This window comes from Gemmatimonadota bacterium, from assembly GCA_009838645.1.
Taxonomy (GTDB): Bacteria; JAAXHH01; JAAXHH01; order JAAXHH01; family JAAXHH01; genus JAAXHH01.
In genome coordinates, this window is sequence record VXRC01000049.1 from 461,372 (window position 1) to 519,042 (window position 57,671).

Here is a 57,671-nt window from a genome sequence, read left to right on the forward strand (position 1 = left end):
AAGAAGCGCTTCGCAAGGCCGGGCAATCGGAAGCCCACGCGACGGAACTGGCCGATTACCTGACCGCGACGGACCTGCGCGGCGTCCTCAGCCACGGCACCCGCCAGCTATCGGGCTACGTGAGGTCCTTCCAGTCGGGGAAGTACAATCCGAAGCCGAATATCAGGATCTTCCGGGAAGCGGGCGCCGTGGTGCAGTGGGACGGTGATGGAGGCATCGGACATCTGGTGTCCGCCCGGGCGATTCGTTCGGCGGTGTCCAAAGCGCGTACGTTGGGGATCTGCCTGGTCACGGCGACCCACTGCGGCCACACGGGTTCGGTCGGCAACTGGACGCGCATCGCGACCGGGGCAGGCATGATCTGCCTGTACTACAGCACGCCCATGAGTCGCCTTCCCTTCGACCGGCCGGAGCCCGTCGTCCAGGCGTTGAACAACCCGCCCGTGAGCTTCGGATTCCCTTCGGCGGAAGGTGAGCCGCCCGTGCTGATCGATATGGGCGTGCACCTGGAACTGCCCGACGTTCAGCGGGAAATCGCGGAGATCAGCGTGCTCCCCTTGATCAAGGGGCTGGCCTACCAGGTCGTCTCCGTCATGATGACCTGGCCCGTGGACGCGCAGTCACCTGTTGAGGTACGCTTTCCGGGCGCCACCAGCAGCCTGACCGCCATCGTCCTGGACCCCGCCTTCATCGGAGACCCGTCCGATTACACGCGGACGGTCGCGGATCTGCGCCAAAAAGTGCACGCCATGCAACCCCTGCCAGGGCTTGATCGCGCACTTCTACCGGGGGAAATCGAAGCCGAACGGGAGGCCGATTTCGGCGTGGACGGCATTCCCCTGGACGACGCCCATATCCGATCGCTTCGGGAACTTGGCGATGACCTGGGCGTGCCATGCTACTGGGAAACGGACGGATGAGGCCACCGGAAAACGGACCGTTGAGGCCGAAGCCACCTAAGACAGGACCGTCGAGCGTACCTGGCAATGAAGAGGCCGGGCATGCGGATCGGGAAGTCCTCCTGCATACGCTGGACCATTACCAGGCGAGTTATCCCGTGGAAGCGGACACGGTCGCCCGGATTAGGGACCTGGTCGCCGGACGCTCCGACTGCTTCGAAAGGACGTGCATGCCGGGCCACATCACCGGTTCGGCCTGGATCGTCTCGCCCGACCGGTCTAAATACCTGTTGACCCGGCACCGGATCTTCGACCGCTGGCTGCAACTGGGCGGCCACGCGGACGGTTGTCCCCGGCCCCACCTCGTCGCTCTCCGGGAAGCTGAAGAGGAATCGGGGCTCGATGGATTCGGGCTGTTCCGGGGACCTGACGGCTACGTTCCACTGGACGTGGACATTCACGTAATCGCCGCCCGGTCCGGCGTCCCTGCTCACGCGCACTACGACCTGCGCTATCTGCTGGCCGCCGCCGCGGAGCAACCGCTCGAAATCAGCGACGAATCCCACGATCTCAGGTGGTTTACCAGGGAAGAACTGCTCGGGGTCGTCCACGAAGAAAGCGTGCTTCGCATGCTCCGCAAAGGCGACGCCGTCCTGAAGCGGGGCGGTGGGGAATTCGTTTACGGATTCTCATGACGATTCGCTTGCACGCCTCCCGGGGTGGGCGTATATTCTCCCCGCGTTTGCCGACAATCTTTCCCGGACATTCCGCCCCGTTCCGAGGCGCTCGATCCGAGACGCTCGGGACGGCTTCAGAACCGAAAGAGGTGCCGCACCATGCCCCCACCCGTAGCCCTGCAATTGTATACCCTCAGAACATTGGCCGACGAGAACTTCGAACGCGTGGTGAACCTGACGGCCGAAATCGGGTACGCGGGCGTAGAACCCGCCGGGTTTCCCGGCACGACGCCGGAGGCGGCCGGCCGGCTCTTCGAATCGCTGGATCTCGAGGTTCCCAGCGCCCACCTTCCCCTGCCCGTGGGCGAGAACAGGTCCTACGTCGTCGAGACCGCGGACGCGATCGGGACGAAGCGTGTCGTGTCCGGTCTGGGCGCTGACGACCACAGCAGCGTGGACCGCATCAAGTGGTCGGCGGACCGCTTCAACGAGGCCGCGGAGTCCGTTGCGCCCCACGGCATGACCTTCGGGATTCACAATCACTGGTGGGAGTACCAGGAGGTGGAAGGACGGATCGCGACGGATATCCTCCTGGAGCATCTCACGCCCGAGGTATTCTTCCAGGTGGACGTGTACTGGGTGCAGGTCGGCGGACCGGACCCGGCCGGCGTGCTCGAACAGCTCGGGGCCCGCGCGCCGCTGCTCCACCTCAAGGACGGGCCCTGCCTTCGGAATACGGACATGACCGCCCTGGGCGAAGGGAAAGTGGACCTCCCCGGCGTGATCGCGGCCGGTGGAGACCATACCGAGTGGCATATCGTCGAACTGGACAGTTGCGCGACGGACATGGTCGAAGCGGTCCGGAAAAGCTATAACTACCTGGTGGATAACGGCCTTTCCCGGGGTAACAGGTAGCAGATTCGGGCGGGCCGTGGTTCCTTACGTACGGTGCGCCTGACACGGGATGGAGCGTCTGCACACGACGAGCAGGAGAAGGAGAAGGAGCATGACCCGGGAAGAAGGCGAACGGAAACGCGGACAACTGGTCCGGGACGGCTACTGCCATATCGAAGGCGTGCTGCCCGAGGACTTCCTGGCTGTCCTTCGGGAGGAATCGGACCGGCTGCTCGATGCCGCGGATCACCCGCCCGAGTGGCAGTACCAGGGCTCCGACCTGCATGTGACCGGCAAAGACAACGCGGTGATGGGGAACCTGCTCGACTGGCCCGTCACCCGCGAGATCCTGGAAGCCATGGGCCTGACGGATTTCACCCCGTCCGGCATCGTTATCATCCTCAGCAAACCGGCCGGCGGTCCGCCGCTATACTGGCATCAGGACTGGATGGCGTGGAACGATCCCATCAGCATGGCGCCCTGGCCGCAGACCATTTTCCTTTCCTACTATCTCGTGGACACAGACTTCGAGAACGGGTGTTTCCGCGTCATACCCGGCACGCATCGCCGGCGCATCCCCCTGCACGGCCAGGTGGAGGTCCCCCATCAGCAGACCGCGTATTTCGCCGATGTGCAGGATCCGCATATGTTCGGCGACCACCCGGATGCCGTGGATCTACCCGTGAAGGCCGGCGACCTGGTCATCGGGGAAGCGCGTGTCCTGCATTCGGCACGGGGCAACAACACCGATCGCAGGCGGACGCTGCTCCTGGGCTGGCACAACCGGCCCGTGACCGTACCGGATTACTGGACCGGCAAGGTCCCCGGACCCATCGCGAGCCGTCCGCCGGACGCCCAGTACGAAGTCACTCGCATCCCCGGAAAGTACCTGGTGTAGTGCGATGACCGAGCTTGAAAACGCCGTTTACGAGCTGGACGTATACGGATTCACGGTGGTGGAAGGTGTCCTGTCCGGCGACGAGGTCGAATCGATGCGCCGGGTGCTGATACGTCTGGCCGAAGAGGTCGGCGAAGAACGGGAAGGCGCGGGGTCCTGCCGGCACGTCGCCAACCTGCCTACCCTGGACCCGATCTTCTTCCCGGTCATCGATCACCCCCGCATCCTGCCCATTCTCGAGCATTACCTCGAGCCGTCGCTGATCCTGGGAAGCCTGAACAGCCGCATCGTGCGTCCGGGAGACGGCGACCAGGGCTTTCACAGCGACATCCCGGCCGAAATGCTCAACATGGCCTCGCCGGTCATGATGAACACCGTGTGGATGCTGGACGGCTTCTCGCCGGAAAACGGCGGGACCCGGGTCGTGCCCGGCACCCACCGAAGCGGGCTTCCCCATCCCGCCAGCGATGCCGACGTGAAGTACTACGTGCAGCCTGCCGCGCCGGCGGGCAGCGTGCTGGTCTTCAACGGCCAGTGCTGGCACGCGGGCGGCGCCAACCACGGCAGAGCCAATCGGCACGCCCTGTTCGCCCACTACCGGAAACGCATGCTCATGTTCCAGTATGATCCCCACGAAGGGTTTCCTGCGGAGTGGTACGGCCTGCTTTCGAACCGCCAGAAGGAGATCATGCGCATGAAGCACGGCGTGGACACGCCCCGGGCGGCCGACGTCCAGGTCTTCAGGTAGTCCGCATCCGCCCGGTCTCAGCCGGTCAGGACTTCCGGATTGACGATGTGGTCCGGCCGCTCGCCGTTCCATACCTGGAGGGCCATGGTCAGCGCCATGTGCCACATGCGTTCCCGGCTCGCGACCGTTACGCCGGCGATATGCGGGGTGACGACGACATCGGCGCGGTGGAGCAGCGGGTTCTCAGGGGACGGGGGTTCGGGATCGAATACATCCAGGCCGGCCCCGTCGAGATGACCCCGGTCGAGGGCGGCGCAGAGCGCTTCTTCGTCCACCAGACCGCCCCGAGAAACATTGACGAAGAACGCGCCCGGTTTCATCTGTGCGAAGCGTTTTCCGTCCATCAGCCGGTGTGTTTCCTCCGTGAGCGGCGCGTGCAGGGAGACGACATCCGACCGGGCCAGCACGTCCTCGATCCGCTCCGCCCGTTCGATGCCCATGGCCGTCGCCCGCTCCGCCCCGATATAGGGATCGTAGGCTATCACCCGCATGCCCAGGGCGGCGGCCAGTTCCCCGACCCGGCCGCCGATGCGTCCCAAGCCGATCAGACCCAGCGTCCGTCCGAAGACCTCCATGCCCTGGTAGCCCGACAGGTAGTCCTTCCCGGGACGTTCTGCGAATTCGCCGGAAACCCGCTTGATATGCTTGACCGCGGACAGGATCAGGGCAATCGCCGTTTCCGCGGTGGATACGGTGGGGCCTTCCGGTGTATTGCAGACGGCGACGCCCCGTTCCGTGGCATCCTGAACGACGATGTTGTCGATGCCGATACCCGTCCTGCAGATGACCTTCACGTCCGGATATCGGTACAGAAAGCCGCCGTCGTAGTTCCGGCGGGCGCCGGCGACGATCGCGTGGGCGCCGGGCAGGTCCCGGAGCGGATCATCGGGCGACGCTTCCGCCGAGCCGTTGACGTGCAGCCGCTGGTCGAACTCCGCACGAATCTCGGGAGGAATGGTTCGATCCGACCAGAGCCTCAACATGGAACGCTCCTGCACAATACAGGCCGAGCGAACCCCGCCGTTGCGACAAATGGGTTGCCCGGCATCAAAGAAATCCATACATTACGACTATCGTTCAGCACAAAGCCGCACATGGCCGTGGGATATCATAGAACGTTCTTCCATGATCCGCAAGTCAATCGATATCCTTCAATCGGCATGAAACGCGGCGGCCGGGTTCCCGTGAAGATCGGGATTCCGGAACGACACCGAACCGGAGAACCCCGAAGTGATTCGACACTACAGCCGTATAGCCTGTCTGATCTGCCTTCTCTTCGCCTGGACCGTTCACACGCAGGAAAAGGATCCCGCCGTGCCGGAGGCGGATTCCGACGCCGCGGCGGAACCGGATTCCACCGGCGCCGGAGGCGACCCCCTCCTCGTGCCGGCGAACAGCACCGGCGAAATCGACTTTTCCGTGGACGTGAGCGGTTTCAGGGGGGAGGAAGGACAAACCTACGTGGAGTTCTATTTCCTGTGCCGTCCGAGCGGTTTTACCCTTGAAGAAAAAGATGACGGTGTCTACGCCGCCACCTTCCAGATCGATCTGTCCATCATCAACGAGCAGGACAACGCCGTCTTCCAGTCGGTTCAGAAAAGGGAATACCAGACGGACCGGCCCGTCACCATCACCCGAAGGGGCGAGGAAAGAGTGGTACTGGAACAGATCGCCGCAGGCGTCGCTCCGGGCAAGTACCGGGCGAAGGCCATCGTGACCGACCTCAATTCCAGGCGTTCCGGCGAAGCCGAGAAACCCTTTGTCGCACAGCCGCTTGACGCACCCGGACTTTCTGTAAGCGACCTGCAGTTCTCCACGCTCATTCAGCAGGCGCAGGAGCAGAACCGGTTCACGAAAAACGGCCTGCTGGTGCTGCCCAACCCCTTGCGGATATTCGAAAAATGGATTGAAATGCCCGAAGACGGCAGCTATAAGCCGCGAAACCTGTTCCTGTATTTCGAGATGTACAACCTGACTCCGGATTCGGCGACCGACGAGGCGACCTACGACATCTACCCGTCGGTAACCAGCCATGCCAACGAGATGACGTTTCCACTACCTCCCAGGAAGAACCGGAAGGTATCGGGATCCGACGGCCTGGACGTGATCGTCCTGGACTACATGACCTTCCCGGAAGGTATCTACACCCTGGAAATCAAGGTCAGGGACGCACAGGCCGGGACGGAAGCGACCAGTTCGTCCGTCTTCGAGATTGTCCAGCCTCCGCCGCCACCGCCGCCCGCCACTGTCCTCACGGAGGAACAGGCAAAACGGGGACGGAGACAGCTGGCCATCATCGCTTCCAAGCGTGAACGCGAACTCTACGACAATCTCGACCTCGAAGGTAAGACCGAATTCCTGATCGCTTTCTGGCGCATGCGGGACCCGACGCCCGAGACCCCGGAGAACGAATCCATGATGGTGTTCAACGAGCGGTTCTCCTATGCCGATTATCAGCTGGGCGGGGCGGAAAGCGACCGGGGCTCGGTTTTCATCCGGTACGGACAGCCGGAGGAGATCGAGCGGCATGATTCCGACAACATCATGAAATCACACCAGATCTGGTACTATACGGAAGGCGTTCAGGGCGATCCTTCACGGACCACGGAAGGCGGACGTCATTTCTTCGTTTTCGGTGATCGTCGGAACATCGGCAGGTACGAACTGGTGCATTCCTCGGCGCGGGGAGAACTATACAACCCGCAGTGGCGGCAAGACCTGCTACTGATTGACGAGAGCCAGCTCCTGGAACACAGGGGATTCGACGGACCGAACCTGCCCGTACCCCTCAGCGCGCCCGAGACCGATCCGGGCAAGCCCTGAGCCCAGGTAAGCCCAGAGCCCGGTCAAGCCCAGAGCCCGGCACTCATTCCACTTATCCGCAGACAAAAGCATCCAGTGTCTTGCCGAGACGGCCGGCGACGGACGGCATCATGCGGACCGTGAGGCGGACGCCCTCCGGTTCGTCCTCCCGGTGCAGGACCTCCCCCGACTCATAGACCATGGAAATGGCGTGTCCGTTTTCGTAGGGAATCAGCAGTTCCACTTCCACGCGATGGCGGTCGACCCTGATTGAAATCGCCTGGCGCAGCCGCTCCACGTCATCGGGGTCCAGTGCGGAGACCGTGATGGCGTTGGGATAGGAGAGCTGCAGGAATTCCAGGGCGTCGGGACTTTCCAGCCTGTCCGTCTTGTTGAAGACCAGCAGCAGTGGGAGATCGGAAACCCCCAGTTCCGCCAGCACCTGGTTCACCGTCACGATATGTTCCGCGTGGTTGGGATGGCTGCCGTCTACCACGTGGATCAGCAGGTCCGCGTCGTAGACCTCGGTCAGCGTGCTTTTAAAGGATGCGATCAGGTGGTGGGGCAGTTTCCGAATGAAACCCACGGTATCCGAAAGCAGAACGGGTTGGCCCGGGGTCGCGTTGACCACGCGCGTGGTCGCGTCGAGGGTGGCGAACAGCCTGTCCTCGATCAGCGTGCCTGCCTCGGTGAATCCATTGAAAATCGTGGACTTGCCGGCATTGGTGTACCCGATCAGCGCGATACAGAACATGGCGCTTCGGCGTTGTCGCTGCCGGTGATAGGAAGCGGCCACCTGCTCGAGATTCCTGCGAAGGTGGGTAATGCGCCCGCGGATCAACCGCCGGTCGATCTCCAGTTGCGTCTCGCCGGGCCCCCGGACCCCTATGGCGCCGCCCGATCCGGCCGCCACGCCGCCTTCCTGCCGGGAAAGGTGGTCCCACTGCCTCGTCAGCCGCGGCATCATATACTGCAACTGGGCAAGCTCAACTTGCAGCTTGGCCTGCTTCGACTTCGCCCGCGAGGCGAATATATCGAGTATCAGTCCGCTGCGGTCCAGAATGCGCCGTTCGATAACGCGGTCCAGGTTCCTGACCTGCGCGGGGGTGAGGTCGTCGTCGAAAATCACGAGGTCGATTTCCTCCGCCTCGCACCGTTCGGCGATCGAACGGGCTTTTCCGGTTCCGATATAGTACGCCGGATGCATGGCGCTGCGGACCTGGATCACCCGATCGACGATCTCCGCGCCGGCGGTATCGGCCAGCAGGGCGAGTTCGTCGAGCGACTCCTCCATCTCGCCGACCCGTTCTTTTGATGGCACCATGCCGATCAACAAGGCGCGTTCACGAGTGTTTCGGGGTATTTCGTGCATTTCACGCATAGGGTGGCTACGCTTTTTCTGGGTCCATGCTCCTGCCGGCCCGCCCGGCCCGCCCGGCCCGTCCGGTCCGTCCGGTCCGCCCGGTTCGCGATCCCGACAGCCAGTATTCCGCCAATATGAGCGCCATCGCGAGGACAATCAAAGACTTCCAGATCTCATACCCGCCCGGGGCGCCGAGTGTCCCACCGCGAGGAACGCCCGGGGCGCCCGCCGGATCCATGAGTACGACATCCTCACCGGCTCCGAACAATCCGGCCGCCTCTTCCGGCGAAAACCGGGCCAGATCCGATTCCCGCGTATCCGGATTTACCGCGAAGGCCTGCACAACGGCGTCACCGTCCCACAGCGCATACACGCCGGGTTGTTTCGTGTCCGGAACTTCCACCATAATCCCGTGGCGTCCGGCCCGGGCATTGACCGTCTCGGTACGTCCCGAGGGGTACTCGAGGTAGAGGCCGGCGTCTGCCCGCAAATCGGTCATGGGCTGTACTATGGGTCTTCCCGCCAGGTGACCCCCTTCGGCAACCGTCACCGACGGATGCAGGTACCGAACGCTGCGATGCATGAACGGCACGAACGCGCTGCGCAACGCCAGGTCGCTCCACCCGGTGTTCAAGTCTGAAGCGACCAACAGCGCGCGGCCGCTGCCGGACCGACCTTCGAGGACGGCCGGCGTTCCGTCCATGAATCGCGCGATGACCCGTGCGCCGAGACCCGCATCGACGCCATAGGACGCGTAGAACCTGGCCTCGCCGGCCGACAGGGATTCGGCGTATCGGCCGTCGAAACGAAACACGGGATGCTCGGAGTCGACCTGGTCCATCCGGTGAAAGGAGGACTTGCTGCCGGGCGTTCCCCTTCGTGACGTGATCGAGCAGTCGAAGACGCCGGTGAAGAAACCGTTTCCGTAAGCCGCCGGATCCAGTCCCTCACCGAGAAAGACCAGTACGCCGCCCCCGGAGGAAACGTAACGCTCCAGGCTGGATAGCCGCGCCGGCGTCAGTTCCACGGCGCCGTCCACGATCAGCACGCCCGTATCGTACAGATCGCTGTTCAACACGTCGGCGGATGCAGTCTGTACGTCCACGGGCGTGACCAATCCGCCTGACGGCCTCAATACCTGCTCGATGAAGTAACCGGATTCACTCTGTCCGATGGCTGTAACGCCAAAGACGTCCGGAACCTCGAGGGTGAAATACCGCCGGTTATCGGCCGCGACATCATCCTCGTCCAGTTCCACGTAACCGGAATACCTGCCCGGCGTGTCGATGACGACGTTGAACTGCACGGAACCAGCTTCGCCCGTTTCGGCCGTCACCTGGCGGCTGTCCCGGTCCAGGCCGTTAATGACGAGCCGGAGTTCCCTGGTCCGCCTGGTACGGCCGGTCTGCCCGGTCTGCTCTGTTTGCCCGACCTGCTCAGCCTGCCCGGCCTGCTCAGCTTGCTCAGCCTGCTCGGCCTGCTCAGCCTGCTCGGCCTGCGCGGTCTGCTCGGCCTGCGCGGTCCAGTGTGTGCCCGCGGAAACGCCGTTCCGGTAGGTGAAGGTCGCGACAAACCGCTCCGGTTGATTACGGATCAGCAGGCCCTCGCTGACGGAGACCTCGTCGATGCTTGCGTTTTCCACTCTCCCCGCCTCGAAGGGGTAGAGGTAGATCGGCGCACGCGATTCCGAAGGCGCCTCCGATGCGGATACGGCCAGACGCTCCCAGTCGCTTCGCTGCAAATCCGACAGAATGTAGATGCTCTTGTTCGCCGATACGATGCCGGACAGTTTCCGGCGGGCGAGACGCACGGCGCCGGCGATGTCCCCCGAACTCTCGGATACTTCCGCTTCCGACAGGCGCGCCGAGAGCGCTGCGGTCCGGTCCGTGGGAACGGGCGGGACAGCCTCGGGCGGCGCGGCGGTCAGTATGATCAGGCCCTCGTCGCCCGGCTGCATCGCATCCATGATGCGTCCGGCCTCGGTCCTGGCGGCGTTGAACGGCGTGTCCCCGTAGCGTCCGGCGCCCATGCTGTATGAATTGTCCAGTACGATGACGAAGACCGACCGCTGTTCGACGCTGCTGCCCAGCAAGGCGCCCGCCAGGCCTTCGATGACCGGCCGTGCGAAAGCCATCACCAGGAGCAGGACAATGAGCACCCGCAGAAGAAGCAACAGGAGTTCCCGGAGCCTCAGGGCCCGAGACCGTTGCATATGGTGATCCCTGATGAAAATGACGGAACTGAAATCGACGGTGGAGACTCGCTGGCGGTGGAACAGGTGTATGACGATCGGTACGGCGACCGCAACGAGCCCAAACAGCATCAACGCGTTCAGAAAGGTCATTCTGCTTCCTCCACGGCGGTCTGGTAATATACCTTCGGAGCCGGCGCCCGTAAAGCGATAACATCGGGAGATCGGCGGCCTCCTTCCGGGGTAACGCCCGCGCCGTAAGGAGGGTGCCGAAGGTGGTATCGCCCCGGCGTTGCGGCTCCTTGGGCGGGCACGCATACCGGGGTGCCGAACGGGGTGCCGAACGGGGTGCCGCGGGGCGATTTTCCTTGACACGTAGGCCGGTTACGGGTATCGTAATCTCCAATATCCGGTCCAACCCGCTGGTAACCCCCCTGAAGGAGCGTTTATGGAGGCATGGCTGGCCCTGGAAGACGGCACAGTCTACGAAGGCGAATCCTTTGGCGCTACCGGGAAAAAGGTGGGAGAAGTCGTTTTCAACACCAGCATGATCGGATACCAGGAGGTATTGACCGACCCGTCGTACAAAGGTCAGATCGTCACCATGACCTACCCGTTGATCGGGAATTACGGCGTGAATCCCGGCGACCTGGAATCGCTCCACCCCCACGTGGAAGGATTCGTGGTTCGAGAGTACCAGCGGAACCCGAGCAATTGGCGCTCGACCGGCAGTCTCGACCGCTTCCTGGACGACCATGGCGTCGTTGGCATTTCCGGAATCGATACCCGGGCACTTACCCGCAGGCTCCGCGTCGACGGGGTCATGCGCGGCGTGATAAGTTCCGGCGCGGCGGACCCTGACACACTCGTCCGGCAGGCCAGTGACGTGCCCAGAATGGTTGGCCAGGACCTGGTCCGCGAAGTGACCACGGACCGGCCGTACCGGTGGGAGGGAGATCGTCGTATCTACGTGGACCCTCCCGACGACGATCCGGAGGGGATCTGGAACGGCTTCGACGAACCCGGAACCTATCGGGTCGTCGTCATGGATTACGGCGTTAAGCACAATATTCTTAGGAACCTGGCGCGTCGGGGCTGCCAGGTGCTCGTCCTGCCGGCGGACTACACGGCCGAGCAGGTGCTGCGGCTGAACCCCGACGGCATCATGTTGTCCAACGGTCCCGGCGATCCGGGCGCCGTTCAATACGCCATTGACGAGTTGAAAGTCCTGATCGAGCGGAAACCCATATTCGGCATCTGCATCGGTCACCAGTTACTGGGCATGGCGCTGGGTGGAGAACGGTTCAAGCTGAAGTTCGGCCACCGGGGCGCCAATCAGCCCGTGCGGCAGAACGAATCGGGCCGGGTGGAAATCACCGCCCAGAACCACGGCTTCGCCATCGACGCCGACACCCTCGACGAATCCGAGGTGGAACTGACCCATATCAATCTCAATGACCGGACGTTGGAGGGGCTCAGGCACCGGCGGTATCCGGTTTTCTCGGTACAGTATCATCCCGAAGCGTCACCGGGACCGCACGACGCCGATTACTTGTTCGACCGATTCATCGCATCCATGCAGTAGACCCGCCGACGGTGCTTTTCCGGACGGTTTCTACAGGAGCAAGCAATGCGCAAAAGTATCAAGCACATCCTCTTTCTCGAACCTAAATCCTCCCACCTCCACGTTTATTCGGACGCCTATATCCCGCGCATCGGCTGTCTCGTGCTCGCGACGATCATGCGGGACCTGGGCTACGGCGTCCGGGTGATGCTGGAAGAGGTGGAAGACATCGACACGAACGAGTTCGGGGAAGCCGATCTGATCTGCATCTCCTCCCTGACGTCCACGGCGCCCGGGTCGTACCAATACGCCGATTTCATCCGGAACGTCTATCCCGAGAAGACGATCGTGATGGGTGGAACGCATCCGACGTTCGTGCCCGACGAAGCCCTGCAGCACTGCGACTTCGTCGTGCGCGGCGAGGGGGAGGATGCCCTGGTCGAACTGGTCCGTTGCCTGGAGTCCGGCGCCGACTACCGCGGCATCGCCAACCTGTCCTGGATCGAGGACGGACGGCCGGTCCACAACCCGGAGCGGCCCAAGGCGGAGGATCTGGACGTGCTGCCCATACCGGACTTCAGCCTGGTACCGTCCGGCAGAATGGACATCATGTCGATACAGACGCAGCGGGGTTGTCCCTGGGACTGCAGTTTCTGCACGGTGACTAAGCTGAACGGGCACAAGCTGCGCGGCCATTCCGTCGAGCGCGTGCTCGATATGCTGGAAGCCTATACGAAGATGCCGAATTTCAGCTATCTCTTCTTCGCCGATGACATCTTCAACGTGCCGGTGGACCGCACCATGGCCATCATGCAGGGCATGATCGACCGTAAGCTGATCATCCCGTGGGCGGCGCAGATGCGCCACGAGATCTCGAAGCAGCCGGAATTGATGAAGAAGATGCGCGAGGCGGGATGCGACCGCGTTATGGTCGGTTTCGAATCCATCGACGAGACGGCCCTGGAACTGTATGGAAAGAAGGAGACGGCCCACGACGTGGAGGTGGCCATCGACGCGATCCATGATCACGGCATCGACCTCCACGCCATGTTCATCGCCGGCGCCGACTCGGATCATCCGGAGACCATCAAGACCCAGTTCGAGTTCGCCAAGAAGAAGGACCTGGCGACGTCGCAATGCATGATCCTGACCTACCTGCCCGGTTCCGAAGACACCATCCGCTACGATCTGCAGGGCGGGGAATACCTGAGCAACGACTGGAGCCATTACGACGGCCACCACGCCAACCACCCCGTCCCGAACATGACCCGCTACGAGCTGGTCAACACGGTGATGGAAGGGATGAAGGGCATGTACGCGCCGCACCGCATCGCGTACAAGCTCGCCAGTGCCGCGTTCAACGCGCTCAGGCTCAACAAGCGGGAAGCCGCGCGGCAGCTGCGAAACGGGCTGCTCCGCCTGAACGGCTACTCCATCCTTCAACGGTGGTTCAAGGAGCACACCGAGTACCTGGCCGATCTCCGCGCCGAGAACGTGTCCCTGTCGCCGGACCGCTACAAGCGCGTGGTGCTGGCCGTGTCCAACGTGGACGTGAGCCGGGTGCTCCGCACGTTCCTGGCCGAGATGAACATACGCGTGGAAGAGTTCAGCGAGGAGAAGCTATCCGTGCTCAAGGACTCCGACCTGGTCGTCATGGCCGGCGAAATGGTGGACGACGTGAGAGCCCGGGTCCAGAACCTGCACATCTTCCCCGTGCACGACAAGAACACGCGGATGGACCGGACCCTGACCCAGCTCGGCATACTCTTCACCGAGAACGTGGACAAGGTGCGCGAGGCCATCGCCGCGGTGCATTTCCAGCCCGCCCAGGGCAAGGTGGCGACCGGCGACGCCTGATCGGCTACCGTGCGGCGCATGATCAATCAGACGTAAACTCTGACAACGCTGTTTCTGTAAAAAAGGCATCCAGGACGTTTGGTCCCGGATGCCTTTTGCTTTTGGTGGGTTGACACGCCGCAGAAAGAGGCCTAACTGCTGAACCGCCAGCGTATAACGTCGTGGAACCGGTCAAAGTCCCTGTCGAATGACGCTACGTGGTCGCCTCGAAAGAAACGCAGGAGGACATTAGTTTCCAACAGGAATTTCGTCATTTGTATCTTGCCACTCTGGCTGCTCGTACAGCGCTTCGTTCCTCGGTTTTGGACGCGGATGGCTTGCCATCTGCGAGTAAGCCATACAGATCCTTAAGCGACTCCGACTCGCCTCTCAACACAACCCCGCCTGGAATCAACTCATAGATTAGCCGTTGACGTGGCTTGAGGCGAAGTGCTTTTCGGACTTCGACCGGGATGGTAGTCTGCCAATTTTCGTATAAGGTCGATTTGATCATCGGTGCGTGTCTCTATTCCATTGCTAAGGAGTTGATCCACCCTTCGCGCACGAGTCAGGGATTCCGATTCAGTGTCGCAGCAGGTTGGATCCCGTCGATGAGCCGAGGTTTGTCCCTGGCGACCTTTCTAAAGTCGCATTCCACCTGAATCCCATGCCAGAACTGATCTGACTGATTGAAAAAGGCCCCAAAGCGAATCGACATGGATGGCGTAATCGACCGGCGGCCATGTACAATCTCGTTGATTGCGCGAGGAGCAACCCCAATGGCACGCGCCATGGCATTCTGCGAAATGCCCATAGGCTTGAGATACTCCTCAAGCAGAATCTCGCCAGGTGTGATGATTTCGTTCATAGCTATGATGATCGGGAGACACACGAAACGCTTGACCGTTTTTAAGCCACAAAATTGATAAATTTGCTCCAATAAATCATTCGATTTGTTGAGCGCCGTACGCCACATCCCCTACGCGTTCCTGCAGCCTTGCCAGCTCCGCTTTCAACTCCGCGACCACCTCCGCGTACTCGGGATCCGCGTACACGCTGTTCATCTCGCAGGGGTCCTTCTCCAGGTCGAAGAGTTCCCATTCCGGCTGCGTCTTCGGACCGATCGCGCCTTCCTGTCCGAGCGGATCGCCATAATAGTAGATCAGCTTGTACCGCAGGGTCCGGACGCCGTAGTGGGCGCAGACGTTGTGGTGGGCGCCGTGCATCCAGTACCGGTAGTACATGGACGTTTGCCAGTCGGCCGGGGTCTCGCCACTCAGCAGGGGCCGGAACGAGTGCCCCTGGAACGAGGACGGTATGTCCGCGCCGGCACAATCCAGGAAGGTCGCCGGAAAGTCGACATTCAGGATCATGTCGCCGTTCACGGTGCCCGGCGCCACCTCCCTCGGGTAGCGGATCAGGAAGGGCATGCGCAGGGATTCCTCGTACATGAAGCGTTTGTCGTACCAGCCGTGGTCTCCGAGGAAGAATCCCTGGTCCGACGTATAGATCACGATGGTTTCCTCACCGATGTCCTCTTCGTCGATGAAGTCTAGCAGTCTGCCCACGTTGTCGTCGATCGAGGCCACGCACCGCAAGTAGTCCTTGATATAACGCTGGTACTTCCAGCTTTTCTCTTCGGCGGGCGACAGGCCTTCCGGCACGGGCACCTTCAGGTCCTCGGCGTTGAGATCGCGTTCGACGCGCATCCGTGCGGCCGCTGCGGCCAGGGACCGGTTCGAATAGTCGTCGTCGAAGGTCTCAGGCTCCGGGATGTCCTCGTCTTCATACATCGCGGCGTGTTTGTCATCGGGCTCCCAGGGCCGGTGCGGCGCCTTGTGATGCACCATAAGGCAGAAGGGGCGGTCCCGGTCGCGCCCGCGAAGCCAATCCAGCGAATAATCGGTGATCAGGTCGGTGGTGTACCCGCTTCGCGTCGACCGCTCTCCCATCTCGATCATCTCGGGGTCGTGGTACAGGCCCTGGCCGGGCAGGACGTCCCAGTAGTCGAAGCCCGTGGGATCGTGGATGCCGCCGTGCCCCAGGTGCCACTTGCCCACCACCGCCGTCTGGTACCCGTGTTGCTGCAGCACCTTGGGATAGTTCAGCAGCCTGCCGTCCAGGTGGGTGGACAGGGTGGTGACGCCGTTTACGTGGTTATACGTGCCCGTCAGAATGGCCGCCCGGCTGGGCGTGCAGATGGAGTTGGTGCAGAAGCAGTTGTCGAACCGCATGCCTTCCGATCCGATCCGGTCGATATGGGGCGTCCGGTTGATCCGGTTGCTATAGGCGCTTATGGCGTGCGACGCGTGGTCGTCGGACATGATAAACAGGATGTTCGGAAGTGACTGGGACATGGGACCTTTCCGTTTTTTAAGAAGTGTCAAGGAGTCGTTAAGGAGTAAATTGGGATATGAAGCGTTAAACTTTAAAACTCAGGAAGCCAGTACGGTCCTGAGCGTCGAGGCGGCGATGTTTGCGCCGCAGATGACGATGGCCACGGTACGTCCACGGAATTCATCCTTCTGTTGAAGCAAGGAGGCCACGGCAACGCCGGCGGCGCCTTCGACGATCTTGTGATGGGCATGGACCATGAACCGGATGGCGTCGCCGATTTCTTCCTCCGAGACCAGGATGTAATCGTCGACCAGGTCGCGGCAGATCGGAAAGGTGATCGATCCCGGCTCCACGTCGCCCGCCGAGCCGTCGGATAGCGTTTCGCCGTGCTCGGTGCTCACGATGCGGCCCGCACGAACGCAGTGATACATGGCCGCCGACTGTTCGGGCTGGCAGCCGATAACCCGCGTGCCGGGCCTATGCGCCTTCAGATAGACGGCGATCCCGCCGATCAGCCCGCCGCCGCCGACAGTAACGAACACATCGTCAATGGAGGGCAGTTGCTGCGACAGTTCGATGCCGATGGTACCCTGGCCGCCGATGATCTGCGGATCGTTGTAGGGTGAAATCCACATCCTGCCCAGGACGGCGGCCTGCTGCTTGGCGTGCAACTCTGTTTCGAGCGGGTTGCCGTCGTGGAAGACCAGGTCTACCGGATACTGCTTGATCGCTTCTATCTTGGAAGGATCGACGCCGTTGGGCAGATAGATGGTCCCCGGACAGCCGGTGATCATACAGGCCCGGGCGACGCCCTGCGCATGGTTGCCCGTCGAGGACGTCACCACGCCCCGTGACAACTCCTCGCCGGTCAGCGACAGCACCTTGTTCATGGCCCCGCGCGCCTTGAAGGAATTGGTATGCTGCTCGCTTTCCATCTTCAAGTAGACATCCGCCCTGGTTTGAGCCGAGAGCGGCATGGAGTGGATCAGGGGCGTTTGCAGGACGCGGGACCTGATGCGTTCTTCCGCGCTAAGTATTTCGGGGAGTAAGGGATGCATTAATGAGAGACGATCTGCAGAACAGCGCGGTTGGATGATTGCGGCTGGCCGTCGGTACTACCGGCCCGTCATCCCGGCTGCGCCACTTCGACCTCGATGTGGCGGATCAGTCCTTCCTCCGTGAAGGTGATCGTTTCGAGTCCCCGGCGCACCACGGATTGCCCCGTTTCGGCATGGCTGGCCCGCATCGTGAATTCGAAGGAGGCCGTGTCGTCGGATTCCGCGCGATAATCGTCCACCGTCCAGTGCACGTCGGGGAAGGCGGCAAAGAAGCCGGTCATCATGTCCCGGATCTGGTCCAAGCCCTCGAACAGGCCGAACTGCGACGACCGATAGGTGGCTTCGGGATCGAATTGGGGAAACACCTCGTCCAGCACGTGACGATTCGATCGCTCGACATACAGCCTTGCCAGTTCCGCCGCGTTTTGTCGATCCATGCCATACGCTCCGAGGAAATGCGTAAACTGCCCACCGGTGGTTACGCGGCAAAATGTGCCGTTCGTCCGTATGTCGTGTCAAGTTGGAAAACCGCATGAATGGCGGCCGGGAAGGATGGCCTTGGAGGATAGCCGGGCGGACACGCGCCGGGGGGTGGACACGCGCCGCGGGGTTGACACACGCCGCGGGGTTGACGCGCTGCGTATAATCTAGAGGGAATCAGGCTGTCCGTAATCACCCGGCGCCTTGCCGTGGAACACCCCTTTCGGGCCGAACGCATCGAACCTAGAGCCGCGAACGAACTTTCAACTACGGACAAGGACATGAGATCTAATTCGATAATCGATAAGATGGAAACGCCCGCCGTACTGCTCGATGAGACCAGGATGATGGGCAATCTGCGCGCCATGCAGGACCTGGCGGACCGGCACGGCGTCGCGCTGCGTCCCCACATCAAGACCCACAAATCTCTGGAGACTGGCCGGAGACAAGTCGGCCTGGGGGCGTCGGGTGTCACCGTCGCCACGGTGGACGAAGCGCAGATATTCATCGAAGGCGGATTCGAATCCATCACCGTCGCCCGGCCGGTGGTATCGCCGGGGAAGTGGGACCGGTTGCTATCCGCCGCAAAGGCTCAGGACGCCGACGTCCGCGTGGTGACCGACTCGAAGGAGGGCATCCAGGTGGCGGGCGAACGGGCGGCGGCTCACGAGCAGACCGTAGGACTGTTTCTCAAAATCGACGTGGGACTGCATCGGTGCGGACTGCTGCCGGACGACCTGCGCACCGGGAAGCTGGCCGGGATGATCCACGACCATGCCAACCTGGAATTCCGGGGCATCATGTCCCACGCAGGCCACGTGTACGGTTCGAAGTCCAGGGCAGAGGCCGCCGAGGTCGCGGAAGCGGAGCGGCGCACCATGGTCGCCGTACGCGACGCATTGCAGTCGGACGGCCTTCCGGTTCAGGAGGTCTCCGTGGGCGCCACGCCGGCTGTCCTCGCTACCGAGCGTTTCGACGGGATTACGGAAATACGGCCCGGGAATTACGTTTTTCTCGACCTGCTCCCTGTCCGCGTGGGCGTAGCCCGGGTTACCGATGTTGCGTTGACCGTGCTGGCCACGGTGATCAGCAGGAACGAACACTATTTCGTGACGGACGCCGGGTCGAAGACGCTGACTTCTGATACGGGCGTCCACGGCATGACGGGCAACCAGGGTTTCGGCCTGGCCTATCCAGCATCGGGATTCCTCGAACCCGATGGCGAAATGATCGTGGAAAAGGTCTCGGAAGAACATGGCATGGTCGGGCGCAACGGGCTCGACCTGGCCATCGGTTCGAAGATCCGCGTGGTGCCGGTACACAGCTGTCCCGTGGCGAACCTGGCCCGGTCTTATGTCGTTCTGACCTCGGACGGACTCGAGACCTGGCCGGTGGATGCGGCGGGCGGGTCAAGGTAGCATCTGGCGGCAGCGGTCCAGGACGGATCGTGCTATCGAACTCGGACGGACGCGCTGCGGCCGTCCGCGGAAGCGCATCAGCCGGTTGCGGAGCCGGGTCAGTCGGCCGCCTCCACCGGCAGGCTTCATCTCGGCCAGGAACCGGGAAGGATGCTTACGTTGCGTAGTGATGCACAGCCTTTCCTCGGCCCGCGTCAGGGCAACGTAGAATACGCGCCGTTCCTCCTCGACATCTGCTACTGATCCGGTCATCCGGCGGTGGGGCAGGATGTCCTCCACCACGTGGAAGAGGATGACACCCTTGTATTCGTCCCCCTTGCTCCGGTGAACCGTGGTAACGGTAATGCGATCGTCCCGGGACGCACCGGGATGAAGGCGGTCTATCTGGTCCGCAGCGGCTTCGGAGACCATCGCCTCCAGGTACGTATCCACGAATGCTTTCTTGCAGACATGCCGGGCGGCTATCTCGCGTATCGACTCGATGGATTCCGCGGCGGATACGGCCATGCGCTCCCGGCTGTTCTCCTCCTGCTTCTTGTAGTATGCGCCAAGGCCCGTTCGCTCCAGTAATTCATTCAAGAATCCAACAGGAGACCCGTCAGGAGACGCATAGACACCGCGCAGGATTTCGACACTTTTCTGGTATGTCTCTACATTGGCGACCACCTCATTGGCGACCACCTCATTGGCGACCACCTCATCCCGCAGATCGTCGGTTCGCCCACCGGGCAGACTGTCCATTCGTTCCAGGAACCGGTGGCCGAGTGCCGCCGCTTCCCGCAACTGCTCATTGGAGAGTCGCCTGGAAGGAAAGGAAAGGCTGAGGGCATAGGACAGGGAATCGGCACGCTCATCACGAGCGATGACGTCGAAATACGCGCCCAGGGTCCTTCCCGCGTGGGATTGGAACAGTGCGCCGGCGTCCATCGGGTCGAAGGGCAGGTCCGCGTCCTTGAGCGCGGACTGCAGGGGCGCCGCGATCGACTGGACCCGGACCAGTACGGCCATGTCCCCGTATCCGTAACCCCCTTTTCTCCACCGGCGAATCGTGCGTACCACGGCGTCGGTTTCCGCTTCCAGCGATGGGCACGCGATGACCCGGATCGTGTCCTTGCCCGGCCCGGTCTGTGTCTGGACGGGACGGATGGGCTTGTCGAAGCGGTTGACGTTGTGGGAAATGACGCTGGCGGAACGGGTTACGATGTCGGGTCGACACCGGTAATTCGCGCCCAGGGTGTGGATCGCCGCGCCCGGATACCACCGCTGAAAGGAGCGGATGTTCTCGGGGTCCGCCCCGGTGAAAGTGTTGATCATCTGGTCGTCGTCGCCCACCGCGAACAGGTTGTTCAGGGGCAGGGAGAGCAGCCGTAGCATCAGGAACTGCACGGGAGTAAGGTCCTGGACCTCGTCCACGAGGACCGAATCGAAGCGGTGCCGGTAGACCGTACGCGCAGCGGGATGCTCCAGGAGGATTTCCACGGCCCGGAACAACTGCTCGTCAAAGGTCATCAGGGCTTTCGCATTCATCCGGCGATCCACTTCCTCGCGGATTCTGTGCGCCTGGCACCCGTCGAATCCTTCGATCTCGACACTGGAGTCGTCCCCGCCGACGGGAAGCAACGTTCTCCTGAACCGTGAAACCGCTTCCTCGTACGCGACGACGAGATGCTCGGGGAAGGGATAGAGCGCGGCGGAGGCGTGCTGCTCGAAATCCGCCTTCAGCACCTTCCTGAACAGATCGGTCAGTCCGCCCGGCAGTGTCTGTTCGGTAACGACGCCGTAGCCCGCGTAGGGGCTGCCCGGCGCCTGCCTGCAGATCTCGTATCCCAGGCTGTGCAATGTGCGGATATGTACGTCTGGCAGTCCGGCGTCGCCGTGTATACGCTCGGACATCACCTCGCTCGCTGCCTTGTTGAAGACCACACACAGTATCCGGCCGGGTTTTATTCCGCCCCGAACGGCTTCCACCACCCGGCGCGTCAACACCCTCGTCTTGCCGGAACCCGCCGGGGCGAGGGTGAGTACCACGCCGGCCCGGGGGTTCAGACACATGGCCTGTTCCCCGGCCAGGCTCGGACTCGGGTCAGGCATGCGGATCGGCGGCTCGTTTCCCCGTCCCGTCAACGTCGATCGAACCTTTTCAACACACGCATCGAGATCGTGCACGACATCACTCCCGCTGAACCGTACGACCTTTCGAATTCCATACTTTTCGGTCATCATCCTGTCCAGCTGGAGCCGGTCGTCGCGGACAAACTCCCTGCCGTCGATCTCCACCGCAACGGCGCCATCGTGCGGATCGCCATCATGCGGGCTGCCATCGTGCGGGTCGCCATCATGCGGGCTGCCATCGTGCGGGTCGCCATCATGCGGGCTGCCATCATGCGGGCCGTCGACCAGCGCGTCGACACAGGCCTGTCCCAGTCGAACGTGGAGCCGGTGATGCAGGCCTGCCCGCGTAAGTCCTTCGTGCATCATGACTTCCACGGGGGTCAGCCAGGGTTTCCTCGACGCAGACAGCGCCTCTGAATCGGGAAACACGACACAAGTAAACGCCAGGAGAAACCGCAGCTGTTCTTTCAATAGGGGCAACATCGCCGCTTCGATCTCTTCTTTGTCCGGTATACGAACCACCCCGGTGGCCAGGTATTCCTCGTTCCATGAGGCGAACAGGTACAGGGGAATGCACCGCCTGTACGCTGGAAGCACGATGCGATTCACCAGGCTGTTCAGGTGGGGTGTGTGCCGTGACGTCAACTTCAGCACAAGGCGGTCGGGATCGCCCGGTATCTCCTGTTCTTCATCCGGATCGACCAGGATCGCCGTACCCGGCCTGGACTCGACTTCAGGCAGGGGAAACGGGTCGGTACACCGGAAAATCGCCAGTCCACGGCCCTTTCGTTCCCACCGGGACATCTCGTCCGGTGAGAACGGGGCCGGACAAGCCTCGGAAAGTCGTTCCGCCGACTGCACGGCATCCGCCGAATGTGTTTCGACCACGAGATAGATTCCTCTCACCAATGGTTCATCGTCTTCATTATCAGATTCCATTTCGCGGGTGACCCGCGATCCTCACTCATATCAGTCGAAGCGAAGAATCGGCTCTCGAATCCATGGACCCGTACCGTCGGGACATTTCGTTGATCGCGCATGTACTGTCGTGTATTTTCGGATTGAGGAGGCCAGTGCGATGGGTGTCGTAGAAGAGACTATCTGGGGGACTTTCCGGTCCCGGCCCGTTTTTCTCTACACGTTGAACGGAGCGAGCGGTGCGGCCGCGCACGTTACCAATTACGGCGCGATTCTGCAGTCCCTGGAGATTCCGGACGCGGCAGGGCGTCTCGTGGACGTGGTGCTTGGCTTCGACACGCTCGAGGAATACCTGGGCGGTCATCCGTTCTTCGGCACCACGGTCGGCCGCTGCGCCAACCGGATCGCCGGCGGGAGGTTCACGCTGGAAGGAAGGGATTACCACCTGGCGATCAACGACGGGGCCGGCCCCAATCACATCCACGGAGGACCGGGCGGATTCGACAGACAGGTCTGGGAGCCGGTGGACTTCGGCCAGCGAGAAGAAGGACCTTTCGTCTCGATGACCTATACGAGCGTGGACGGGGAGGAAGGATATCCCGGCACCGTGGAAACGACGGTTACCTACACCCTGACCGGTGACGACGAACTACGGATTTCGATGGAGGCGCGGTCGGACCGGTCCACGGTGGTGAACCTGACCAATCATTCCTACTGGAACCTGAACGGGCACCAGGCCGGACCGGTACTGGACCACGAGGTTACGCTGTTCGCCGACGCCTACACGCCCGTCGACCGCCATCTCATTCCCACGGGGGAAATCAGGCCGGTCGCCGGCACGCCCTTCGACTTCACGGGACCGAAGACGATCGCCGAGGAGTTGGACGCGGTTTCTTCACCGGGTCTGCGGGAGCCCGACGGAACGGGAGGTCCAGGGGGTTACGACCACAACTTCGTCCTGCGCGACGCGGACGGGCGGGTGAGGCCGGCCGCTCAGGTAGCTTCCCGCCGATCTGGTCTGGCCATGGCGGTCCGGACCGATCAACCGGGCGTACAGTTCTACACGGGAAACAACCTGACCGATGCACTCACCGGGAAGCAAGGCGCCGTGTATGGCAGGCACCACGGCTTCTGCCTGGAGACACAGGCTTTTCCGGATGCGGTCAACCGACAGGGATCGCCGGGATGGCCGTCGGTCATCCTGCAACCGGATGGCGTATACCGCCACGAGGTGTGCTACGCCTTTGCGTCCGCGGCACCGGACCGGTGACCGGGCCACCACTGCTCGCGCTCATCGTGTAAAGACAGTCTGGCGCAGGTGGTCAGCCTGGTCGGATACGAGGAAGGCCAGGATCCTGCCCACGCCCTCGGGGTCGCCCAGGTAGGCTTCCGCCTGCTTGAGCGCTTCTTCCACCGACCCGCCCTGGGATTCGGCCGCCTCGGCGATGTTCCTGAGCTTCATGGGCGTCGCGATCCCTCCCGGACAGACCGCGTGCACGCGTATGCCGAAGGGCGAAAGCTGGCTCTCGAGGACGACCGCCTGCCCGTGCACGGCCCCCTTGCTGGTCCCGTAGGCCACCGATGAACTGCCCCCGCGTACCCCGGCGCCGGAGGACAACAGGACGATGACGCCTTTTTGCTGTTCCTTCATCACGGCCGCGGCGTACTTGCAGGTAAGAAAAGACCCCTTCAGGTTGACGTCCATCACACGCTGCCACACTTCCTCGTCCAGCTCGTCCACGGGCACGTAGGCACCCTCGAGGATGCCCGCGCAGTTGATGAGCGCATCGATCCGTCCGAAGTCTTCGACCGCTCCCGCCATCAGCACCTCGACCTGCCCGGCGTCCGAAACGTCCACTACCTGGCAGGAAGCCTCGCCGCCCGCGGCGTGTATATCGCCGAAGGTCTCCTTCAGCCCGTCTTCTTCGATATCGGCCAGGACGGTCTGCCCCCCGGCCTCCGCACAGCACAGGGCCGCGGCCCGGCCGATGCCCATGGCCGCGCCGGTGATGACGACCGTCTTGTTTTCGAGCGACATGTTGCCGTCCTTCCTCGTAGGGTTACGCGAAATTCACCCGCATTCACCGATTCATGCCGATTTCATTCCGATCCTTTCTGGTATTTTAATCACTGCCCGCCTATTTATCAAACCCCGATGCAACCTTGCGCTTCCCATGCCGATCCATTCCCCCGATACCGCCCCCAAATGCCTTGACAGGCGTACTACACGTGTGTAAGCTTATGTCAGGCGCGGAGATAGGACCCGCGGTGAATCCGGTATCCGTATCAGCAGTCAGGCTGCACATATCCAACCGGCTCGGACCCATCCCGATTCCGACAGGACCCGTTCATGGACCGCCGACACTTCCTGGAGACCCTAGCGGCCGGACTCGTTGCCGGCGGGGCCATGCTTCCCACGCTTCATTCCGTAGGCGGCCCCTTGTTTGTACCCATTGATAAGGACGAAGAGGGTCTGACTCCCCTGCGCAGGTTCTTCGCCGTAGCCATTGTCTCATTTCCACCGAAAATCGACGTCGAAACGGAACGGCTCGAGATCGATGGCGCCGTTTCGAATCCATATGCACTGGGGTACGACGAATTGCACGAATGGCCGCAGGTCACGCAGGAGAGCATCCTGCGTTGCGTCGGCGGGGCCCAGGGAAGAGCCCGGTGGGTCGGCGTGCGGCTGCGCGATCTGCTTGATAAGGCGGGCATGGATCCGGAGGCCCGTGACGTCATTTTCTACGGGGCGGACGAATATGAGAGCAGCGTACCCGTGGGCGAGGCGATGAAGAAGAGCAGCATGCTGGCCCTCGAGATGAACCACGAGCCGCTGTGGGCCAAGCATGGCTCGCCCGTTCGCCTGGTCATGCCCGGCATGTATGGATACAAGCAGGTCAAGTGGATTACCCGGATCGAAGTCACCCGCAAGAACCACAAGGGATATTGGGAGAATCGCGGTTATTCGGACGATGGACGGATCAATTCCTGAGGAGCCAGGCTTTCTATGGATGCCATGCTGGTTACCGGTGGAGCCGGGTTCATCGGCAGTAACTTCGTTCGATACGCATTGAAACACCATCCCGAAACGCAGATCGTGGTGCTTGATGCGCTGACCTACGCCGGCAATCTGGCCAATATCGACGACTGCGTGGGCACGGACCGTTTCCGGTTCATTCACGGGGATATCCGGGACAGGGACACGGTCGACGACGCGATGCGCGGGGTCGACACGGTCGTCAACTTCGCGGCCGAATCCCATGTCGACCGGTCCATTCTCGACCCGTCCTCCTTCATCGAACCCAATTTCAACGGGGTCTACGTCCTGCTCGAAGCGGCGCGACGCCTGGAAGTGAAGCGCTTTCTGCAGGTCTCCACCGACGAAGTGTACGGACACGTACCGACGGGTTACTCGAAGGAGGGCGACGCATTAGCGCCCCGAAATCCCTATGCCGCCAGCAAGGCCGCGGCGGATCTGCTGGTCCAATCCTACTTCACCACCTACGACATGCCCGTGCTGATCACGCGGGGCGGGAACACCGTTGGGCCCTATCAGTACCCGGAGAAGGTCCTGCCCCTGTTCATCACGAACGCGCTGGACTACAAGCCGCTGCCGGTGTACGGTGACGGAAGCGCGGTGCGCTGTTACCTTTACGTGGAAGACCACTGTTCCGCCATCGACCGGGTGCTCAGGTCCGGCGAGCCGGGGAACGCGTACAACGTGGGCACGAACCGTGAAGTCAATGGCCGGGATCTGGCCGCCCGTGTCCTGGAAATCCTCGACCGGCCCGCGGACCTGCGCGAGTTCGTCCCGGATCGGAGCGGGCACGATCTGCGGTACGCCATGGACTGCGGCCGCATCCAGGCCCTGGGATGGCGTCCGTCGCTCGACTTCGACGCGCTGCTGGAGAGAACGGCGCAGTGGTACGTGGACCACCCGCAGTGGTGGCGGGAGATCCGGAACGAAAGCGGGTTCAGGTCGTATTATAAAAAGCAGTACGATGAACGTTATCAGACGTGAAAACGAAATCAAACTTGAAGAGGTCCAGCGCGCACATGGAGTGTAAGACTTGACGTACCTGTCGCTGCTCGAGTCGGTCGTCCTGGCCGGATCGGTCGTTCTCGTGGCCTATGGATTCCTGTTGAGTTTCATCGGCCGGATCCGCGGAAGCGGCAAGGTACCGCTGATCTTTCCCCGCCACGTTTTCGCCCTGGTGGTGCCGGTGGGGAACGACGAAGGTACGATCGGCAGGACCGTGGAGCATCTGCGCCGGAACAAGTATCCGCGGAGCATGTTCGACGTGATCGTCGCTCCGTTGAACTGCACGGATCAGACGCCGACCATCGCACGGCGCAAGGGGGCGGTCGTCTACGGACCCGGGAAGCAGCGTTGGACCGACGCGGACGATGCGGTCCACGGCGTGCTGGAACGGCTTTCCACGAAAGACCGCTATGACGCCTACGTCGTCCTCGACGTCCGGTCCAGGATATCCCCCAACTTCCTTGCCGTTATGAGCGACAAGCTGTCCCGTGGCGCGCTGGCCGTCCAGTCCGGCTACAGCGTAACCGGCAGAAAGTGGACCTGGAATACGGCGAGCAGGGCCCTGCTGAGCGCCTTGAAACCCTGCTGGCTTACAAGCTGGCCCTTGAATCTCCGTCTGGCCGGGGGTATCCATCGAACCGGACTGTGCGTCTCCCGGCGGCTGGTAGAAAAACACGGCGTGAAACGGCCCCGGCTGGACAACGTGCTGGGATTTCTTACCAAGCTGCTGCGCCACGACGTGGTCATCCAGTATACCGACCAGGCATGGGTATACGACCGAACCCGGGCCTTAAAACCCGTGCGCTCCACGTTCGACCGCCTGAGATCCAGGTGGAAGCTTGCCCGCACCGATGGACTGCCACTGATCATGGATGGCCTGAAATGGCGCAGCGCGGCACAGGTGATCGGCGGTTTCAACCTCTTCATGCCCTCGTTTAACACGACGCTGCTCACGGCACTGCTGTTCTTCGGCCTCGCCGTGTACCTGAATGGCGTCGCTTCGGCCATCGCCCTGGGCTGGATCGCGCTGATCGCCGGTCTTGCGATCTTCGTGGTTTTCAGACTCTGGTTCATGCGCGCCCCGGTCCTGGCCTATGCGGCTTTGCCGTCCCTGCCCCTGATTCTGTTCTGGCAGGCCGTGAGATCCTGTTTTGCCTCCAGTCCGAAGCCGCCGCCGGCCAAGGCCGAGACCAAGGACAAGGTCCAGCCCGAATCGGGAAGCGGGCGCACACAGGGCCGCAGGCCGCGCAGGCGGTATTCGAGAAGACCCAGGCGCCAGCCTTCCTGAGCAGGGATGGCCCCGTGCCGGTCTTCTCGAGCAGGCCAGCCCCGGGAGCGTGACCCATTCCACTACACCACGCGTTGATTCTCGGATTCCTGCAAGGCGTCACGGAATTCCTGCCGATCAGCAGTTCCGGCCATCTCGCGGTGTACCAGTGGCTGTTCGGACCGGGCGGACCGGGCGGACCGGGCGGACCAGGCGGACCAGGCGGACCGGGTGAAACCCAGTTGCTCTTCGACGTCATGGTACACCTCGGAACGCTGATCGCCGTGCTGATCGTGTTCCGGTCGGATATCGCCTTGCTGGTCTCGGGTGCCTGGCGCGCGGCAACGGGCCATGCCAACGAGGACCGGGGCGCGCTTCGCCTCCTGCTTCTGCTCGCCGTGGGCACGGTTCCGGCCGCGGTCTTCGGCCTGGGATGGAAGGACGAGCTGGAGCAACTGTTTTCCGCACCGGCCTATGTCGGCTGTGCGTTCCTGGTCACCGGTACCATACTGTGGTTGTCCCGTTTCTCGGGCCAGCGGGGCCGGACGGATCCACCGGGACGGCCTGGCACGCAGGATCAGCTGGATCGTGCTGGCCGGCCTGGCGGGTCGACTCAGGCGGGCCATGGGGGCTACACGGGCCGGGACCTTAGCAGGACGAACTGGTTCGATGCGCTGCTGATCGGCATGGGCCAGGCGCTGGCGCTGATTCCCGGTATCTCGCGGTCCGGCACGACCATTTCCATCGCCTTGCTGTTGGGACTTGACCGGCGGCTGGCGGCGCGTTACTCTTTTCTATTGGCGGTTCCCGCCATACTGGGAGCGGTCGTCGTCCAGGCAGGAGATACGGGCGGCATTCCCCCGGATCAATGGTCCGCGATAGCGGTGGGAACCCTCACGGCGGCCGTGAGCGGTTACATCGCGCTCAAGCTGCTCCTTCGCATCGTAGTTGCCGGCAATCTGTCCAGGTTTTCGTACTATTGCTGGGGAATCGGACTGCTGACACTGGTCGGCGCGTTGTCCGGACTGACCGGGCTGACCAGCGCACTCTGATTCGGTCTGAATCCACCTCCCTCGGCACCTCACAATCTACAGACGGGAGCCAGGCACATGAATCCAGACATCAGCAGATTACTCGATGAATGGGACTACACGGGGCCCGACAAGCTCATCGTGCGCAAGTTCAAGGGAGAGGACGGCCGGACGAGGATCCAGATGCGCGTGGACCTCGGCATCCTGCAGATGGAGTGGTCGAACAGGCCGGACGGACAAAGACCCCACGGGAAGGCCTCCCTGCTGGATCACTTTCTGGATAAACTGGAGAAGAAGAAGGCGGATAAGGGGCCTGACGCGCAACTCAGTCTCTCCCACGAGGACTGTGTGAGCCTGCAAACGGAATCGCTGCAGTATTACTACCGGCGCATCTGCATGTTCGAACTGGAATCCTACCACGAAGCCTGCCGGGACGCCGAACACAACCTGCAGATCATGGAAATCGTTCGGACCCATGCCGAGAACGACGACGACCGCCTGTCCCTCGAGCAGTACCGTCCCTTCGTCATCATGCACCGCACCAGGGCGCGAAGCCTGATCGCCACGGATTCGGGCGATATAGACAAGGCCCTGGGCCACATTGAAGAAGGCATAGAGGAAATCGAGACTTTCTTCCGTTCCTACGACCGGGACGACCTGGTCAAGGAAAGCCAGGAACTGAAAGTCTTGAGGGACATGGCCGAGGAGATCCGTAAACAACAGCCCCGATCCGAGGAAGACCAGTTGAGGGCGGAATTGACGGAGGCCGTCGAGAACGAGCAGTTCGAACGGGCTGCCGAAATACGGGACGAACTGAAGAAGTTCGATCTGCCCTAGACCGGAGCCCCCCTTGCTTTCCTGGATCAGATCCGCCGACCGTCAACTCATCCTCTTCGTGCTTGGCGCGGTCAGCATGGGTCTTTCGATGGGGCTGGGTGAAATCAGCTTCAACAATTTCCTCAGCGACACCTACCAAATGGACGCGATGAGCCGCGGCGAGCTCGAGTTTCCCCGCGAGTTGCCCGGCTTCCTCGTGGCCGCCTTTGCCGGCATCCTCTTCTTCTGGTCGGAACTGAAGATGGCCGCTCTCTCCATGGCGCTGATGGCCGTGGGATTCATGGGGCTTGGGCTATACGGCGATCTTTACGGGTTGATGCTCACCTCGATGATCATCTGGAGCATCGGCATGCACCTGCAGATGCCCGTGACCCGGACGATCGCACTCCGACTGGCCCGCGAAGGACGGGGCGCCACCATGCTGGGGCGCCTGAGCGGCATCCAGACCGGCGCCGCCATCCTGGGGAGCATCCTGCTCTGGATGGGACTGGGCGGCACTTCACTCGGCTACCTGCCCGTTTTCGCCCTTGCCGCGCTGGTAGCCCTCGGAGGCGTCTACAGCTACCTGGCGATGCGTCCCATCGAGGGGCACACGGGCAACCGCCCCACCTTCATCATGCGGAAGCGGTACACCCTTTTCTACCTGCTGAACATCCTCTTCGGCGCGCGGAAGCAGATCTTCATCACCTTCGGTCCCTGGGTACTGATCAGCATCTTCGACAAACCGGTATCCACCATAGCGTCGCTCCACCTGGTCGCATCCGTCATCGGCATGTTCTTCGCGCCGCAACTGGGCAAGCTGATCGACCGGTTCGGGGAACGCCTGGTGCTGATGATCGACGCGGTGCTGCTGATCGGTGTCTGCGTGGGCTACGGTTTCGCCGCGGAAATGGGGCTGGGAGCGTGGGCGGTGGATCTCATCTATGCCAGTTTCGTGCTCGACTTGGTCCTGTTCAACGTCAGTATCGCGCGGACCACCTATGCCAGCAAGATCGTCGTTAAAAAAGACGATCTTACCGCGACCCTGTCCCTGGGCGTCACCATCGACCACGCGGTATCCATGTCCATTCCCACCCTGGGCGGACTGGTATGGGTAATGTACGGCTACCAGTACGTCTTCATTGGCGCGGCGGTCGTCGCCGTCCTGACCCTGGTGGCCACCGGGTTCATCAAGGTGCCCCGCCCGGGTACGGGCCGGGTGATCCAGGCGGAGGCCGCCGGGTAACGCGAGTGGTCTGAGGACGGGCCGGCGCCCCGATCGTTGCGGGCGATCGGGCGATCATCTGCGTGTTAGCCGCAGGCTAGCCGCCGGCCATCCAGCCGCCGTCCACCACGATCAGTTGTCCCGTAAGGAAATCCGAGGCCGGTGAGGCCAGGAACACGGCGGTGCCGGCGATGTCCTCCGGTTCGCCCCAGCGGCCGGCCGGTACGCGGTTCAGGATGTAGGCGCCCCGCTCGCTTTCTTCGACGGGACGGGTCAGTGGCGTCCGGATATATCCAGGACAGATGGAATTGATGTTGATGTTGTACGGGGCCCAGTCGATGGCCAGCTGGTAGGTCATGGAAGCGATACCGCCCTTGGCGGCGGTGTAGGCCGGGATATGGGGAATGCCCGTGATGGCGGCCAGTGAAGCGATCTGGATGATCTTGCCATACTTTTGCTCGATCATGTGCCGGGCCGCGAGTTGGGTGAGGAAGAAGGTGCCCTTCAGGTTGGTGTCCACGACCCGGTCCCAGTCCTCCTCGCGGTAGTCCTCCGGCGGCGTGCGCACATTCACCCCCGCGTTGTTGACCAGGATATCGATCTGCTTCCAGGTTTCCAGGGTCGTTGCCACCAGGGATTCCCGGCCGTCCCGGTCCGAGACGTCCGTTTCCACGATCAGCGTTTCGCCGCCGAACCCCCTGATGGTCTCCCCGGTCTCCTCGAGACTGGAGCGGGTCCGGCCCGCAAGGACGACCCGGGCGCCCGATTCGGCCATGGCCGTCGCGATCCCCTGGCCGATGCCCGTTCCCGCGCCGGTTACGATGGCGACCCGGTCCTTGAGTGAAAACCGTTCGAGATTCATTTGTGCTCCTGTGAGACTGCCGGTCCTGAAGGTCCGCCCGTTTAGCGTTGACAACGTCCACCCTGAACCGGTATCTGTTTCCTGTCGTACGAAGGGCGAATGAATATACAGCCCGGCACGCTTCGTGGCAATGAGACAAACGCATAGTCTGGAAGGCGACTCGACCTTGGGTAAACCCACAAAACCCGAACCCGTTAAGCTGGTATGCGCAATCATGGGACAGGACGAATCGATGCTGGCGAAGGGTCGCGAACTCCTGGCCGGTCGGTTCGGCGCGGTGGAGCTGGCCGGTCCGGTGTTCGACTTTACCTTCTCATCCTATTATGAACGGGAAATGGGGACCGGACTGGTCAAGCAGTTCCTCGGATTCGGACCGCTTGTATATCCGGAGGACCTCGCGGAAATCAAGCGCGCGAGCAACGACCTCGAACCCGGCCTGACCCGGTCCGACGGCATGCCCGGACGGGGATTGAACATCGATCCGGGCTACGTCAACGGCGGCCAGCTCGTCCTGGCGACCACCAAGAATTACAGCCACCGCATCTATATCGGGAAGGGGATATTTGCCGAGGTGACGCTGCTGTACACCCGTGGCGAGTTCACCCCGTTGCCCTGGACCTACCGGGACTACAGCACGGAAGCGGCGCTCGATTTCTTCACCCGCGTGCGCGGCGCTTTTCTCGACCAGCGGGGAAGTTCGAGGGCCGACTGACCGGACGTGTCCATTCGGATGAACGGGATCGCCCGTCAGCCGAAAATCATAACCGCCGATTCATTTTGTCTTGACCTGTTTTGAGCGCCCGGTTTATTTTACCCGTATACCAAACTTCCACTACGATGACGATTGTATCTACAGGCGGACTGACCCCTTTCAGTCTGCGTAATCCCGTCATCTCGCATGTGGTCGCCCGCGACAGAAACCAGGCTGATCCCGGTCCGATAGAAAGACTGCATACATGATTCGTCTCAAGGTATATGATGTGGGGCCTCCCTATCCCCTGCACGCCACCCCCGTACTCTGGCTGGCTGACGAGCAGGAAGAGCAGGTGCTGATTCTGTTAATCGGCATCGCGGAAGCCTTCGCCATCAAAAGCCAGATCGACGCCGGCGAAGAACCGCCGCCGCGGCCCATGACGCACGACCTGTTGAATTCGGTCTTCGAGCATTTCGACGCCGAGATCGAGTTCGTGCTCATCTCCGAGCTGCGCGAGCAGCAGTTCTACATCGCGGAAATACACGTGAAGTCCAACGGACAGTCCATGACTATCGACTCGAGACCCACGGACGCCATCGCTCTCGCCCTACGTGCCGACGCCCCGATCTATGTGGAAGAAGAAGTCATGCGGGCGGCCGGCAAGCGCATGCCCAAGAGCAAGGATGAAAACGGCGAGGACGCACTCGCCGCGTCCATCGAGGAACTGGAAGCCGAAGCGGGAGAAGAAGGCAAAGTTCCCGCGGCGCAGGTGGCCGCCGAGGAGTTGATGGAATCCGTGGAGTTCAAGCGTCAGCCACGCACCCCCCTTGAAACGGCGCGGCAGAAACTTCAGGCAGCCATCGATGAGGAACGGTACGAGGATGCCGCCCGTCTGCGCGACGAGATCAACCGCCTGGAACAGAGCGCCTGAAGGGGTAGCGTGCGAGAAGCCATCACGATGTGGAAGTATACCAGGATGGTCGTCCTGGTAGCCCTGACGGCAGCCATGTATGCCGCCGTCCTCATTCCCTTCAAACTCCTTCCCATTATCCCCGGTATTACGGAACTCAGGCCGGCCAACGTGTTTCCGGTCATCTGTTCCCTCATGTTCGGCCCCGCCGGTGCGTGGGGCGCCGCCTTCGGCAACCTGATCGGCGACCTGATGGGCGGCACCTACGGACTGGGCAGCTACTTCGGCATGGTCGGCAACTTCTTGCTCGGATACATCCCCTACCGGCTATGGCGCATGCTTACCAGCAAAGAGCCCGGTGCATGGTCCCCGGCCATGCTGGCTCGCTACCTGTACGTAACGCTGATGGCCAGCATCGCCTGCGGCGTGACGGTCGGCTGGGGGCTGGACACCCTGGGGCTCGTGCCCTTCCACGTGCTGGCGCCCCTCATATCCATCAACAATTTCGTCACCGCGGCCATCCTCGGTCCGCTGCTGCTGCCCGTACTCTACAAGCGGGTGAAACAGTGGGGCCTGCTCTATCACGACGTCATGGACCCCGCCGATCTCTCCAGGGGCCGGCTGCCCCATCTGGCCCACGTGGTCATGGTCCTGGCCCTCTTCGGCGGCCTGTACGCCGGGGTGTCCATCTCGCTGGGCCTGAACGAGGAAGCGGCCCGGACGATCCCCCTGCTGTTCGGCCTGGAAATCACCGCGCCGGAAAGCCTGCTCATGCCGGCGGGCGCCAGTGTCGGAATGGGGCTGCTCCCCCTGATGGTCCTGCTCTTAATCGCCTGTCTGCTGATCTGATGCTGTCAGGAAGGGATACCATGTCATGAAGGTAGTCGACGTAGAACGCATCGTGGTGGACGTGCCGTTCACCGAACGCCAGGCCCGCATTACCGAGCGCGAGGTCTACAACTGGTCGATCCTGGAACTTTGCCGGGTGACGACGGACACCGGGCTGGTTGGCTGGGGGGAAACGGTCATTCACTACACCTGGGCGCGGGTCACCGACGAGGCCGTGGACCGGGTCATCGGGAAGAGTCCGGCCGACGTGATGAACGACGACTCGCTCGGCGCCGGATTGCAGATGGCCCTCTTCGACGTGGTGGGCAAAGCGCTGGGAGTGCCCTGCTACAGGCTGCTCGGGAACAAGGTGCGGGACTGGTCGCCCATCTCCTGGTGGTCCATCGACGCCTCGCCCGCGGACTGGCTGGCCGAGGCCCGCGACGCCGTGGCCCTGGGGTATACCAGCTTCAAGATCAAGCAGAGGCCCTGGTGGGACATCTTCGCCCAGGTGGACGCCGTCGCCACGGGCATCCCCGGTTTCTTCAAGCTGGACCTCGACGCCAATGCCACCATGCAGAACGCGGCCGCGGCCATGCCCGTCATGCAGAAACTGGCCCAGCACGAGAACGTGGCCATGTTCGAATCCCCCATCCCGCAGACCGACATCCTGGGCAACCGCCAGCTCCGGCAGGTCATCCCCCGGTCCATCGCCATGCACTTCGGTTCACCGCCGTACATGACGGCCGTCCGCGAGGAGGTCTGCGACGGCTTCGTCATCTGCGCCGGGAAGTCCGAGGTGATGCGGCAGGGCCAGCTGAGCGCCGAGGCCAACATGCCCTTCTGGCTGCAGCTCGTGGGCAACGGGCTCACCACGACCTGGGCCGCCCATCTCGGTGCGGTGCTGACCCATGCCACCTGGCCGGCCATCACGTGCATCAACCTCTACAGCCACCACCTACTGACGCAACCCATAGAGGTCGTGGGCGGCTTTCACCGGGTTCCCGAGGAACCGGGTCTGGGCGTGACCGTGGACGAGAAAGCCGTGGAGAGGTGGAGAGTACCGGAGGATACGGTGCAGGACTTGAAGGAAAAGGGCGAACTGTTCGACAAGCCCAAACCGCGGATCATCAATTCCGTGGTCTATCCCGACGGCACCCGCATTCAAATCGCGCCCATGAACCGGGCCTACGGCTATTTCATCCAGGGCAACGGACCGGCCCACGCGGACGGCGTCCACCTCGAGATCCTGCGCGACGACGGGTCGAAGGAATGGCAGGAACTCTACGAAAGGGTACTCGAACATCCGGTGCGCAGCCGGGGCGAGGCCTGATATCGAACATCCGGTGCGCAGCCGGGGCGAATCTACAGGAGACGGAATTTCATGATTAAGATCGCGGAGATTCTCAGCACGGGCCGTAATACGCTCTGGGACCAGGTCAAGCAGATCGGCGTGGACCACGTGGTCACCAGCATGCCGCCCGCGGTGGGCAACGAGAAGGGCTGGGAGTACATGCCCATGCTGCGGATGAAGAACAACTTCAACGACGCCGGTTTCGACGTGGCCGTCATCGAAAGCGCACCGCCCATGCACCGCATCAAGCTGGGGGTGGAAGGCCGGGAGGAGGAGCTGGACGACGTCTGCACCTTCATCGAGAGCATGGGCCGCGTCGGCATCAAGACCTGGTGCTACAACTGGATGGCCATCCTGAACTGGACCCGCACGTCTTCCACGGTTCCCTCGCGGGGTGGCGCCGTTGTCACCGGCTACGACCACGCCATGATGAAGAACGCGCCTTTGACCGAAGCGGGCGAAGTATCCGAAGACCAGTTGTGGGAGACGCTGCACGCATTCCTCGAGCGGGTGACGCCCGTCGCGGAACAGTACGGCGTGGAAATGGCCATGCATCCCGACGATCCACCGCTCTCTCCGCTGCGGGGCATCGGGCGGATCATGCGGTCGGTGGACAACTTCCAGAAGCTACTGGACCTGGTGCCGAGTCCCATGAACGGGGTCACCTTCTGCCAGGGGAACTTCGCCCTCATGACCGACGATCAGCCCGCGGCCATCCGCCACTTCGGCGCGCAGCGCAAGATCTTCTTCGTCCATTTCCGGGATGTGCGCGGGGACGTGGAGAACTACGTGGAGACCTTCCACGACGACGGTCCGACCGACATGATGGAATGCCTGCGCGCGTACCGCGATATCGGGTTTGAAGGCGTGCTGCGCCCGGACCACGTGCCGACCCTCTCCGGCGAAGACAACGACCACCCGGGGTACTCGGCCCTTTGCCGGCTCTACGCGGTCGGATATATCAGGGGGTTGAGAGAAGCGGTCTACCGGGAGGACGCGTAGCGGCTGCGGTGTAATAGGAATCGGTTTACGCCGTATTGCAATATCAGTCCAGTCTTGTATCCTAGGCGTGATCAGGTTATTCAGTCGACCGTGTATTTGTCACAGATCTACTCTATTTGATGCCGCCTTTCTCCGAGTAACTTGGTACAACTCACTCAGATTTCAGTAGACCAAATTGTCTCAGCAACTTTGCGATAGAGACTCTGGCGCAGTACAAGGTCGCTCTTACGAAATTCGTCGTGTGGGCGAAAGTCCAGTGCTAAACGATTGTACATATTAGTGAAGTTGGGATTGTTCTTATATGTAATGCTACAGAGTGATTTAGCCAGTAGGTTCTCTGTAGCATAGTGCAAGCGCTTCTCTTCATACCCCATCGATCCCAAACTCTGGTTCCTTCCTTGCTGGATCAGAAGAAGACCACCTACCATGTTTCGGACATTTTGGAATTCATCTCGTTGATCAAATTCCTCAAGGTGATCTGCGAAACTGTCAGCCCAAATGTGTTCAATTTCAAACGGTTTTCCGTCTATTTCATCGTAGTATGTAGCAAAGGAGGTGCTGAAACCTGACTCCGTTTCGATAAATGCTGTGATACGCGCTAAGAGAAACTTAACAAAGCGCTTGTTTTGTCCATGCATACCGAAGGTGTCCATTCCACACCACTCCTCGCTCATGTCTTGCAGACGATCTCGAAGTATGGTCTGTAGTTTGGAAACAGGCTTGCCTCGAATGTCCTTCACCAACGTGTACATGGTGTAGCGAATAGAACTCGCGGCAAACCTGTGGTAGTTGACGGAACGACGTACGGCAAACGTCTCTATGTAGCGGGCAACAAGATTGAGTTTCACGTTCACCGTTTTCTCATCGTCGTCAACGGTCAGAGGTGCCATCATTAGTGGGAAACTCAACGAACTAGCAATACCCCATCTATGGATGTAGTAGATGTGCTCCAATCCACTGGTCAACGAATTCTGCGCTTCCAAGATCTTGAAGTACGCGTTTAAAAAGAAACTGAAGTCGTCGTCGAGAAACTGCTTGAGGTCCTGAGACAAACCATTGTCCAGCCGCAATTTGTCCAAGTTATCCGGAACCCACGTATGGAAACGCGTACCAATTTTTTCGAAGTCCTCGTTTTGCGAACCGGCAAGTCCTGATCGTATCGTGTCAGCGTACTGGCTTCTAAGCCATGACTGAAAAAAACTCTGATCTTCGTCCTTGCTCCATTTATGCAATTTTTGAACGGCTTCTTTCCATTTAACGTTGGTTTCGTGACGGAGAATTGGGTCATGGATATTTGAAAGGATATACCCCTTAAGCATTTCGGTTGACGTCAAATTCAAACCACGGTCATTCATGGTCTCAAATATGGTGTAGGCATTCTCTTCGCTGTAGGCGATAATTTCGACGAGAACGACGTTGTGCCGAAGCCAATCGAGAAAGTATGGCAATGTTTCGTTTCTCAATTCCTCTGGAAACGCCTGGCCAATATCCTCATATCGCCGTGCCATGTTTACCGTGGACTCGTCATCAGCGTCCATTGGCTCGTATGACCCCGAGTTGAAGAGTTGCTCCAAACAACGCTCCCTTTCCGGGACGTCGAGATTGAAGGACTTAACGCCCCTGTGATCTGAATAAATCATAGGCTCGAGACGTTCATCAAACTTGAGTTCGCGTTGCAAGTGGTTAAGATAAATGAGAAACAATGTGAGTGAGGTCAAACGCTGCTGACCATCGATTACGCTTCGACCCCCATCACGCTCAATAAAAACCAACGGGCCTAAGTAGTAGCTATTGTAGTCCTTGCCCTCGGCCCGAGTGTCGCCTTCGGAATATTCATCTAAGAACGCCGAAGTGAGATCTGTAATAAGCTGCTCGATATGCGGCTGTTCCCAACTGAATTCGCGCTGGAAATAGTCTACCGCGTATTTCTTGCCGTCGAGGATGTCTGCAATTGTGCGATCGTTGGCGTCTATCTTGTTTGTGAGGTGTGTCATGTATTCCTATCCTAGTTGAGAACCGTAATCTGTACACTATACTGATCCTTGAATTTCCTACCACTCGCTGCGTACGGCCCTCCCTAGTCTGTCATCCACTCATCCACCTGGCAAGAAAGTCTTCCGACGGCATCACTGCCAGCACAATTCTACGAGGGGTTGGTGCATCGCTTTGGGTATTCCGACAGGTTCACCTTAACTTTCGTGTTCCTTAGTCTCATCCCGATTTATAGGCGATGGTATGGGCTTAGTGTCGTTAAACACGCGAACGAAAGGTAGGTTGTCGCTCGCCTGCTTCGTACTGGGGTTGGCTAAGTCGGCATCAACAGGTCATAAATCGTCAGGCTCCGGGTGGATCGAATCGACCCAGTACACGTTCTCCGGCTTCTCCACCGGTTCGATGTCCAGGTTGACCACGACCGGATCCATGCCGCTTCTGCACAGCACGCATTCCAGGGGTTCGTCGGTCCGGGCGTTTATTTCCTGGTGGGGCACGAAAGGCGGCACGTAGATGAAGTCGCCCGGTCCCGCTTCCGCCACGAATTCCAGGCGCTCGCCCCAGCGCATCCTCGCCCGTCCCTTCACCACGTAGATCACGCTTTCCAGTTCGCCGTGATGGTGCGCGCCGGTCTTCGCGTTCGGGTGGATCGTCACCGTGCCTGCCCAGATCTTGCTCGCCCCGGTCCGGGCGTGATTTATCGCCGCGGCCCGTGACATGCCCGGCGTCTGCGGCGTGTTCGAATCGAGGCGGTCGCCGGGGATGACCTTCACCCCGTCATCGCGCCATTTCGAATCGTCATTCATAGCTTGATCTCGCGGATGCGCCTGTATGCTAGTCGTCCAGCCCAAGCTCCGCGCGCAGTCCCACGTCCACCACGCTGTTCTTGGTCCAGTAGTCCAGCATGATCCGCTTGTTGCGCACCGCCGTCGTGACGAGTTCCTTCGTCGTTCCGTCCGCCGCGATCTCGACCTCCTCCCAGGATTCGATCTCGTGGGGGAAATCCCGCTTGAACCGAATGGTCAGGGTCCGGTTGAGATCCGGGTAGTAGACCAGGTTGTAGACCATGATCCCGGGCTCCCGGGCATCCGGCATCAGGATGGCCGTGGCGTTGACGGTCCGCCAGGCCGTATGGTCGAATCGCTGGTACAGGGTACCCGGAATCATGGACACCTCGCCGGTCGGCAGGGCGTCCGGATTCAGGCGGATGGTCGTCCAGATCTCATCCTCGGGGATGGCGTTTTCGAGTTCGGCAACCCGATCGCCTTCGCTTTCGAAATAGGAGTACTGGTGCACGCGGTACCGGTCGTCCTGCAGGTTCAGCTGGACGAAGGCGTGGCCGCACCATTCCTGCACGGACGTCGTGATCTTCAGCGTCTTCGGATGGAGGTCCCGGTACACCGGGGTGAAAGCCGACGTCATGACCGTGTAGGGATACACCCCCGTATTGAACTCGCGCAGGGCGTTCAACTTGAGGACCTTTACGGCGTCGTCCCCGGCCTCCTCCGGCCGGTCCAGCTTGACCTGCTTCTGCGCCGAGAAATCCTCCGTGACGAAGATGAGCACCGCGTCTCCGTCGTGAAGCTCGCCGTACCGGGCCTGCTTGAGCGTATAGCTCGTGATCTCCGCCTTGCCCTGGTACCAGTAGTCGCCGAACGTGATCGGTTCGTCCCGGTCGGCGTCCGTGCCGTCCCCGACCAGTCCGCATCCTCCGGTCAGCCCGATAAATACGCACAGCGCGGCCATCACGCCAACCAGCAGTCTCAACAGGTTTCGTTTCATTGTGTCACCTCGCTTTCCCCCGGGATTTCGGGAGAGTAGGCGAAGGGGCGCGATCCCAGCATCCGGATGCCGTAGACGGCCATGGAGACCAGCCCCCAGGTGAGTCCCACGACTACGCCCGCGTCGACGATGCCGCGCCAGGGCTGGGGCAGGTACCGGATCAGGAAGATCAGGATCACGATCCCGATGGTCAGTGCCAGGATGTTTTTCCGGCGGCCCGGGTTAATGTGTATGTAGCCGGCGAGGAACAGCGGCGCCAGCCCGATCAGCACGGGACGCGGATGATGATAGAGGTACCAGGCCCGGGCGACGACACGCGGAGAAAAGTTTCGTTGAAAACCCTGGTACCCCTCCGAATGGGCCATGAACACCACCACGGCGGCCAACGCCACCCAGTGGTACCAGTAGAACGGGAAATTGCTGTACGCGTCGACCGAGACGGAAAACAGCCTGACGATGGCGTAAAGCAGGACCGCACAGATGAAGGAAAAGCCCCAGGCCAGACCGATGATGGAGAGGAGTCTGCCTGGTGTCTTCCGCGTTCGCTCCGTCATGGACGCCCCTTCAACGTACGTTCCATGTCCCGCTGGGCGTCCCGTTCCATGATGGTCCGTCTGCGATCGTAGTCTCTCTTCCCCTTGGCCAGGGCGATCTCCACCTTGGCCCGTCCCCGTTTGAAATAGACCCTTGTAGGGATCAGGGTGAGTCCCTTCTCCACGACCCGGCCGATCAACTTGCGGATTTCCGAGCGATGCAGGAGCAGCTTGCGCCGGCGGTTCGGTTCGTGGTTGAAGGTGCTTCCCTGTTCGTACCGCGAGACGTGGACGTTGTACAGGTAGATTTCGCCGTTATCGACCGCGGCGTAGCTGTCGGTCAGGTTGATCTTTCCTGCCCGCAGCGACTTCACTTCCGTGCCGGTCAGGACGATCCCCGCCTCCCAGATCTCCAGGAAATGGTAGTCGTGGCGCGCCTTCCGGTTGGTTACGATGACCTTGATGCCATCGGCCCCGTTGGGCTCGGCGATGTGACGATCTGATGGGCTGGCCATATCTGCCTCGAATCGGCATAGTTTATCCGGCTTTCGCTGCCCGCCTTCCTTGACAATCGGCGGCTACCGGAATATATTACGTGTGTGGTTTTATGACAAATGGTATGTGATGCCGAAGTGGTGGAACTGGTAGACACGCTGTGTTCAGGGCGCAGTGGGCTTTCGCCCGTGAGAGTTCGAATCTCTCCTTCGGCATTCAGGTCTGTGGACCCGCATGATTCATGTGGGTTTTTTGTTGGGATACGGTTATGGCGACGCCTTTATGGAGACGCGGTATCCGGCCGTCTCCTGTCGCGAATCCAGTGGGCGTAGCGTTTCGGATCGATCTCGATTACGTCGACAGGCTCGACCGGTTCACTGGAAGCCCATTGCCACGGATCGACCGGTTCGAAGGTATCTGACGGAAGGACATATACGTAACCGGGTCGGTCCAGGTCGATCGAACCGGCTTCGAGGTCGATGCGAGGCTCAATGTCGTCGTTCAGGTCTTCAGGGTGCTCAATCCCGAGATCTATGCCGAAGCTGAAGCCGCCATCTCCGATCGGCCGGATGGGCAGCGAAAAGGCAATGGCGATATTCTTCAGGTGGGTGGCATAGACCGCGTTCAGTTGATCTTCGTCCGGCCCCACACCACCGGCGGGTCTGGGTTCAAGGCGATCGGTTTTGTCCTGGCTGCCGTGGTAAAGTACGGGTGGTTTCATTACGATGCTCCTCCCACAGCATAGACTTCGGTGGGATTGGTAGCGACGCTACTTAGATTCCTGAGTCTTCATGGAACAATGGATTGAACATCTTCTGGTCGGATTTCCGAGCTTAGGGCTTTTGCTGGTCATTGCCGTAATGCTCTTTACACTCGGCAAGGGCGCGGACCGGCTCGTACAAGAAGCGGTACTTCTATCGAGTCGATGGGGCCTGAGCAAAGCGGTTATCGGTGCAACGATCGTCAGCATCGGCACGACGACCCCCGAGGCCGCGGTCTCCGTACTCTCGGCGCAACAGGGGGAGCCGGGACTTGCGCTCGGAAACGCGGTCGGATCGATTATCTGCGATACCGGCCTGATTCTCGGATTGGCGGCCCTGATTGCCCCGCTCCCATTCGACCGTTTGCTGGCCTCGCGGTTATGCAACGTGCAGCTGGGGGCCGGGATTCTCCTGGTAGCTGTTTGTCTGCCGTGGTCCTCTCCGGCGAGCGCTTTCAGCGCTGGCGGCGTCCTGCCTCAACTGGCCGGTGTCGTCTTCGTTGTGCTACTCGCGTTGTATATCTGGCAGTCCATCCGATGGGCGGGCTCGACACCGCCAGATGCAGAAAACACCGTAGAAACAGTTAAAGCGGGAACAGGCACATTCGGAACGCTCCTCAAACTCATCGGAGCGATCGCGATCATCGTAATCTCCGCGCAGATCCTGATCCCGGCCGTGAGTATCATGGCAGAACGCATTGGCGTACCGAAACACATCATCTCGGCGACCCTTGTCGCCTTCGGCACGTCGGTCCCGGAACTGGTGACGGCCATCGCGGCGGTGCGACGCGGGCACGGCGAGCTGGTCGTAGGAAATGTCATCGGCGCAGATATCCTGAATGTGCTATTCGTTGCGGGTGTCTCCGCTTCCGTAACGCCGGGCGGTTTGCAGGCGGATGGTCAATTCTTCCAATTCCTGTTCCCCGCGATGCTGTTTGTGCTCATCGTCTTCCGGTTCGGCATCCACCTGTCTGTAGGTTTTTTGAAACGTCCCCTGGGGGTCGTGCTGGTCTCCGCGTGGCTTTTTGTAACGATTCTGAGTTACGTGCTTTCCATTGAAATGCACTAACTGTGCCCTCCTCGCAAAATGGAGGACTCAAAGTATCGTTCCTGAAACACCGTAAGATCCCGGATTTGCTCATCGGTGTAGTGTTCGCCATCGGGAACCACCACGAGCTTGTCGTCTGCATCATCCGATCTTCGGATCACCGCGATGCATCGGCCCTTGAAACATTTCACCGGTCTGTCCACGCCCAACAGGTAGGCATCCAGTTCCTCACCGTCCAGCCCCGATACGCCCGGAACCAATCCGTAATTCACCGGGTAGATGAGATCATGTTCGGGATGGCGGGAACCCATCGGCCGATCGATTTCGATATCGACGATTTTGCCGATGAATACCCCGGGATCCATGTACTGAGAACGCGTTGTCCGGTGTCTGTCCATGATAGCAAGGTTTTACTTCGACTGGCGGCATCATGCCGCTACGGTAACCGCCCGGATTCATCTTAACCCCTTCTGCGAAACGGGTCAATGACCGATGCGACCGAGTACTTTCGCCGACCTGAGCATACTGCTGGCGCTATGGTTCATGATGTTCGCCGCGAGCAGCCAGACGATCATCATGACGCCGATACTGCCCATCGTGGAGGAGCAGTTCAGCGTGCCCCGGGAATACCTGGGCGCCCTGGTTTCGGCCTACTCGGTCATGCTCGGTCTGTGCGCGCTGGTCACCGGTCCGCTGTCGGACGCGATGGGCAGGAGACGTATCCTCATGATCGGCACCGGGGCCATGTGCGTGACCCTTTTCTTGCACAGCTTAGTTACGGACTTTGCCTCCCTGTTGCTTATCCGGTCACTGTCCGGCATGGCCGCCGGCATACTCAGCGGCGTCGCGCCGGCCTATATCGGGGATCATTTTCCGCCGGAGCGGCGGGGCTGGGCCAACGGCGTGGTCATGACCGCCGTTGCCGTGGGACAGATCGTGGGCATTCCGGGCGGAACCATCCTGGCCGACCGATTCGGCTTTGCCGCGCCTTTCGTTAGTTTCGCGGCGCCGATGGTGATTTCCTTCGTCCTGGTCTGCACCCTGGCACGGCAGCCGGCCGTAGCCCGGGCGCATCTGTCCTCGATCGGATCGGTCGTCAAGCGCTACGCGTCCATGTTCACGACGCCGGCGACCGCGGCGGCCATCGGCGCCTACAGCGTGATGTTCTCGGGGATCGCCTTCTACGTGATCTACCTGGTCGTGTGGATCAAGGAGACCTTCGGGGTGACCAACGACGAGGTCGCGTCCCTGTTCGTGATCGCCGGTATTGCCAGTGTCATCGTGGGACCCTGGGCCGGACGCCTATCGGACCGGATCGGCCGGAAGGTCCTGGTCGTGGGCGGCTGCCTGGGACTCTTCGTCCTCATGACCCTGACGACGGCCATCATGACGGATTTCTGGATCGCCTACCCGCTCTTTTTCCTCATCATGGTGCTCGTGTCGGCCCGTATGGGACCCTTTCAGGCGCTGCTGTCCGAGATCGTGCCGGCGCAGCGGCGCGGTTCGCTGATGAGCCTGAGTATCGCGACCGGCCAGCTCGCCATGGGACTGTGCAGCGCGGCGGCGGGCGTCGTCTATACAGAGGTCGGTTACGTATTCAGTTCCTTGATCGGAGGCACGGGCATGCTCGCTATGGGGTTCATCATTTGGCGGTTCATCCCCGAAACGCGGAGGGCATCGAGGGGGTAACAGGCAGTGGGCGAATTTACGATCGCCGGTTTCTCCATTGGCCGGGTCGACCTGTAAGACTCAGGGCGACACCGCATGCAGCCCGTCGATGAACTCGGTTACGACGGCGTTGAACCGATCGGGCTCCTCGTAGAACAACGCGTGGCCGCTGTCCTCGAAGACTTCCATGCGCGCACCCGGGATGTGTTCGTACATGTACTTGCAGCCCGGGTAAGCGCCGCTCTTGCCGCCCGTCGCAATCAGGACCGGAAGGTCGATGGATGGCAGCATGGGACGCCAGTCCTGCGCCTGGTAGTCGGGGCCGAGGGTGACGCCCTGGGCCGGCGTGTTTTCCCTGCTTTCCTCCAGCAGCAAGTCCAGTTCGGCGTCCGGGACATCGAGGGAGACGAACATCTTCCTCAGTTCCCATCGCTTTCGTTCGATATCGTCCACAGTTGGGGATTCGGCATCGGGCTCGGGCGGATCAGGCGGACCATGGACTTCGATGCTGGGCACTTCGTCCACCAGCACCACCCCTTTGAGCCGGTAATTTCGGAAGAGTTCGATGTAGGAAAGGACGGTACGGGCGCCGATGGACCAGCCGACCAGCGTGGCGTCGTGGAGATCGAGCGTTTTGATGATCTGGCGCACGTCCATGGCGTACCGGGCCGTGCGATGTCCCCACGGGGTCTTGTCCGACCGGCCGTTGCCCCGGGTCTCGGCGGCAATGACCCGGAATCGCTGGCTCAGGGCCGGAACCTGCTTGCGCCACCAACCCAGGCTCAACCCGCCGCCGTGGATCAGGAAGACGGGTATACCGGATCCTGTGTCTTCATAGTAGAGACGAACGCCGTCGTTTGCTTCGACGTAACCGGTGCGTTTCTCCAATACCAGCAAGCCCTCTATGTGCTCTCAGTTCGTCTGGGTTTCGACGCCGACCCCATCGGTAATGCGGGGGTTTGGATGCAGGATGACGGGGTCGCCGGCCGCAAGGCCTTCGAGGATTTCGGCCTCGATCCCGTTTCGCTGTCCCACCGATACTTCCCGAGACCTGGCCATGCCTTCCTCGACGATGAAGACCCCCCAGCTTTCGCCTATTCTGAACAAGGCGCTGGACGGGATCTTGAGCACGTCCTCCTTCTCCCAGACGACGATCCGTCCCGTGACGCGGTAACCATCGCCCAATTCCGCCGGCGTCTCGTCAAGGTCCACGATGACGTTGACCCGCTGTTCGTCCACGCCCAGCGCGGACACGCGCGTGAACGCGGCCGGCTCTACGCGGCTCACTTTGCCGGACAACGGATCGGGTCCGCCCCACTCTTCGATCCATACCGTTTGACCGACGTCGACCCTTACGGCATCGGTGGACAGAACGTCGATCGTCACCTCCATGTCTCCCGGATCGCCCACTTCCATCAGGGGCGTGCCCGCGGCGACGACCCGCTCGCTTTCTTCGAACAGACGCAGCACCCGGCCGCCTACCGGCGCCGTCACGGAGAGCACGGCCCTGGCATCGCCGCGCTCCTCCCGGAGGGCCAGGAGCGCGGCCTGGGCGACCTCGTGTTCGGAGACGGCCGCGCGGTGGCGGAAGAGGGAGGATTCCAGGGTCCGTTCCGCGACGGTTGCCGCGTGCACGGCGCGCTCCAGGCGCTCCCTCGAGATGCTGCCGCTCGCGGCGAGTTGTTCCGCCCTGTCCCTGCCGCGGGCCGCCTCTTCCTGTTCCACCCGCGCGCGGGCGACGTTCGCCTCGGCCTCGCGGACCAGTGCTTCGGCCGTCTCGATCCGGGCGCGGGCCTCCGCGGACTCGCGGGAGCCGAGGGGCGAAGGCGTGATGCGCGCCAGTTCATCGCCTTGGCCGACCCGGTCCCCTTCATTCAACGCCGGTCTCGCCAGCCGGCCGGACGCCGGGGCCGTGATCAGGTAGCGCTGCCTTACACGGGTCCTGCCTTCCTCGCTGATCGTCACCCGCAGGGGACCTAACTCCGCCGTAGCCGCGTCGATCAGGACCGGCGCCGGCATAAACGCGCGGACGACGAGGACCAGGACGGCAGCGAGGACCACGAAGGAGATGATGTGCTTGCGACGTATTTTCATGACGGTCTCACGGTTATTCCTGGGTCTTGAGCACGCCCACCAGGTCCAGGTAGCGCAGTTTCCGGTGGACGATGTACGCGGACGCCACGGCCGCCGCGGTAACGACCAGGAAGGCGAACGCATAGGTCTTTCCGGTGATGACCAGCGGCATCCGGTAGAGTTCCTGGGCGGTGGCGTCCACGGCAAGATAACATAATGCCCATCCGATCAGAAATCCAATCGGTATCGAACAAAGGGTAATGATGGCCTGCTCGCCCAGGAGGACGACCGATATCTCCCGCTCGGTGAACCCGAGCACCCGCAGGCTGGCCATTTCGCGGTTTCTTTCCGCCAGGGCGATGCGGGCGCCGTTGTAGACCATACCGCAGGCGATGATGCAAGCGAAGACGGTCAGCGTGAACGTGGTGGCGTTCGTGCTTTCGGCAATGGTTTCTTCGAAGCCCTGGATCACGGCCTCGCGGACGGCGACACCCGCCACGGCCGGCGTCTCTTTCAGCGTGCTGTACAACTCGGCCGCCCGAAGCGGGTCCACTGAGAGATACGCGCCGGAGATCGTCCGGCCTTCGCCCAGGAACCGGTTCAAAGCGCGTGTATCCATGTACGCGGTGGTGCCGATCAACTCGTCGACGATCAGGGTTACCGCCAGGCTGCCCTGCATTCTAGACCCTTCCTGTACTTCGACGGCGAGCATATCGCCCTCCCGGACCGCCAGGAGGTCGGCCAGCGTCTTGTTCAGCACGATGCCCTCCGGCGGCAGGGCCTGAACCCGGCCTTCCCGGTCGATCAACTGCCGCAGCTCTCCAGCCGGATCGAGTCCCGTTATGGCGGTCTGCTTCACGATATGACCGGAACGAAGCCGGACGGGCACGGCGCGGTACGGCTCGGAGCGGACGACGCCGGGAAGATGGGCCAGTTCGAACCGGGCGCGCGCGGGACGGGGACCCGCGAAGACCACGGCCGCGTCATCGCGCTGCACGGTACGAAACTGGTAGTCGATCAAATAATCGATGGAGTCGAAGGTAAAACGTCCCATGACCAGGATCGCCACCGACATGGCGATGCCGAAGGCGGAAAGCATCGTTCGGGCCGGCCTCCGTTCCATGTTGCGGAAGATCATCCGCCAGACCGGCGAGAGCATCCGGTGCACGCCCATGCGTTCCATCGCGAGCGGCCTAAAGTGGGGCGGCGACTCCGGCCGCATCGCTTCCGCGGGAGGCAGGGCCATGGCCGCGCGAAGGGCGTGCAGGGTACCCAGCAACGCTGCGGAAACGCTGATTACCGCGGACAAGGTGATGACGTCGACGTGCAGCTCGTAGACCAGGTCGGGGAATCGGTAATAGGCCTGGTACATGCCGGTGAGCGGCCGGCCGATCCAGAATCCGCCCACGATGCCGAGGAGGGTCCCGCCGGACACGGCCAGGAAGGCGAATTTCAGGTAGTGCCAACCGATCGACAGGTTTCGGTAGCCGAAGGCTTTCATGATGGCGATCTGGTCCCGCTGGGCCCGCACCATGCGGGAAAACACGATGTGCAGCAGAATCGCCGCGATCCCAAGGAAGATGGCCGGCGTAACGTTGCTGGAAACACTCAGGCCCAGGATTTCATCCGAAAGGAACTTATGGGAGATCTGGCTGTCCCGACCGTAGGCGCCCGCACTCCCGTAGGGTTCGAGGATGAGGTCCATGCGGTCGATCACGTCCCGCTCGCGCGCTTCCGGCGACAAGGCGACCGACAGGTCGTTGAACCCGCCCTCCATGTCGAAGGCCGCGCCGAGGGCGTCCCGGCTCATCCAGATCACGCCGAAGCGCAGGTTGTCGGGGAAGATGGATCCGGATCCCTGCACTTCGTAGACGTATTCGGGCGACAGGCCGATGCCCACGACGCGCAGGGCCTTCCTCCGTCCGTTGATGACCGCCCCGATCCAGTCGTCCGGCGCCAGTCCGTTGGCCAGCGCGAAGGCTTCGCTGATGATGACCTCCTCGGGCCGCCCGACCGCCGGGTAGCGGCCTTCCTGGATCGCGAGGTCGTTGAGCACGGGCCTGCGTGTCTCGGGTATGGAGACCAGCCGCCCGGTAGCGGGCTCATCCAGCCCGGGCACGTCCAGGTTCACGTCCATTACGATCCGGGTGCGGACGCCGGAGACGCCCTGAATCCGGGCAATGCGCTCCGCGACCTGCGCCGGCGCCCGCTTGATGCCGGCGAACACGTCGGCGAAACGGTAGCTGGTGTAGTAGGATTCCTGCGATTCCAGCAGGGCGATATAGGTGTGGCGCGAGGAGACGTAGACCATGATCCCGCAGGCCATCACCAGCGTGATGGCGATGACCTGGCCGCGCATGCGCGCCAGTTCGCGGAACACCTTGCGGTTCAGGATGGTCATGGCAGCCTACCAGCTCAGTTCGTCCGGCCGTTTCTTCGTCGGATTGGCGTATACCTCGACGATCTCGCCGCTGCGCAGGCGGATGACCCGGTCAGCCATGTCCGCGATCGCCGCGTTGTGGGTGATGACCGCGGTCGTGGTGCCCAGCGTGCTGTTGACTTTCTCGATCACTTCCAGCACCCGTTTGCCGGTCGCGTAGTCCAGGGCGCCAGTGGGTTCGTCGCAAAGGAGCACTTCCGGGCGCTTCGCGATGGCCCGGGCGATGGCCACGCGCTGCTGCTCTCCGCCCGACATCTGGGCCGGGAAGTGATGCATGCGCGGTTCGAGTTCAACCAGGCGAAGGGCTTCCTCCGCCGGCATGGGCCGGTCGGCGATTTCGGTGACGAGTTCCACGTTCTCCAGTGCCGTGAGGCTGGGGATCAGGTTGTAGAACTGGAAGACGAAACCCACGGACTTCCGGCGGAAATCCGTCCGCTCACGCTCGTCCGCCCCCGTCAATTCCCGTTCGAGGTAGAAGACCTGGCCGCCCGTGGGCACATCGAGCCCGCCCAGGATGTTGAGCAGCGTCGATTTGCCGCTTCCCGACGCCCCCAGGAAAACGGCCAGCTCGCCGGCGTACAGGTCCAGGTCGACCCCCCGGAGGGCGGATACGTCCACCTCGCCCATGCGGTAGACCTTGGAAATTCGCCGGGCCCGGAATACCGGACTCGCCTGGTCGACGGTCATGCCGGATTCTCCTTGTCCCCTGTCCTGGCTTTACCGGTCCCACGGAAACCGGGCCGTCGGCTGGTTGACATATCGTTGCAGGTCCAGCGTCAGGCGCGCGCCGCATCCGGGCGCCAGGCGTACGGTGAAATCGGTATCGTCGACTTTGATCCGGCGGCCGTCGTGTTGAACCGCGTCCACCCGGTGCTCCCCGTAGGCGCCGCCCTGGACGATCACGGTGCGTGCTTCGACCGGATTGGCGTTCACCAGGTGTACGTCGAGTCCGTCGGAGTCGATACGGTCGATCTTCACGGCCACGTCTTCCGGGACGCCGGGCCGTCCGCGTTCCGGGTCGAAGTAACAGAGCCGGCAGTGGAGCGGACGGGCGTAGGCCGGCCGGGGTCCCCCGGTCATGAGATTCACGAGGGTCTCGATCCGCGCCGGGTTGAACGGATTGGGGTTGTCCGACAGACGCGTGTCCGGCGTCGACGTATCGTTGCGGATCTTCTCCACCTGTCCCCGCAGATCCTCGAAATCCTGCTTCAACGCGTCCAAGGGAAAACCGGGGTTCGAACCGTCCAGGAAATTCAGCCAGGGCTGGTCGCCGGCAAGCGCGCGGTCGTCCGGGTTCATGGACCAGTCGTATACCTCGACCGCGCCCCGGTCATAGGGTTCGGGGGCGTAATCGTACCACCCGTCGTCTCCGTGCATGTGTGGATACATGGTGACGCCGTCCACGGTCTTCTTGTTGACGTTGACCGATTCGAGGACGGTGCGCCAGACGTCCACGTATTTCCGGTCGCCGGTGAGCAGCAGGGCGTTGCCGAAGCCGTCCACCGCGTGGGCGACGGCATTCAGGGTGAAGTTGTCCAGCCGGCCGTGGCGATGGGCGAACACCTTGTGGTTCCATCCGTAGACACCACCCCACCACCGGCCTTCGCAGGCGCTGCCGATGACGCCGTCCGGCCCCACGTTCGAAGGGATCACGCCCCCGTTGGCATAGGTGCGCTCCACCCACGCGTCGGCGTATTCGAGGATCCAGTCCCGGTACTTCGTTTCGCCGGTGAGCGCGTAGGCGTTGAAGGCCAGGCCTGTGCTGGTGAGGTTCAGCGGATGGTCGCCGGCCACGTCGTTATAGGTCTCGAACCGCTCGCACATCTCCGCGTAATCGCGCTGGCCGTGGAGCAGGTCGTACCGGCCGTCCTCCAGCGGATCGCCGACCCAGTCCAGGGCCGTGGTCTTGCGCATCATCGGCCCCCGGCTGCCGTTGAACATGCTCCGGATCAACCGGCGTTCCGGGTCGTAGTTCTTCGCCTGTGGATCCTCGTCCATGTAGAAACCGGCGAACCTCCTCGTCCGGCGGATATGGTTTTCGTCGTCCGGATCGCAGTTGCCCAGCAGGTTGAACACCACCAGGCCCTCGGCGTGATGGGCCCAGTCGCTGTGCACCGGGAATTCCTTGTAATACATGCCGTCCCGGGCAAAGGGCACGTCGACGGTCTTGGCCTCGGTGTACTGGCGGATATGGCCGTCCTGCGCCGTCTTGCACATGTCGAGGATGCGGTCGCCCCCGCCGAGCAGGTAGACGACAGGCCAGTTCGCCAGGTTTTCGATGGCATCGTCCGGGCCGTCGAGGGCGCCCCAACGAGGCACGCATTTCAGGTAGCCTTGCTCGTCGAAGTACTTGTCGTAGAACAGTTCGAGTGCCTGGGACATGGAGCGGATGAGCGCGCGCTCCAGCAAGGCCCACTGCGGCGGGACCATGGGGGTGTCGATGTTGATCCTGGTGTGTGAAGACATGAACGGAATCCTGAGCTTTCCTTTTAAGAATGAATACTTTGGGATGGACTGTTGTAAAAGTAGTGGATATAACCCGTTTCGCAGTTCACTTCCGGACCTGGATCCGGAACCAGACCTGCCGGTACGATCGGCAGGCTATTTTATTGAACGGACTGTATTTACGTTCCCGTACTGTTTAGTTGATCGACAGGAAGATATGGCTTCAAACCCCCATCGTCAAGCGGATCATGGACCGCTCCGGAGGCGCCTGGACAACACCGCTCGCGCCGCGTTTCCCTGTGCCGTGCATTTCCGTCCGTGTACCTAGAGTAATAGATTCGTGTCGCAATGTCGACACCCCGGAGACTTCGGTTCTGGCCAGGTTGACTCTGGACTGGCCTGTATGAAAGGAATGGCTGTATGTTCAGTCGCGTCGTTTTGATGATGACCGCGTTGTTCCTTCTCCTCACGCATCCGGGCGTAACCGCGGCCCAGTCGCCGACGGTCGACCGATCCAACCTGGTCCTCGAACTGCTGTTCGACGGCGACGCTCGGGATACGAGCGGAAACGAGCATCACGGCGAGTTGTTCGGTCCGGTCTCCACCGAAGACCGGTTCGGGCAGCCGAATGCCGCCTTTTCCTTCGACGGAAAGAACGACTACATCCGCGTCGCGCCGCCGCCGGCACTGTCCAGCGAGGCCTTCACCCTGTCGGTCTGGGTGAAATACGACGACGACGCATTCTCCCGGTACTGGACCAACGGGGTCATCACCCAGGACAACGGCGGCTCCAGCGAACGACGCGTCTTCCAGCTCAGCGCATTCGGCCCCTTGCCCACGTGGCACATCATGGGCCGGGGCCGCGATCCGCTGATTACCCGTCCTGTCGGGACCTCCGTATGGCGGCACCTGGCTGTTACCCACGACGGCGAGGAGCACCGGCTGTACATGGACGGTGAACTGCATGATCAAGCCGAAGCGCCCTTCCCGCCGCATCCGCAGGAACCAGTCTACGTCGGGCGCAAGGGTTCAGGCGAACCGGATTTCTATTTCAAGGGCGTGATCGACGACGTCCGTATCTACACGGAGACGCTCTCACCGGAGGCCATCCTGGCCCTGACCCGGGAGAACGGATGGCAGCCACCGGCCCTGGCGGGCATCGAAGTGCCGGATCCGCCGGAATCCTCGCTTGAAGACGCCCTCGTGGCCCACTGGCCCATGGAGACCGCCGCAATTCGCGACGTGTCGGCCAGTGGACTGAAGACTATCGTGATGGGACAGCCGGAATCCATAGAAGGTCGAAGGGGAGGAGCGCTTCGATTCGATGGCAACGAGGACTGGGCGGTGGTCAAAAATCCGTCGCTAGACCTCCTCCACTACCTGACGATTACTTGCTGGATCAGGGGATTCGATACCGATAGCGAGTACAGCCAGGTACTCTGGTACGGTGACGGCGCCTGGGGACAGGACCCTTATTCCATGTCGATACAGGAAGGGAAGGTCGGATTCCGCGTGGACGACGTGGCGACCCAATGGGAAGTGATGACCGAATCGACGCCCTCGCCCGGTGCCTGGACGTTCGTGGCGGCGACGTTGAATACCCGGTCTGACGGTCTTATGGACCAGAAGATCTACGTCAATGGAGAACTCTCCATGGAACAGGTGACGCCGAATCCCTACCGGTACATCGAACTGGGCCGCATGTGGCTGACCTTTGCAACCTTCGGGAGCGGATGGGACCTGTCGCGCCTGGACCTGGACGACGTCAGACTGTATAACCGCTCGCTGAGCCACCGGGAGATCGAATCCCTTTTCGAAGAGGCACAGGAGTAATCGCATGAATCGCAATGAAGGCCCTGCTGACGAAGCGTCGATCGGCCGGATTGAATCGGACGGCACTGCAATGGGCGACACGGGAAGCCGGCGGCGGTTTCTCAAGGGCGGTCTCGCGGCGGCGGCCGGTGTGGCGGCGACCTCCATGTGGGACGCGACGGCGGCGTTGGCACAGGAAAACGAAGCGGCTGCTCCCGGTCCGCCCGACAGGATCGACGACGAAGCCTACTGGGAGAAGGTCCGCGCGCAGTTCCACCTGAATCCCGATACCATCTATCTGAACAACGGGACCCTCGGGCTGTGTCCGAAACCGGTCACGCAGGCGGTCTACGACGGGTACGTATATCTCGCGGAAGCGGGCAGCGAGGGAAGGTCCCAACTGTGGGACGAAGTGGAGGCAAGCCGGAAGACGGCCGCCCGGTTTCTGGGGGCGGACGAGCGTGAAATGGTGCTTACCCGGAACGCTACACAAGGACTGAGCGTCATCGCGAACGGGATTCGGATGGAACCGGGGGACGAAGTGCTCATGACTTCGGATGAGCACATCGCGGGCATCCAGCCGTGGACGCGCCGAGCCCGGCGATTCGGCATACACGTCAACCAAGTTCAGATCCCCAGTCCGCCGAAGAGCAAACAGGAAGTGGTGGACCTGTTCGAACAGGCGCTGACCCCGAGGACGAAAGTGGTTTTCTTCTGCCACGTCACCCGCGGCCCCGGCCTGCTCTACCCGGTCAGGAATCTGTGTGACATGGCCCGCGAGAGGGGAATCGTGTCGGCCGTAGACGGCGCCCAGACACCCGGAATGACCCCCGTCAACCTGCATGAGATGGGGTGCGATCTCTTCGCCACGAGCCTCCACAAGTGGGCGCTGACCCCCTCCGGCACCGGTTGTCTGTACGTTCGGGAGGGATTCCAGGAGACCTTCTGGCCCACGTCCGACGGCAACGGCCCGTGGGACGACCGGGAACAGCAACTCTGGCGCATTGGCCCACACGGCACGTACGAGAGACCCATCCGGGCCGCGATAAAACCCGCGTTGGATTTTCTCGATTCCATTGGAATGGACGCGATTTACGCCCGCGACCGCATGTTGTCCGACTATCTGAAGGAACAACTCATGGAGATGCCCGGAATCAGCCTGGGGACCTCCACGGACCATGCGCTGTCGAGTCCCGGAATCACTTCCTTCGGCGTCGAGGGATGGGACACCTCGCTTCTTCGAGGCATCCTCCGAGGAAAGGCCGGCATCGTCGTGAGCCGGGACCAGAGACGGTCACACGATATGATCCGGGTATCCACGCACTTCTACAACACGCCGGCGGAAATCGATCGACTGATCGAGGTGATGAAGGAAATATTGTAGTCGACGGCCGGTGTTGCTGCCGGCCGGAACCTCGTGGGATCAGATCCCGCCGTCTCCGCGGCTAGTCTCTGTCGTTGAAGTGCTCCGACCTACGATCTCGCAAGAAATCCAACGCACTGCGTAAATCCGGAATCCCGGTTCGTCCCCCGAGCCGGGTGCAGTTCAGGGCGGCGACGGCCGATGAGAACACCGACGTCTTCTCAAGACTCCATCCCTGCAGCAGACCGAATGTGTATGCGCCGTGGAATACGTCGCCCGCGCCGGTCGTATCGACGACCTCCACGGAGAACGCCGGCGTGTGGAAAGACCGGTCTCCTGCCAGCGTGTAACTGCCTTCTTCTCCAAGCGTTACGACCGTGACGGACGATCCGTAACCGGCCAAGGACTTCGTGGCCGTTGCAGGATCTGCCCTGCCGGTCAGCGCTTCGGCGAACACCCGCGAAGCAATCAGGTAATCCGTCGCCCGCAGCAGATCCTCGATGTCTTGCGGGCGGGACAGGCTGTCCGCGTCCAGCACCACGGGCACGCCGGCGTCATGCGCAATACGGGCGGCGGCCAGTGCGGCCTGCCGGTCCGTAGTGTCGAGATGAAGGTACCTGGCGGCGGTGATCATTCCGGTGGGTATTTCAGAAGGGGACATTTCAACAGTCGTCCCGCCGGCCATAATGGTTCGCTGCCCGGTCGATTCATCGACGAGAATCATGCTGACGGGGGTCGTTGCACCGGCCTCCACGATTAAATGGGCCGAGTCGACCCCGTACTCGTCGAATTCCTCCTTCACGGCGCGGCCCGCCATGTCGTTTCCGACTTTACCCACGAAGGCGGTGGACACCCCCAGTTTGGAAAGCGTGACCAGTGCGGTGGAGACCATCCCGCCGCCTTGCTGGGTCGAGTCGCTCATCCAGATCTGGTCGTCCTGGTCCGGCAGGTGAGGCACGATACCCAGGAAGTCCAGGCAGGCGCATCCCAGGCCGACGACGTCATGGGTCATCTTCTGCTCCCTGCATCAACTTCTCGTCAATCAACCTCTGGTCAATCATTCCCTCGACACGTGAATGCCCGTTTCATCCGCGAAGGCCGGTAGTGGGTCCGAAATGCCGCTCTCTGCTTCCAGGCCCTCGGTACCCAGCAGAAACCAACTTCCGCCGTGCTCGACGAGCTGGCTGGCATAGAAGCGGCCGGGCGGCGCTTCGGGCATGATCTCCCCCGTGCCATGAATCCTGAACGGACCCAGCGGCGAATCGCCCACCATGGCATAGTCGGTGCTTCTGAAGGCATGACCGGGGAACCGGTCCTTGAAGGAAGGCGACAGCCAGAAATCGTGGGTACAGAAGACGAGATACCAGCGGCCTTCGATGAAATAAACCTGGGGCACTTCCATTTCCTCGGTCATCTGGTCGTGTTCCGGCGGCGGGAGGCATTCCCAGTGGACCATGTCAGTCGACCGGGCGATGCCGACGCTGCCCCGTTCGGCCACGTCCCCGTCGGTGCGCCGCGCGCAGACATACTGGAGGACACTGTCGCCCGTGTCCAGGAGGAAGGGGTCCCGCCAGTGGGTGAGCTGCCGCTGGCCGGTCGATTCGATCTCGTAGTGGGCGGGGTCGGCCACCGAGGTGGGGTTTTCGGGGAGTTTGCGCCAGGTAACCAGGTCATCGGAAACGGCCATGCCCACGCGCTGGACAAAGGCGGTCTCGTGCTTGTGGCCGGTATAGGCCATCCAGTACTGCCCGTCGCGCCGGATGACGCTGCCGGTCGCCAGGGACTTGCCGTCCCACGCGTCCGGTGGACCCGGTTCGAGCGCCGTGCCCCGGTATTCCCAGTGCGCCAGGTCATCTGAAACGCAGTGGTCGATTCTCCAGCCGGCTTTCCGATCCAGGGGCATGGCGAGAAACCAGGCATGAACGGTTGCATCGTCGGCAAAATACCATGCATCGCCGATGCGGTGGCCCTCGAGTCTGAACACGTCAGGTACTCCGTGGCATGGATTATCCGGTCCTGGATCGCGATGGAGCGAGGGAGTGCGAGCAAATTAACCCAACGGACGCCGGCGTCAAGCCCAATTCAATTGACAGGTTCCGTAGGCAGCCCTACCATTTCTCGACGATCAGGGATGGATGCTGCAATGTCCATCCATTATACCGGCCAGAATGAGGCCGGACCACGAAATGCCACCCGAAGCCACAAGGAACTCATTCCATGTCACTGACCGCAGACGTACGGGCCATGCTGCCCGACCTGGATGGATACGCGTATTTCCAGACCAGCGGGTTTTCTCCCAAACTGAACCCCGTCGTCGATGAAGTCGTCCACTGGCTGAAGTTCCAGAGCCGGGGTCCCGCCCTGCCCTTCGTCGCCGGGCGGATCGAGGAACTGAAGCGGGATATCAGGGGCAAGGTCGCCCGTACCGTCAACGCCACGCCGGAAGAGATCGTCATGACGGAGAATACCACGATCGGCATCAATATCGTGGCCAACGGCATCGACTGGAAACCGGGCGACAACGTACTGCTCACCAACCACGAGCATCCGGGCAACCGGCTGACCTGGTACAACCTGACCGGGCGGTACGACGTGGAACTGCGGTTCGCGCCGATGTACAACGACCTCGGCAGAACGCTCGAAGAAATGGACCGCCTGATCGACGGCCGCACGCGGCTCGTCAGCGTCAGCCACGTCTCGAGACGCACCGGACTGCGCCTGCCGGGCCGGGCAGTCTGCGACCTGGCTCACGAAAAAGACACGCCCGTCCTTTTCGACGGCGCGCAGTCCTTCGGGGCCATACCGATCGACGTGCGCGCGATGGACTGCGACTTCTACAGCTTCTGCGGACACAAATACACCATGGCGCCGCAGGGCACCGGGGGCCTGTTCATCCGCCGGGACCGCATCGACTGGCTCAAGCCGAGCTGGATCGGGTCACACTCGCAGAAGTCCTTCGACCAGGAAGGCCACATGGACCTGCACGACGAGGCCCGGCGATTCGAGTTTGCCACGCGGAGCGTGCCGGACCAGG

General features: G+C 61.7%; 50 protein-coding genes and 1 tRNA gene (2 of these 51 running past the window's edge). 27 read left to right on the top strand and 24 right to left on the bottom strand.

Translation table 11 applies throughout. From position 1 onward, the window contains the following. From F4Y38_15915 to F4Y38_15935, 5 genes are all read left to right on the top strand, one after another. Positions 1-920 carry the 3' portion of an Ldh family oxidoreductase gene (locus F4Y38_15915; protein MXY50766.1) on the top strand. It extends 118 nt beyond the left edge of the window, so the window shows 920 of its 1,038 coding nt (coding positions 119-1,038); its start codon lies off the left edge, out of view; the stop codon is at positions 918-920. Next, on the top strand, positions 896-1,594 hold the full coding sequence (locus tag F4Y38_15920) for an NUDIX hydrolase (GenBank protein MXY50767.1): 699 nt from the start codon (positions 896-898) through the stop codon (positions 1,592-1,594). The genes F4Y38_15915 and F4Y38_15920 overlap by 25 nt, the downstream gene beginning before the upstream one ends. Before the next feature lie 141 nt (positions 1,595-1,735). Further along, positions 1,736-2,491, top strand: coding sequence for a sugar phosphate isomerase/epimerase (locus F4Y38_15925; protein MXY50768.1), 756 nt, complete (start codon positions 1,736-1,738; stop codon positions 2,489-2,491). Positions 2,492-2,540: 49 nt separating this feature from the next. After that, positions 2,541-3,368, top strand: a complete 828-nt coding sequence (locus F4Y38_15930) for a phytanoyl-CoA dioxygenase family protein (protein MXY50769.1) — start codon at positions 2,541-2,543, stop codon at positions 3,366-3,368. A 4-nt stretch (positions 3,369-3,372) separates the two neighbouring features. Next, positions 3,373-4,116, top strand: a complete 744-nt coding sequence (locus F4Y38_15935; GenBank protein MXY50770.1) for a phytanoyl-CoA dioxygenase family protein — start codon at positions 3,373-3,375, stop codon at positions 4,114-4,116. A 17-nt stretch (positions 4,117-4,133) separates the two neighbouring features. On the opposite strand, the gene F4Y38_15940 is transcribed toward F4Y38_15935, so the two are convergent. Then, on the bottom strand, positions 4,134-5,177 hold the full coding sequence (locus F4Y38_15940) for a hydroxyacid dehydrogenase (GenBank protein ID MXY50771.1): 1,044 nt from the start codon (positions 5,175-5,177) through the stop codon (positions 4,134-4,136). Positions 5,178-5,346: 169 nt separating this feature from the next. Here F4Y38_15940 and F4Y38_15945 point away from each other — a divergent pair, with 169 nt between their 5' ends. Beyond that, positions 5,347-6,939 (top strand): GWxTD domain-containing protein, encoded by a 1,593-nt coding sequence (locus tag F4Y38_15945; protein MXY50772.1) that lies wholly within the window; start codon positions 5,347-5,349, stop codon positions 6,937-6,939. A 52-nt stretch (positions 6,940-6,991) separates the two neighbouring features. Here the strand turns inward: F4Y38_15945 and hflX are convergent, their stop codons facing one another. Beyond that, the gene (hflX, locus tag F4Y38_15950) at positions 6,992-8,299 is read right to left on the bottom strand and encodes a GTPase HflX (protein MXY50773.1); all 1,308 of its coding nucleotides are present in this window, start codon (positions 8,297-8,299) and stop codon (positions 6,992-6,994) included. Between the two features lie 7 nt (positions 8,300-8,306). Beyond that, positions 8,307-10,790 (bottom strand): VWA domain-containing protein, encoded by a 2,484-nt coding sequence (locus F4Y38_15955; protein ID MXY50774.1) that lies wholly within the window; start codon positions 10,788-10,790, stop codon positions 8,307-8,309. 130 nt (positions 10,791-10,920) lie between these two features. Between F4Y38_15955 and carA the strand changes: the two genes are divergently transcribed. After that, positions 10,921-12,057, top strand: a complete 1,137-nt coding sequence (gene carA, locus F4Y38_15960) for a glutamine-hydrolyzing carbamoyl-phosphate synthase small subunit (protein MXY50775.1) — start codon at positions 10,921-10,923, stop codon at positions 12,055-12,057. Between the two features lie 45 nt (positions 12,058-12,102). Beyond that, complete coding sequence (locus tag F4Y38_15965) at positions 12,103-13,893, top strand: radical SAM protein (GenBank protein ID MXY50776.1); 1,791 nt, start codon at positions 12,103-12,105, stop codon at positions 13,891-13,893. 547 nt (positions 13,894-14,440) lie between these two features. On the opposite strand, the gene F4Y38_15970 is transcribed toward F4Y38_15965, so the two are convergent. From F4Y38_15970 to F4Y38_15985, 4 genes are all read right to left on the bottom strand, one after another. Further along, complete coding sequence (locus F4Y38_15970) at positions 14,441-14,740, bottom strand: HigA family addiction module antidote protein (protein MXY50777.1); 300 nt, start codon at positions 14,738-14,740, stop codon at positions 14,441-14,443. Positions 14,741-14,816: 76 nt separating this feature from the next. Further along, positions 14,817-16,229: a sulfatase gene (locus F4Y38_15975; GenBank protein MXY50778.1), complete on the bottom strand. Its 1,413-nt coding sequence runs from the start codon at positions 16,227-16,229 to the stop codon at positions 14,817-14,819. A 78-nt stretch (positions 16,230-16,307) separates the two neighbouring features. Continuing rightward, the gene (locus F4Y38_15980) at positions 16,308-17,267 is read right to left on the bottom strand and encodes a threonine/serine dehydratase (GenBank protein MXY50779.1); all 960 of its coding nucleotides are present in this window, start codon (positions 17,265-17,267) and stop codon (positions 16,308-16,310) included. A gap of 68 nt (positions 17,268-17,335) precedes the next feature. Beyond that, positions 17,336-17,704: a nuclear transport factor 2 family protein gene (locus tag F4Y38_15985; GenBank protein MXY50780.1), complete on the bottom strand. Its 369-nt coding sequence runs from the start codon at positions 17,702-17,704 to the stop codon at positions 17,336-17,338. A gap of 324 nt (positions 17,705-18,028) precedes the next feature. Between F4Y38_15985 and F4Y38_15990 the strand changes: the two genes are divergently transcribed. Then, positions 18,029-19,165 carry an alanine racemase gene (locus F4Y38_15990; protein MXY50781.1) on the top strand — a complete coding sequence of 379 codons (1,137 nt, stop codon included), beginning with the start codon at positions 18,029-18,031 and terminating at the stop codon, positions 19,163-19,165. Here the strand turns inward: F4Y38_15990 and F4Y38_15995 are convergent. Then, positions 19,157-22,216 (bottom strand): ATP-dependent helicase, encoded by a 3,060-nt coding sequence (locus F4Y38_15995; GenBank protein ID MXY50782.1) that lies wholly within the window; start codon positions 22,214-22,216, stop codon positions 19,157-19,159. The genes F4Y38_15990 and F4Y38_15995 overlap by 9 nt on opposite strands. 139 nt (positions 22,217-22,355) lie before the next feature. On the opposite strand from F4Y38_15995, the gene F4Y38_16000 reads away from it, so the two are divergent. After that, positions 22,356-23,465 carry a galactose mutarotase gene (locus F4Y38_16000; protein MXY50783.1) on the top strand — a complete coding sequence of 370 codons (1,110 nt, stop codon included), beginning with the start codon at positions 22,356-22,358 and terminating at the stop codon, positions 23,463-23,465. Between the two features lie 21 nt (positions 23,466-23,486). Here F4Y38_16000 and F4Y38_16005 read toward each other — a convergent pair whose 3' ends face one another. Beyond that, positions 23,487-24,233 carry an SDR family oxidoreductase gene (locus F4Y38_16005; GenBank protein MXY50784.1) on the bottom strand — a complete coding sequence of 249 codons (747 nt, stop codon included), beginning with the start codon at positions 24,231-24,233 and terminating at the stop codon, positions 23,487-23,489. A gap of 312 nt (positions 24,234-24,545) precedes the next feature. On the opposite strand from F4Y38_16005, the gene F4Y38_16010 reads away from it, so the two are divergent. The 6 genes from F4Y38_16010 to F4Y38_16035 are packed head-to-tail and all read left to right on the top strand — an operon-like array spanning position 24,546 to position 30,597. Next, positions 24,546-25,187, top strand: a complete 642-nt coding sequence (locus F4Y38_16010) for a molybdopterin-dependent oxidoreductase (protein ID MXY50785.1) — start codon at positions 24,546-24,548, stop codon at positions 25,185-25,187. 15 nt (positions 25,188-25,202) lie between these two features. After that, positions 25,203-26,216 (top strand): dTDP-glucose 4,6-dehydratase, encoded by a 1,014-nt coding sequence (gene rfbB, locus F4Y38_16015; GenBank protein ID MXY50786.1) that lies wholly within the window; start codon positions 25,203-25,205, stop codon positions 26,214-26,216. A 49-nt stretch (positions 26,217-26,265) separates the two neighbouring features. Beyond that, positions 26,266-27,525 (top strand): glycosyltransferase family 2 protein, encoded by a 1,260-nt coding sequence (locus F4Y38_16020; GenBank protein ID MXY50787.1) that lies wholly within the window; start codon positions 26,266-26,268, stop codon positions 27,523-27,525. A 56-nt stretch (positions 27,526-27,581) separates the two neighbouring features. Beyond that, complete coding sequence (locus F4Y38_16025; GenBank protein ID MXY50788.1) at positions 27,582-28,556, top strand: undecaprenyl-diphosphate phosphatase; 975 nt, start codon at positions 27,582-27,584, stop codon at positions 28,554-28,556. 57 nt (positions 28,557-28,613) lie between these two features. After that, entirely contained in the window at positions 28,614-29,372 is a 759-nt protein-coding gene (locus F4Y38_16030) for a hypothetical protein (GenBank protein MXY50789.1), read from the top strand. Between the two features lie 13 nt (positions 29,373-29,385). Beyond that, complete coding sequence (locus F4Y38_16035) at positions 29,386-30,597, top strand: MFS transporter (protein MXY50790.1); 1,212 nt, start codon at positions 29,386-29,388, stop codon at positions 30,595-30,597. Positions 30,598-30,673: 76 nt separating this feature from the next. On the opposite strand, the gene F4Y38_16040 is transcribed toward F4Y38_16035, so the two are convergent. Beyond that, positions 30,674-31,438, bottom strand: coding sequence for a glucose 1-dehydrogenase (locus tag F4Y38_16040; GenBank protein MXY50791.1), 765 nt, complete (start codon positions 31,436-31,438; stop codon positions 30,674-30,676). A 130-nt stretch (positions 31,439-31,568) separates the two neighbouring features. Here F4Y38_16040 and F4Y38_16045 point away from each other — a divergent pair, with 130 nt between their 5' ends. The 5 genes from F4Y38_16045 to F4Y38_16065 all read left to right on the top strand — a co-directional run bounded on the left by F4Y38_16045 (position 31,569) and on the right by F4Y38_16065 (position 36,226). Continuing rightward, the gene (locus F4Y38_16045; protein ID MXY50792.1) at positions 31,569-32,150 is read left to right on the top strand and encodes a DUF4416 family protein; all 582 of its coding nucleotides are present in this window, start codon (positions 31,569-31,571) and stop codon (positions 32,148-32,150) included. Between the two features lie 244 nt (positions 32,151-32,394). Further along, positions 32,395-33,063: a bifunctional nuclease family protein gene (locus F4Y38_16050; protein MXY50793.1), complete on the top strand. Its 669-nt coding sequence runs from the start codon at positions 32,395-32,397 to the stop codon at positions 33,061-33,063. Positions 33,064-33,072: 9 nt separating this feature from the next. Further along, positions 33,073-33,891, top strand: coding sequence for a QueT transporter family protein (locus F4Y38_16055; protein ID MXY50794.1), 819 nt, complete (start codon positions 33,073-33,075; stop codon positions 33,889-33,891). A gap of 25 nt (positions 33,892-33,916) precedes the next feature. After that, entirely contained in the window at positions 33,917-35,203 is a 1,287-nt protein-coding gene (locus F4Y38_16060; GenBank protein MXY50795.1) for an enolase, read from the top strand. 51 nt (positions 35,204-35,254) lie between these two features. Then, entirely contained in the window at positions 35,255-36,226 is a 972-nt protein-coding gene (locus F4Y38_16065; GenBank protein MXY50796.1) for a TIM barrel protein, read from the top strand. A 155-nt stretch (positions 36,227-36,381) separates the two neighbouring features. Here F4Y38_16065 and F4Y38_16070 read toward each other — a convergent pair whose 3' ends face one another. The 5 genes from F4Y38_16070 to smpB all read right to left on the bottom strand — a co-directional run bounded on the left by F4Y38_16070 (position 36,382) and on the right by smpB (position 41,048). Further along, positions 36,382-38,220 carry a DUF262 domain-containing protein gene (locus F4Y38_16070; GenBank protein ID MXY50797.1) on the bottom strand — a complete coding sequence of 613 codons (1,839 nt, stop codon included), beginning with the start codon at positions 38,218-38,220 and terminating at the stop codon, positions 36,382-36,384. A 330-nt stretch (positions 38,221-38,550) separates the two neighbouring features. After that, positions 38,551-39,024 carry a cupin domain-containing protein gene (locus F4Y38_16075; GenBank protein MXY50798.1) on the bottom strand — a complete coding sequence of 158 codons (474 nt, stop codon included), beginning with the start codon at positions 39,022-39,024 and terminating at the stop codon, positions 38,551-38,553. Between the two features lie 28 nt (positions 39,025-39,052). After that, a complete protein-coding gene (locus F4Y38_16080) occupies positions 39,053-40,000 on the bottom strand; it encodes a hypothetical protein (protein MXY50799.1) in 948 nt (315 codons plus the stop codon). Beyond that, positions 39,997-40,554 carry a hypothetical protein gene (locus F4Y38_16085; GenBank protein MXY50800.1) on the bottom strand — a complete coding sequence of 186 codons (558 nt, stop codon included), beginning with the start codon at positions 40,552-40,554 and terminating at the stop codon, positions 39,997-39,999. Before F4Y38_16085 ends, F4Y38_16080 begins: the two co-directional genes overlap by 4 nt. Next, positions 40,551-41,048 carry an SsrA-binding protein SmpB gene (gene smpB, locus F4Y38_16090; GenBank protein ID MXY50801.1) on the bottom strand — a complete coding sequence of 166 codons (498 nt, stop codon included), beginning with the start codon at positions 41,046-41,048 and terminating at the stop codon, positions 40,551-40,553. The genes F4Y38_16085 and smpB overlap by 4 nt, the downstream gene beginning before the upstream one ends. A 111-nt stretch (positions 41,049-41,159) precedes the next feature. Between smpB and F4Y38_16095 the strand changes: the two genes are divergently transcribed. Next, positions 41,160-41,243: transfer RNA gene (locus F4Y38_16095), tRNA-Leu, on the top strand. A gap of 65 nt (positions 41,244-41,308) precedes the next feature. Here the strand turns inward: F4Y38_16095 and F4Y38_16100 are convergent. Further along, a complete protein-coding gene (locus F4Y38_16100; protein ID MXY50802.1) occupies positions 41,309-41,749 on the bottom strand; it encodes a hypothetical protein in 441 nt (146 codons plus the stop codon). A gap of 70 nt (positions 41,750-41,819) precedes the next feature. Between F4Y38_16100 and F4Y38_16105 the strand changes: the two genes are divergently transcribed. Further along, positions 41,820-42,857, top strand: coding sequence for a sodium:calcium antiporter (locus tag F4Y38_16105; protein ID MXY50803.1), 1,038 nt, complete (start codon positions 41,820-41,822; stop codon positions 42,855-42,857). Here the strand turns inward: F4Y38_16105 and F4Y38_16110 are convergent. Then, positions 42,854-43,201: an inorganic pyrophosphatase gene (locus F4Y38_16110; GenBank protein ID MXY50804.1), complete on the bottom strand. Its 348-nt coding sequence runs from the start codon at positions 43,199-43,201 to the stop codon at positions 42,854-42,856. The genes F4Y38_16105 and F4Y38_16110 overlap by 4 nt on opposite strands. Before the next feature lie 127 nt (positions 43,202-43,328). On the opposite strand from F4Y38_16110, the gene F4Y38_16115 reads away from it, so the two are divergent. Next, on the top strand, positions 43,329-44,525 hold the full coding sequence (locus F4Y38_16115; GenBank protein ID MXY50805.1) for an MFS transporter: 1,197 nt from the start codon (positions 43,329-43,331) through the stop codon (positions 44,523-44,525). 60 nt (positions 44,526-44,585) lie between these two features. Here F4Y38_16115 and F4Y38_16120 read toward each other — a convergent pair whose 3' ends face one another. Genes F4Y38_16120 through F4Y38_16140 form a run of 5 tightly spaced genes read right to left on the bottom strand, consistent with a single transcriptional unit; the run spans position 44,586 to position 51,483 of the window. Beyond that, entirely contained in the window at positions 44,586-45,410 is an 825-nt protein-coding gene (locus F4Y38_16120; protein ID MXY50806.1) for an alpha/beta hydrolase, read from the bottom strand. A gap of 6 nt (positions 45,411-45,416) precedes the next feature. Next, positions 45,417-46,721, bottom strand: coding sequence for an efflux RND transporter periplasmic adaptor subunit (locus tag F4Y38_16125; GenBank protein ID MXY50807.1), 1,305 nt, complete (start codon positions 46,719-46,721; stop codon positions 45,417-45,419). After that, on the bottom strand, positions 46,612-48,978 hold the full coding sequence (locus F4Y38_16130; protein MXY50808.1) for an FtsX-like permease family protein: 2,367 nt from the start codon (positions 48,976-48,978) through the stop codon (positions 46,612-46,614). The genes F4Y38_16125 and F4Y38_16130 overlap by 110 nt, the downstream gene beginning before the upstream one ends. Positions 48,979-48,984: 6 nt before the next feature. Next, complete coding sequence (locus F4Y38_16135; GenBank protein ID MXY50809.1) at positions 48,985-49,704, bottom strand: ABC transporter ATP-binding protein; 720 nt, start codon at positions 49,702-49,704, stop codon at positions 48,985-48,987. A 30-nt stretch (positions 49,705-49,734) separates the two neighbouring features. Then, entirely contained in the window at positions 49,735-51,483 is a 1,749-nt protein-coding gene (locus tag F4Y38_16140; protein ID MXY50810.1) for a hypothetical protein, read from the bottom strand. Positions 51,484-51,882: 399 nt separating this feature from the next. On the opposite strand from F4Y38_16140, the gene F4Y38_16145 reads away from it, so the two are divergent. Together F4Y38_16145 and F4Y38_16150 are read left to right on the top strand one after the other, a co-directional pair. Beyond that, positions 51,883-53,295 carry a LamG domain-containing protein gene (locus F4Y38_16145; GenBank protein ID MXY50811.1) on the top strand — a complete coding sequence of 471 codons (1,413 nt, stop codon included), beginning with the start codon at positions 51,883-51,885 and terminating at the stop codon, positions 53,293-53,295. Positions 53,296-53,299: 4 nt separating this feature from the next. Beyond that, positions 53,300-54,658 carry an aminotransferase class V-fold PLP-dependent enzyme gene (locus F4Y38_16150; protein ID MXY50812.1) on the top strand — a complete coding sequence of 453 codons (1,359 nt, stop codon included), beginning with the start codon at positions 53,300-53,302 and terminating at the stop codon, positions 54,656-54,658. A 61-nt stretch (positions 54,659-54,719) separates the two neighbouring features. On the opposite strand, the gene F4Y38_16155 is transcribed toward F4Y38_16150, so the two are convergent. Together F4Y38_16155 and F4Y38_16160 are read right to left on the bottom strand one after the other, a co-directional pair. Further along, positions 54,720-55,649 carry a carbohydrate kinase family protein gene (locus F4Y38_16155; GenBank protein ID MXY50813.1) on the bottom strand — a complete coding sequence of 310 codons (930 nt, stop codon included), beginning with the start codon at positions 55,647-55,649 and terminating at the stop codon, positions 54,720-54,722. 45 nt (positions 55,650-55,694) lie between these two features. Beyond that, complete coding sequence (locus F4Y38_16160) at positions 55,695-56,621, bottom strand: hypothetical protein (protein MXY50814.1); 927 nt, start codon at positions 56,619-56,621, stop codon at positions 55,695-55,697. A 233-nt stretch (positions 56,622-56,854) separates the two neighbouring features. Here F4Y38_16160 and F4Y38_16165 point away from each other — a divergent pair, with 233 nt between their 5' ends. Beyond that, positions 56,855-57,671: the 5' portion of an aminotransferase class V-fold PLP-dependent enzyme gene (locus F4Y38_16165; GenBank protein ID MXY50815.1), read on the top strand. It continues 356 nt past the right edge of the window; 817 of the gene's 1,173 nt are visible here — the first part of the coding sequence; the start codon lies at positions 56,855-56,857; its stop codon lies beyond the right edge, outside the window.

Bases quoted from the DNA above. Each gene is read 5' to 3' on its own strand.
- F4Y38_15920 (MXY50767.1), top strand. From the start codon at position 896: ATGCTACTGGGAAACGGACGGATGAGGCCACCGGAAAACGGACCGTTG.
- F4Y38_15925 (MXY50768.1), top strand. From the start codon at position 1,736: ATGCCCCCACCCGTAGCCCTGCAATTGTATACCCTCAGAACATTGGCC.
- F4Y38_15930 (MXY50769.1), top strand. From the start codon at position 2,541: ATGGAGCGTCTGCACACGACGAGCAGGAGAAGGAGAAGGAGCATGACC.
- F4Y38_15935 (MXY50770.1), top strand. From the start codon at position 3,373: ATGACCGAGCTTGAAAACGCCGTTTACGAGCTGGACGTATACGGATTC.
- F4Y38_15940 (MXY50771.1), bottom strand. From the start codon at position 5,177: ATGGATTTCTTTGATGCCGGGCAACCCATTTGTCGCAACGGCGGGGTT.
- hflX (MXY50773.1), bottom strand. From the start codon at position 8,299: ATGCGTGAAATGCACGAAATACCCCGAAACACTCGTGAACGCGCCTTG.
- F4Y38_15955 (MXY50774.1), bottom strand. From the start codon at position 10,790: ATGCGTGCCCGCCCAAGGAGCCGCAACGCCGGGGCGATACCACCTTCG.
- carA (MXY50775.1), top strand. From the start codon at position 10,921: ATGGAGGCATGGCTGGCCCTGGAAGACGGCACAGTCTACGAAGGCGAA.
- F4Y38_15965 (MXY50776.1), top strand. From the start codon at position 12,103: ATGCGCAAAAGTATCAAGCACATCCTCTTTCTCGAACCTAAATCCTCC.
- F4Y38_15970 (MXY50777.1), bottom strand. From the start codon at position 14,740: ATGAACGAAATCATCACACCTGGCGAGATTCTGCTTGAGGAGTATCTC.
- F4Y38_15975 (MXY50778.1), bottom strand. From the start codon at position 16,229: ATGTCCCAGTCACTTCCGAACATCCTGTTTATCATGTCCGACGACCAC.
- F4Y38_15980 (MXY50779.1), bottom strand. From the start codon at position 17,267: ATGCATCCCTTACTCCCCGAAATACTTAGCGCGGAAGAACGCATCAGG.
- F4Y38_15985 (MXY50780.1), bottom strand. From the start codon at position 17,704: ATGGATCGACAAAACGCGGCGGAACTGGCAAGGCTGTATGTCGAGCGA.
- F4Y38_15990 (MXY50781.1), top strand. From the start codon at position 18,029: ATGAGATCTAATTCGATAATCGATAAGATGGAAACGCCCGCCGTACTG.
- F4Y38_15995 (MXY50782.1), bottom strand. From the start codon at position 22,216: ATGGAATCTGATAATGAAGACGATGAACCATTGGTGAGAGGAATCTAT.
- F4Y38_16000 (MXY50783.1), top strand. From the start codon at position 22,356: ATGGGTGTCGTAGAAGAGACTATCTGGGGGACTTTCCGGTCCCGGCCC.
- F4Y38_16005 (MXY50784.1), bottom strand. From the start codon at position 24,233: ATGTCGCTCGAAAACAAGACGGTCGTCATCACCGGCGCGGCCATGGGC.
- F4Y38_16010 (MXY50785.1), top strand. From the start codon at position 24,546: ATGGACCGCCGACACTTCCTGGAGACCCTAGCGGCCGGACTCGTTGCC.
- rfbB (MXY50786.1), top strand. From the start codon at position 25,203: ATGGATGCCATGCTGGTTACCGGTGGAGCCGGGTTCATCGGCAGTAAC.
- F4Y38_16030 (MXY50789.1), top strand. From the start codon at position 28,614: ATGAATCCAGACATCAGCAGATTACTCGATGAATGGGACTACACGGGG.
- F4Y38_16040 (MXY50791.1), bottom strand. From the start codon at position 31,438: ATGAATCTCGAACGGTTTTCACTCAAGGACCGGGTCGCCATCGTAACC.
- F4Y38_16045 (MXY50792.1), top strand. From the start codon at position 31,569: ATGAGACAAACGCATAGTCTGGAAGGCGACTCGACCTTGGGTAAACCC.
- F4Y38_16050 (MXY50793.1), top strand. From the start codon at position 32,395: ATGATTCGTCTCAAGGTATATGATGTGGGGCCTCCCTATCCCCTGCAC.
- F4Y38_16060 (MXY50795.1), top strand. From the start codon at position 33,917: ATGAAGGTAGTCGACGTAGAACGCATCGTGGTGGACGTGCCGTTCACC.
- F4Y38_16065 (MXY50796.1), top strand. From the start codon at position 35,255: ATGATTAAGATCGCGGAGATTCTCAGCACGGGCCGTAATACGCTCTGG.
- F4Y38_16070 (MXY50797.1), bottom strand. From the start codon at position 38,220: ATGACACACCTCACAAACAAGATAGACGCCAACGATCGCACAATTGCA.
- F4Y38_16075 (MXY50798.1), bottom strand. From the start codon at position 39,024: ATGAATGACGATTCGAAATGGCGCGATGACGGGGTGAAGGTCATCCCC.
- F4Y38_16080 (MXY50799.1), bottom strand. From the start codon at position 40,000: ATGAAACGAAACCTGTTGAGACTGCTGGTTGGCGTGATGGCCGCGCTG.
- F4Y38_16085 (MXY50800.1), bottom strand. From the start codon at position 40,554: ATGACGGAGCGAACGCGGAAGACACCAGGCAGACTCCTCTCCATCATC.
- smpB (MXY50801.1), bottom strand. From the start codon at position 41,048: ATGGCCAGCCCATCAGATCGTCACATCGCCGAGCCCAACGGGGCCGAT.
- F4Y38_16100 (MXY50802.1), bottom strand. From the start codon at position 41,749: ATGAAACCACCCGTACTTTACCACGGCAGCCAGGACAAAACCGATCGC.
- F4Y38_16105 (MXY50803.1), top strand. From the start codon at position 41,820: ATGGAACAATGGATTGAACATCTTCTGGTCGGATTTCCGAGCTTAGGG.
- F4Y38_16110 (MXY50804.1), bottom strand. From the start codon at position 43,201: ATGGATCCCGGGGTATTCATCGGCAAAATCGTCGATATCGAAATCGAT.
- F4Y38_16115 (MXY50805.1), top strand. From the start codon at position 43,329: ATGCGACCGAGTACTTTCGCCGACCTGAGCATACTGCTGGCGCTATGG.
- F4Y38_16125 (MXY50807.1), bottom strand. From the start codon at position 46,721: ATGCGTTCGCCTTCCTGGTCGTTACCGCGGCGGCCGTGGCGTCCGCGT.
- F4Y38_16130 (MXY50808.1), bottom strand. From the start codon at position 48,978: ATGACCATCCTGAACCGCAAGGTGTTCCGCGAACTGGCGCGCATGCGC.
- F4Y38_16135 (MXY50809.1), bottom strand. From the start codon at position 49,704: ATGACCGTCGACCAGGCGAGTCCGGTATTCCGGGCCCGGCGAATTTCC.
- F4Y38_16140 (MXY50810.1), bottom strand. From the start codon at position 51,483: ATGTCTTCACACACCAGGATCAACATCGACACCCCCATGGTCCCGCCG.
- F4Y38_16145 (MXY50811.1), top strand. From the start codon at position 51,883: ATGTTCAGTCGCGTCGTTTTGATGATGACCGCGTTGTTCCTTCTCCTC.
- F4Y38_16150 (MXY50812.1), top strand. From the start codon at position 53,300: ATGAATCGCAATGAAGGCCCTGCTGACGAAGCGTCGATCGGCCGGATT.
- F4Y38_16155 (MXY50813.1), bottom strand. From the start codon at position 55,649: ATGACCCATGACGTCGTCGGCCTGGGATGCGCCTGCCTGGACTTCCTG.